This is a genomic window from Flavobacterium sp. UBA2787 (genome assembly GCA_002352205.1).
Lineage (GTDB): Bacteria > Bacteroidota > Bacteroidia > Flavobacteriales > Flavobacteriaceae > Flavobacterium.
Genome location: DEHZ01000002.1, coordinates 230,687 through 288,357, shown reverse-complemented (window position 1 = coordinate 288,357; position 57,671 = coordinate 230,687). Strand labels below are relative to the sequence as shown.

Here is a 57,671-nt window from a genome sequence, read left to right as displayed (position 1 = left end):
TCAAATTAGTGATGCTTTAATCGATAATTTTTTGGCATTTGATCCAGAATCAAAAGTAGCTTGTGAAACATTGGTTACAACAGGTCAAGTAATTCTTGCCGGTGAGGTAAAATCAAACACTTATTTAGATGTTCAAACCATTGCAAGAGAAGTAATCAAAAAAATTGGTTACACCAAAAGTGAGTATATGTTTGAAGCCAATTCATGTGGAGTTTTATCAGCTATTCACGAACAATCTGCCGATATTAATCAAGGTGTTGACAGAGCAAGCAAAGAAGAACAAGGTGCAGGCGACCAAGGAATGATGTTTGGTTATGCCACAAATGAAACAGCAGAATACATGCCTTTAGCACTGAAATTATCTCACCAATTGTTACAAGATTTAGCAGATTTACGTAGAGAAAACAACGAAATCACCTATTTGCGTCCCGATGCAAAATCGCAAGTTACTTTAGAATATTCTGATGATAACAAACCGGTTCGAATTGATGCCATAGTAGTTTCTACTCAACACGATGACTTTGCAGATGAACCAACGATGTTAGCTAAAATAAAGAAAGATATCATTGATATTTTGATTCCAAGGGTTATTGCTAAAAATCCTCAATATGCTCATTTATTTAATGACAAAATTAAATACCATATTAATCCAACCGGGAAATTTGTAATTGGTGGTCCTCACGGAGATACCGGTTTAACCGGAAGAAAAATCATCGTAGATACCTATGGTGGAAAAGGAGCTCACGGAGGTGGTGCTTTTTCAGGAAAAGATCCTTCAAAAGTAGATAGAAGTGCTGCTTATGCTACTCGCCATATTGCTAAAAATTTAGTTGCTGCCGGTGTTGCAGATGAAATTTTAGTGCAAGTATCGTATGCTATTGGTGTTGCAGAACCAACTTCAATTAATGTGAATACCTATGGAACATCAAAAATAAATTTGAAAGACGGCGAAATCAGTAAAATTGTAGAAAGCATTTTTGATATGCGTCCTTATTTTATTGAACAACGTTTGAAATTGAGAAATCCAATTTACAGTGAAACGGCTGCTTATGGTCACATGGGAAGAACTCCCGAAACCGTTACCAAAACATTTAATGCTCCGGGAGGTTTATCAAAAACTGTTGAAGTGGAATTATTTACTTGGGAAAAATTAGATTTTATTGAGCCTGTAAAAAAAGCTTTTGGATTATAATTAGCTAACTCAACCATAAAAAACCCTGATTTTCATTTTGAAGTCAGGGTTTTTGCTTTTTATAAATTATATCTAAGTGTAAAAATTAAATATCGTGGTTGAACAACATACTGCGAAGTGGAATAAAATGATTGATTAAAACTATCATCATTTAATGATTTAGTATCTAATAAATTGGTTACGCCTACTTTATATTCCATTTTTGCATCTTTTTTTCGATAACTCAAACTTGTATTTAAAAAATCATATTCATTATTGATAGTTCCGTTTGCATTTGAATAATTATAATAATCATATTCTGCATTGAATGAAAATCCATCCAAAAAGAAATAATCTAAACGAGCAAATGGTTGTTGGGTTTTAAAAGTCGTACTTTCATAATCATTTAAAGTTATACTGTAACCCACTTCAATATTAGGCCATTGTTTAAACTGCGTCCCTAAAGAAGCTCTATAAATTTGGCTGAACGATTCGGTTGTTTGAAGCCTTTCAACCTCAACATTATTCAACTCAAAAACTCGAAGCGTATTGAATTTTGACCAGTTTAAATTGGCTCCAACATTTGCTTTATAATATTTTAAAAAAGTGCGTTGATAACCTATTGTTCCGTTTACACTTTCATTTTCAACATCTAAATTTACTCGTTCATTCAATTGATAGATACCATTAAAAAAAGCTCTATTCACAACCGGATCAGTCGTTTTAGAATAGATTAAATTACCAAAAATAGTTGTATAATTAAACAGATTGTATTTAAAATATCGCAAGGAATGAGTTTGTTGTAATGCATTTTCCAGCAAACGATTTCCTCTATTGAATGAGTTGAAATTGCTAAATGTTAATCCTTGTACAAAAGAATTTACATCACTAAAAACATTACTCATTCTGTAATTGTATGTCAAAGATTCCGATTTTTTTATTTGATATTGAGCAAAAACATCCGGTAAAATTCTTGAAAAATCATCTCTTACTTTAGAATTTAACTGTTCATTAAATGTGTTATATAAATGAAAACTTACGCCGGGATTGAACGTAAATTTACCTGTAATAAATTTATAATGAACACCTAAATAAGCATCATTAAAACTATAACGAACGTCATTTCTATAATCATCTGAATCTAAAACTAAATTAGTTCCATTATCCAATGCCTGAAAAATTCCGGAATTATAACTTTGGTAAGAATTGGTATTTCCTAAAGTGATATTAATATTACTTTTTGAAGTTAAGGAATAATAATAATCAATTTTAGCATCTAATTTATTGGTCTTAACAAATCGAGTTTGATTAATATTGAAGCTACTCTGATTTACATTAAAAAGTCCCAATTCTTCAAATGGTTCGTTTAATAAATTTGGATTGTAAAGCGGATCTTCATCCTGATAAAGGTGCTGCATTTCTAAAGCCCAAGTATTTTTTTCATCTTGAGTCCAAAACATATTCAAGCTTTGATTTAGTGTCAGCGGATCTTGCTTTTTAAATGAATTTATACTGTTGAAATTCTGACTTCCGTCAAAAGAAGTTTCATTTGTTTCTACCAAATTTGCTTCTTCCTGATTGGATCTTTTTAACGAAACATCGTAGTCAAACTGAAAATTCGTATTTGGTTTAAATTTCGAACCAAATTTTATAATCGACAAATTATTAGTCAAATTAGAGATATCATTTCTGGTTTCTTGCGTAGCGACTTCGGTAGAGTTGGGCAAAAAATATTCATAACGCGATTGTGTATTAGTTTGCGTTTTATCCGATGTAAAAACGGCAAAACCACTCACATTCCATGTTTTAGTAATTTGCTGAGTTACGTTTACTGCTCCAAATTTTGTATCAATTTCAGCCGCACGATTATTTCGCTGTGTTGAAATTCCTAAATCGTTAGAAGAAACATTAAAATTTGTTCCGCTACGACTAATTGTATTTCTTGAACCACCGGTTAACCTAAAATAATCACGAAGTGAAAAAGGCACATCGCCAATATTATTAAAATTTGAAAGTACGTTTATACTCGTATTCGGACTGTAGTAAAATAATTTTGGATTGATAATATAACGCTCATCCGGACCTACACCTGCAGAAATATCGCCGAACCAAAATTTATTTTTCCCTTTTTTGAGTTTTATATTGATAGCAATGTCATCATTATTATTTTCTAATCCACGAAGCTGACTCACTTCGGTGTAATTTCGCAACACTTGCACTTTATCGACCGCATCAGACGGAATATTTTTGGCTCCCAATTTGGTATCGCCTTCAAAAAACTTTTTCCCATCAACAAGTAACTGACTTACTTTTTTCCCTTCCACTTCAATTTCACCATCGGCATTTACATCTACTCCGGGAAGTCTTTTGAGTACATCTTCTAACTTTCTTTCTGTTCCTGTTTTAAAAGAATCTGCGTTATATATAATAGTATCGCCACTAATGGAAACAGGCATTTCTTGAACAATTTCTACACCTTCCAAATCAAAACCACCTTCTTTAAGAATTAATATTTTTTGAATATCATCTTCTTTCGTTTCAACCGAAACATCCAAAGGTTGGTAACCAATATAACTGACTTTGATTTTGTATGTTGAATTTGGTTTTAAGCTTAATTGAAATTTTCCTTTATCATTTGTAATAGCATAGGAATCCATCGCTTTTGTAACTTGATTCACAGCCATTACATTGGCCATTTCAAGTGGTTTTTGCAAAGAATCCTGTACAAAACCTTCCATCCTGACAGATTGTGCAAAAGAAAATATGGAAAACAATAAGCAAAGAGCTAAAAAATATTTTTTTATCATGTTGAAATGTTCCTAAATATTAAAAAATCATCAAAACTATCCGCCAATTCTAAACTGCGTTCCGCCTCTTCCGCCTTGACCTTGATTCATTTCACGCATTTCGGCCATTTTTTCCGTGACAATTTTATCATATTCAGCTTGTGTAACTTCTTTTCCTTTTTTAGGGGCTTTTATTTCTTTTTTATCTTTCGTATTCATTACAATTTTAGAGCAAAGTATAACCGTTTTTCCATCAGTTACTTCTAAAATTAATCCCGGTAAACCCCAGTAGTTTTCCGGACCTTGATTGATTGGAATATCAGGCGTGTACCAAGCTGTAATTTGCACTTCTGATGGCATTTCCCAACCATCCATAAAATTAGTTGTTTTGGTTTCTTCCTTTTTTTCTTCCTTTACAACTTCTTTGTCTTCCTTTTTTTCTTCCTCTTTTTTTCTTCTGAAATTTCTAAAATCAGATTGACTAACCGGTCTTACTGCCGTGGCTTTAAAACACAAATAATTGCCAATTTGTTTAGTCTCGCCTTCTAATTTCCAATCTAATTTTGGCAGGGTATCTTTTACTAAAAATTCTTTACCAAAAAACTCTTTATCAACTGTAAAAACTTTTTCTTTCACGTTTTTATAATGTGTTCCGCCGCCGCCCATCATATTACTCATCATTCGCATTCCGCCACCTTGTCCGGGAGCATCTAATTTTTCTTCTTCTTTATAGATAGATGCGTTTCTGTCGAAATTTAAAATAAATGTTTTTTCAAACATTTTTTTCATACGCTCTTCAAACATCTTTTGCATTTCAGGAGTAATTTCTCTGTTTCCGGCCAAAGTAGCTTTTGCATCTGCTGTGCTGGTTTTAGATTCATACACAGCCATACCTTGAAAATCCTGTGCAAACGCACTGATAACTGCCGCAAAAAAAGTAAGTAAAGTAACTACAATAGTTTTCATAGCAAAACGTTTAATGTTGATAGAACAAATATGACGAGTTATTTAGATTTTTGTTACCAACATTTTGTTAAAAAATAAGGTGTTCTGACTAAAAAATTATCGTTTTAATTGTACTTTAGCCAATATGAAAAAAATAGTTGTGTCTTTTTGGATTTTGTTTGTTGCGATTGGATTTTCGCAAGAGAAGAAGATTACACCAATTTTACTTTCCTCTCAACAACTTGTGGCAGATGAATTCATTGCAATGGACTCATTTGGCTATTATTATTATATAAAAGGAAATGTTTTTTACAAGCAAAAAGAAAATGAATTGTTTCAATATAAAAATCTTTCTTTAGGAAAAATTAAGCGTGTTGATTTACAAAATCCGTTGAAAATTGTTCTTTTTTATGAAGGATTCAATTCGGTTATAACGTTAGATAATCAATTAAATGAAACTTTATCATTTAACTTTTCCAAAATTCAAAACAATCCAATTGTAACTTCAGCGGTGGGATTAGCATCTCAAAACCGACTCTGGATTTTCAATTCGTTACAAATGCAGTTAGGATTATATGATTTTAACAAGCAGGTTTTTCAACCGTTGTCTCAGCCATTTCAAAATCCAATTCAATTCTATCAAACTGATTACAATCAATTTTATTGGATTGATTCAAACGGGCTAGTTTCATTTTGCGATGTGTTTGGAAAAATTTCTACCCTAGGACAAATTCCTAAATTTGATTCTGCACAAATTATTTCAAATGAAGTGATGGTTTATCAAATTGGAAATCAATTATATTATCACTATTTTAAAAACAACAAAAGTCCTCAAATCGATTTAGATGAAAAAATCGTCGAAAAATTTCTGATTAAAGACCAATTTTTGATTATTTTTACCAACAGCGAAATTAGAACCTATCAAATTAATTTACCATAATGCACATAGCAGTAGCAGGCAACATTGGAGCCGGAAAAACCACTTTAACTCGATTATTGGCCAAACATTTTAAATGGGAACCGCATTTTGAAGATGTGGTGGACAACCCGTATTTGGACGATTTTTATCATCAGATGGAACGCTGGTCGTTTAATTTACAAATTTACTTTTTAAATAGTAGATTCAGACAGGTTTTGCAAATTCGCGAAAGCGGAAAAAAAATTATTCAGGATCGAACGATTTATGAAGACTCACATATTTTTGCTCCTAATCTTCACGCAATGGGATTAATGACCAACAGAGATTTTAATAATTATAAATCGTTGTTTGAATTAATGGAAAGTATGGTTCAAGCTCCGGATTTACTAATTTATTTGAGAAGTTCGATTCCTAATTTAGTGAGTCAAATTCACAAAAGAGGGCGTGAATATGAAAACACCATTTCAATTGATTATTTAAGTCGTTTGAACGAACGTTATGAAGCTTGGATTCAAAGTTATGATAAAGGAAAACTGCTAATCATTGATGTGGACAACATTAATTTTGTTGATAATCCGGAAGATTTAGGGATGATTATTAATCGAATTGATGCTGAAATAAACGGATTGTTTTAAGCACTATTTTACTTTTTTTTTAGCGTATCAAATAGCGTCTTAATTTTCAGGTTTTGAACAAAATCGGATGTTTTGATTATTTTTTTCTGGTTTGGAAGTAAATCAAAGTAATTTGTATCGAATGTGATTCCTTCATCTTGCAAAAAAACACCTATCGCTAAAATATCTGATTTTAATTCAATTGTGTTTTTATCAATGTGATTTACTTGAATTGTTGGCTTTTTTAATGCTAATTCTTTCGGTTTAGCAAAAAAATGAATTGCTTCTTTTATTTGGTTTTCGGAAATAAATTCGGCTTGTAAAACAATCTCCTTTTTATCAAATTGATTTAAAATTGTTTCTGTTATTTTGAATTGAATTTCAGAAAAATTTGATTTGGATTTTACTAGCACGGAATCATTCCAAAGCTTATTTCCTTGAAAATCAATTATTTTTAGTTTCAATTTTCCTGAAAAATCCGACTGATTGTCATTGATAGTATAAATTTCAATTTCCGAATTATTTTGATAAACGTGAACCAAAAGTGGATCAAAACTTCTTTGGGTTTGATAATAAAATGCTTTTTTATCGCCATAATAGTCAATTGCACTCCACGATGTAACCGGCCAACAGTCGTTCAATTGCCAAAAAAGAGTTCCCATACAATTGGGCATAGCTCTTCGGTGAGCTTCGATGGCAATTTTCATTCCTCTCGCTTGTAACAACTGAGAAACATAGGCAAAATCCTCCAACTTTTCGGGAATAATAAAATCTCGTTCCATGTATTCACGAATAGTTTCAAATCCGGTTGGATGTTTTTGATGATTTTTAAATGCGTCTGAATTAAAATTCATCTCTTCTTTTGACAACACTTTTTGCAACGTTTCCACTGAAGGCATTCCTTGAAAACCATATTCGCTAACAAATCTTCCCACTTTTTGATTGTAGATTTCAAATGGTTCTTTTCCCCACCAAACTCCCCAATAATGGACATCTCCTTGTGTCAAACTTTCCTTTCGACCCCAACCTAATGAAGGTGATGATGGCCAATATCGGTTTTCATTTTTTGGCAACAAACTATCCAACGTTTTAGGAATTAATTGGTGAAAAAGTTTTTGATAATCGTTCCAAATTTTGGTAGAATCTGATTTTGAATAATTATACTGTTTTTGCCATCCCCAATTGTGCCAACCTTCATCATTTTCATTATTTCCACACCACAAAGCTATACTGGGATGATTTCGCAAACGGATGACGTTGTCAATCACTTCTTGCTTCACATTTTCTAAAAAATAATTATCGCCCGGATACATCGCACAAGCGAACATAAAATCTTGCCACACTAAAATACCATTTGAATCACAAGCATCATAAAATGCATCATCGGCATACACACCTCCGCCCCAAACACGTAGCATATTCATATTAGCATTTTTAGCTTCTTTTACCATAGAAAAATAAGTCGAATCTGTAATTCTCGGCAAAAAACTATCGGATGGAATCACATTGGCACCTTTTATAAAAACAGGTTTTCCGTTTAATTTAAAATAGAAACTTTTACCTTTTTCATCATTTTCCTGAACCAATTCTATAGTTCGCAAACCAATTTTTAATTCTTTTTCATCAATTATAGCTCCATTTTGTTCCAATGAGAATCTAAAAATATATAGATGTGAAACTCCCAAACCATTACACCACCATAAAATTGGATTTGAAATTTCAATTGGAATTTTTACAGTATTTTGTCCTTTTTTTAGTTGAAATGGAAATGGTTTCTCTCCTAATCTAATTTGATATTTACCGGATTTCTCTGTTGTAACTGTAAAAACAAAATCCATTTTTGCAATTTCGGTATTTAATAATTTTTGATCGTAAAGAATGTTTTCAATCTTAGCTTTATTCCAGAATTTTAAGTGTACTTTCTTCCAAATTCCGGCAGTTACGAAACGAGGAGCCCAATCCCAACCAAAATGATATTGTGCTTTTCGAACAAAGACACGTTCTTTTTCTGGCAATGTATAAGATAATTTCTGTGACTCTTCTTCTCCTTTTTTTGATGCTGATTCAAAATGAATTTCTATTGTATTTTTACCGATTTTCAACTGGTTTTTTACATCGATTTTCCAGCTTCTAAACATATTATCAGCCAAAAGCACCTTTTTACCATTTAAAAAAACAGTTGCATATGTATCTAAACCATCAAAATTTAGTTCGATAATATTGTTTTCTAATTCATCTTTAGTTATTTGAAAATCTGTTTTGTATAGCCAGTCTTCCTCTTCAATCCATTGCAATTCTTTTTCATTTGCTCCAAAAAAAGGATCCGGAATCAAGTTATTTTGAAATAAATCGGTGTGAATGGTTCCCGGCACTTTAGCAGAAAACCAATTGGAATCGTTAACTTTTTTAAATGTCCAATTTTCAGAAGATAAATCGCGGGAAGAATTTTGAGAAAACCCCAAAAAAGAGCAAAAGAAAAAAACAAGTATGCTCAGCCAATTCTTATCCATTTAATTTTGATTTTAATGCTTGTATTTCTGTAATATCTGCCATTCCATTTCCATCAATTATTGCAGAAGAATGATAAAAATCTGCTTTAACAATTTGATTTAGTTCACTGATATTTGAAGATCTTAAACCACCACCAGGCATAATGGTTATTCTATTGGATGCCTTCTCAACTAATTGCTTCAAAAGTTGAATTCCTTCGGTCACATTTGGTTTTGTTCCTGAAGTTAAAATAGTCGAAAATCTACATTCTATAACATCTTCCAAAGCTTGTTCATAATCTAAAACTTCATCAAAAGCACGATGAAAAGTACACGGATAAGGTTTGGTCAATTCGATTAATTCTATATTCTTTTGTTTGTTTATGGAATTATCTTCGTTTAAAATTCCAAATACAAAACCATCTACACCAAGCTTTTTCATTTCAACAATAGAAGATTTCATTTGTCCGATTTCTTCTTCACAATAGACAAAATTTCCGCCTCTCGGGCGAATCATTACATATAAATCGATTGTCAATTTTTGACGAACTTCTTTTACTGTTTCTAAATTTGGAGTGGTTCCACCTACTTCAATTCCGTCACATAATTCCACTCTATCCGCATTTGCATTTTGAGCAATAGTTGCAGATTCTGCATTAAAACAAGCTATTTCCAGTTTACTCATTCTTTCAAATAATATTCAGCATCAATTAAACGATTTCCCGCATTATCATAAAGAGCATAATTAAATCCGCCTTGAACGCAATACGATCCGTGTTCTCCTTTTTTATTAAGAGCAATAAAACCAACTTGAATATCTTTTAATTCCTTGTTTCTATTTCTTGTCAGCTTTACAATTCGCATCACCGCTTCTTCACACGCTTTTTGAGGACTCAAACCTTGTCTCATCAATTCTACGACCAAATGACAGCCTGAAATTCGGATAACCTCTTCGCCGTGACCGGTTGCTGTTACTGCACCAATTTCGTTATCAACATACAAACCCGCACCAATAATCGGAGAATCGCCCACACGACCGTGCATTTTAAAAGCCATTCCGCTCGTTGTACAAGCTCCCGATAAATTCCCATTTGAATCCATCGCAATCATGCCAATCGTATCGTGATTTTCAATATTTGCTTTGGGTTGATATTCACTTTTTTTCAACCATTCTTTCCATTCTTTTTTGGATTCTTCTAACAAAAGATTTTCTTTTTTAAAACCTTGTTGCAAAGCAAATTGCAAAGCACCTTCTCCCACCAACATAACATGAGGCGTTTTTTCCATCACGGCTCTTGCTACAGAAATTGGATGTTTGATATGTTCCAAACAAGCGACTGAACCAATATTTGAAAATTCGTCCATGATGCACGCATCGAGTGTAACGCGACCGTCTCTGTCCGGTCTTCCGCCATAACCTACGCTTCTTTCTGTGGGATCGCCTTCTGGAATTTTTACGCCTGCTTCAACTGCATCCAAAGCTCTGCCATTATTTTTTAGAATTTCCCATGCGGCTTCATTAGCGGGAATTCCAAATCGCCATGTGGAAAGAACAATTGGTTTTTTTATTGGCTTATCTTCAAAAGTAATAGTATCTTCTTCAACTTTTTGCTGAAAAGATTGCAAAGCAATTGCTGCTGATGCTAATGCCGTTGTCTTTAAAAATTTTCTTCTGTTTGCCATATTATTCAACTGAAATTTCATCAATGAACAGCCAAGCATTAGAACCTGAACCGGGGTTCCCATCCGGAATTATTCCTAAATTTTTGGCTATTACTTTGAAATATTTTGCTTTTGTATTTTTAAAAATGCCTTCAATATTTCCGTTTAAATTTTCGATTTCTGTGGATGAAAACTTTTTCATCGAAATGAATTTTTTACCATCTTCAGAAGATAGAAATTCAATTTCTTTTGGGAAATAAATCCAACTTCCTGTACTTTTTAAAACATTCAATTTTATTTTAGAAATTGTTTCAATTCTATCTAAATCAATTGTTGCAACGACATCTTTTCCTGAAAATCCGAGCCAATCTCTGCCAAATTTGGATGGATTGCCTTTCATTCCGTCCACTAAAGTAAAACTTCCGCCAATTCCATAATTTTCATGCGGTTGATGTTCTAAACTAATTTTCTTTCCGGATGATTTGTTGATGTTGAACGTTTGTTCAATTGTGTTACTTTTTTGCTTTTCGTTTTCAAAATAAGCCGCTTTGATGGTGCAACTATTTGTGACTGAAATGGGATTTGTATAAATCATTGATTTTTTTGTTGGTTCCGAACCATCAATTGTAAAACGAATTCCTTTTGGATTGACGGCTTTCAAATTAAATTCTACACCATTTTTTCCTGAAGAAACTTCGGTCGTTACTTCGTAAATTGCTTTGCTGTAATTGATGCCGCTTTTTTCATAAAAATCAAAATGGGTGATTAATCTATTTTCGAAATCTTTATAATTCGAAACATTTGCTGTTCCCCACAAAACTTCAGAAAGTGCTGCCATACGTGGCATAATCATATATTCAACGTGCTCTGGAGTTTCAATATATTCCGTCCAAACATTGGCTTGAGCACCGAGAATATAAGTCGCTTCTTCCTTTGATAATTCGTTTGGTGTTGGGTTAAAAGAGTACACTTTTTCAACAGGAGTATATCCTCCAAAGGCAATCGGTTCGTTTTTTGGATCACCTTGATAATGATCAAAATAACAGTGAGAACCGGGAGTCATAACCACAAAATGCTTTTGTTTCGCTGCGGCAATTCCGCCCTCAGTTCCTCGCCAGCTCATTACAGCGGCATTTGGAGCGAGTCCGCCTTCCAGAATTTCATCCCAACCGATTATTTTTCGTCCTTTACTATTGACAAACTTTTCAATTCGTTGAATAAAATAACTTTGTAATTCGTGTTCGTCTTTTAATCCTTCTTTTTTGATTAACGATTGACAATGTGGACAGCTTTTCCATCTTACTTTCGGACTTTCATCGCCACCAATATGAATGTATTTTGAAGGAAACAAATCGATTACTTCTGATAAAATGTTCTCTAAAAAAGTAAAAGTTTCATCTTTCGGGCAAAAAACATCATCCAAAACACCCCAAACTTTTGCTACTTCAAAAGGGCCTCCTGTGCAAGAAAATTCAGGATAGGATGCTAAAGCGGCCAATGCGTGTCCGGGCATTTCGATTTCCGGTACAATCGTCACATGTCGTTGTTGAGCATATTTTACGACTTCTTTAATTTCTTCTTGAGTGTAAAATCCTCCATAACGAAGGGTGTCAAATCTTTGCTCGTTATAATGACCAACCATTGAGCCATCACGCCAAGCTCCAACTTCTGTGAGTTTTGGATATTTTTTAATCTCAATTCGCCATCCTTGATCATCCGTTAAATGCCAATGAAACGTATTCATCTTATACATAGATATGTAATCAATGTATTTTTTGATAAAATCGATTGAGAAAAAATGACGACAAACATCAAGGTGCATTCCTCGCCATTTGTATTTGGGTTCATCAACGATAGTTACACAGGCTATTTTTACATTATCTGATTGTTGAAATGGAATGGATTGTAAAAAGGTTTGAATTCCATAAAATAATCCTTGATTAGAAAATGATGAAAGTTGAACTACATTTTTAGAAATTTTAAGTTCATATTTTTCTTTGTCAAAGTCTGTCGAATCAGGAATTTGAATTGACATTTGAATACTTTTTCCTTTTGAATAAGAGGAAGTGATTTGTAAATCTAAACCCGTTTTCAACTTAATATTTTCTTTCAAAAATAACGCTTCAAAAGAATTTATATCTGAAGAAAAAATGACTGTATTTTTATCAAGTTCAAAATACTCATTCTTAAATTCAATTTGTTTAGGAATTGGAATGAGTGGCAAGTTCTCTTGACTATATCCCAAAAAGGACAGAAATAGAAAGAAAGAAAGAAAAAATTTAGTCATGAGAATTTATTTGTTCATGCTAAATTTAGTAAAAATAAAAATGCCTCGCAGTTGCAAGGCATTTTTTTATTCTATTTTCAAAAAATTATTGCTTTTTAAATTCTTCAATTTTTGCAGTAACTTCTTCATCTGTTCCAACAAAAGTTTGAGTAGAAGTTTTAGTTTCACCATCAACAGTTGTGTTAATTGTAACATTTGCGGTTACAACACCATCTGCAGTTTTTGATTTATCAATTGAAATTTCTTTGTTTTCAGATTTTACAACTGCATCAATAACTTCGATTGCTTCCACTTCTTCAACAACGGTAACCGCATCGTGACCACCTAAAATTGGAGCAATTACTAAACCTATTAAACACGTTAATTTGATTAAGATGTTCATTGAAGGTCCTGAAGTATCTTTAAACGGATCACCAACAGTATCTCCGGTTACAGCTGCTTTGTGAGCATCAGAACCTTTGTATGTCATTTCACCGTTGATCATAACACCGGCTTCAAATGATTTTTTTGCATTATCCCAAGCACCACCGGCATTGTTTTGGAACACAGCCCAAAGTACTCCCGAAACAGTAACTCCAGCCATATAACCACCTAACATTTCGGCGATTAATTTGTTATCATATCCAATCAACATTGGTAAAACCGCAATTAAAATAGGGAAACCAATCGTCAAAATTCCTGGCAACATCATTTCGCGTAAAGCGGCTTTTGTAGAAATTTCAACACATTTACCATATTCAGGTTTTCCTGTTCCTTCCATAATTCCAGGAATTTCTTTGAACTGACGACGAACTTCATATACCATATCCATTGCCGCTTTTCCAACTGAATTCATTGCTAAAGCAGAGAATACAACCGGAATCATTCCACCCACAAACAACATCGCTAAAACCGGAGCTTTAAAAATGTTGATTCCGTCAATTCCTGTAAACGTTACATACGCAGCAAATAATGCTAACGAAGTTAACGCTGCAGAAGCAATGGCAAAACCTTTTCCGGTTGCAGCAGTTGTATTACCAACAGAGTCTAAAATATCGGTACGCGTACGAACTTCTTTTGGTAATTCACTCATTTCGGCAATACCACCGGCATTATCAGAAATTGGTCCGAAAGCATCAATTGCTAATTGCATTGCTGTTGTAGCCATCATCGCAGAAGCAGCTAAAGCCACACCATAGAAACCAGCTAATGCATACGAAGCCCAAATAGCACCTGCAAAAATTAAAACCGTTGGGAAAGTAGAAATCATACCCGTTGCTAAACCAGCAATTACATTTGTTCCTGCTCCGGTTGATGATTTTTGTACAATTGCCAAAACCGGTTTTGTACCCAATCCTGTGTAATATTCTGTTACAGATGAAATAACACCCCCAACAAATAATCCAACAATGGTAGCATAGAATACTCTCATTGATGAAATTTCTTTTAAACCTTCTCCAAAGAATTCCATATTCATTGTTTCAGGCAACATATATTTTACTAATACAAAGCAAGAAATAGCTGTTAACACAATAGATGCCCAGTTTCCTAAGTTTAAAGCACCTTGTACTTCTTTTTCTTTTGAGTTGTTGTCTTTAATTTTCACCAACATCGTTCCGATGATGGAGAATAAAATTCCAAAACCGGCAATTGCCATTGGTAATAAAATTGGACCGATTCCGCCGAAAGCATCATCAATTGAACCTCCCATATCTTTAATCACATAATTTCCTAAAACCATTGCGGCTAGAACAGTTGCTACATACGAACCAAATAAATCGGCACCCATTCCGGCAACGTCACCTACGTTATCACCAACGTTATCGGCAATTGTTGCAGGATTACGAGGATCATCTTCAGGGATTCCAGCTTCTACTTTACCAACTAAATCAGCACCCACATCGGCAGCTTTAGTATAAATACCACCACCCACACGAGCAAATAAGGCAATTGATTCAGCACCAAGAGAAAAACCTGCTAATGTTTCAAGAACAATTGTCATGTCTTCTGTAGATGTCCATGTTCCATTCATAAAGTAATGAAACAATATAATGAAGAAACCTGTTAGACCTAAAACGGCTAAACCGGCAACACCTAATCCCATAACGGTTCCACCACCAAAAGAAACTTTTAAAGCTTGTGGCAAGCTCGTACGAGCCGCTTGTGTTGTTCTAACATTAGTTTTTGTAGCGATTTTCATTCCCATATTTCCAGCTAAAGCCGAAAAAACAGCACCGAAAATAAATGCAACTACTATTAATATATGTGTTGTTGGAACGATAAATGAAATTCCTGCTAAAGCTATACTCGCTCCAATAACAAAGAAAGTTAATAATCGATATTCGGCTTTAAGAAAGGCCAAAGCACCTTCGTAGATGTAATCTGAAATTTCTTTCATCTTTCCATCGCCGGCATCTTGCTTTAAAACCCAAGCTCTTTTGGCCCACATAAAAGCTAATCCTATTAATGCCATGATTATTGGCACATAAATCATAATTGAATCCATAAATATGTATTTTATAATTTTTTTAACGATTGCAAAAGTAACAAAATAGGAATAAAAAAAAGCAACTATTCTAAATTGAATGTTGCTTTTTTTAATAAAATACTAAATTCTTTAACGAATACTAAATAAACCTGCTACTTTGTTTTCTAAATTAGCAAAACGATCGACACATTTTACAATGATTTCTTTGGCTTCGTTCACATCTCCCCAACCTTCTACATCCACTTTTTTCTGTTCTAAATCTTTATAAACTTGGAAAAAGTGTTCAATTTCTTTTAATAAATGTGGATTTACATCGGACAAATCGTTTAGTTTATTCCAAACCGGATCGGAAACCGGCACACAAATCACTTTTTCATCCGGTCCTTTTTCGTCTGCCATGTGGAAAACACCGATTGGTTTAACTTCCATTACACATCCGGGAAAAGTTGGTTCTGTCACTAAAACCAATACATCCAAAGGATCTCCATCTAATGCTAATGTTTCAGGAATGAATCCGTAATCGGCAGGATACATCATCGATGAGAAAATCATTCTGTCATAACGGATTTTTTTTAATTCAAAATCGTATTCATATTTATTTCTGCTTCCTTTTGGTATTTCGATTAATACATCAAAAGTATTTTGTTTTGCTGGACTCATAAGTTTATTTTCTTTTCAAAATATTTAGGACTGCAAAGGTAATACCTTGCAATCATAAGTTTATCCGAAATTTAATTTTTAAGGAATTAATAATATTGTCCATAAATGTTTATGAACAATTAAAAAAAGGAGATGAATTTTTTTGAATTAAAAATAAAATCCGAAAGAACCTTTAATTGTAAAATTATTAGCATCGGGCAGATTTCTGTAATTTCCTCGCCAAGAACAATCGATTCGGAATACTTTGAAAATATTTCCGATTCCCACACTATATTCCCAATACGGCTTATCGGGAGCTAAATACGTTAATGTGGAAGCATTTAGTGCTCTATTTTCATCAGAAACTGAACCAACAACTGCTTTAACGCCAATTATTTCTCTTAAATTCATTTGTCGTAAACCTGGAATTCTTGACAAAATTCTTCCCAAAAAGTGATGTTCTAATTGCAATGTTGCATATTCATCAGTCACAAATTCGTAGAAATTCAAGTTATTAAACGTGTTTTCAATTAAAAAATACGATTGATTTCCGGGCACCACACTCATTAATCCTAATGGAACTTCGCCGAATGTTTTGCCCACTTCTGTGATAACATTTAATCTTCCAAAACCACCCACCAAAATAGGTTGCTTGACGTATAACTGCACTTTTTGATAATCAAAATCGCTATCAAAAACACCTTTTAAACCTTGACTGTAATTAAGAAATATTCTTGTGAACGGACTATCAACTATGCTTCTTTCTACACCATAACCAACAGTTTTTCTTCTTGGAGTATAATCAACCGACATATAAACTTCCGATTGAGCTACTTCGCTTTTAATGCCGCTTGGAGAATCGGGCGAGAAATAATCTAAACTAAATTTTTCCCAAGCGGGTTTGAGCGTTCTGTATGAAAATCCGGTTTCAAAAGTTAGGTTTTTTATGGGTTCCATATTTAAAGAAACCATGCTTAAATTGATACTCGTTAAATTATCATTGGCTCCTGACATAAACAATCCGTTTGAGGCAAAGCTTCTGCCAAGCACGTTGTTTGTTGTGGTTAAACTGGCTCCAATTTGTTCAATATCACGCCTATTACCACCTTCGAGAATTAGCCTATTTCTTTTGTTCAATAATACTTTACCTGAAACGCCATATTTGAATTGATTGTCGTCAAAACCATATGCTGTATAAAATTGCAAACGCCACGGATCATTTTGACCAAAATAGGTTCTTCCACCTGCTCGCAATCTAAAACCTTCTACTTCATTATAACCAAAGGTTGAAAAAATCGGGCCGATGTCAAAATTTCCTTTTTGAATATAACCGCTTCCTAAAATGGCCACCAAATCATACATTTGCTTGAATTTTTTCACTGTTTTTAGTGTATCAAGCATTTTGTAAACCCCTAATTCATCTTTGCTTAAATTTTCGAATCGGTTTTGTTGCCAATACTCATCCGGTCGGCTATACACCTCATTATCAATAAAATTGACTTCTTGTTTATAGAATTCTTTTGGTTTTTCTTGATTGAATTGATGATTTTTGAATAAGGTTGTTCTTTTACCATAAACTCCTTGTGATTCCTCTTTCTTGTTGAAAGCGAAATCGGACATCATATGATCTCTTTTTAGTAAGAACACAGAATCACTAACCACTTCAAAATCTTGTTCAATATAAATTTCTTTTACCCAGTTGATGTTGGCACTTTTGGTCACTGCCATGTTGATGTTTTTGATGGCAAATGTGGTATCATTCACCCAAAAATCACCTTTAAAGGTAAGTTCCCCTTTTCTTCTTGGATAATAAACAATGTTATAACACCATTTATTATCGATATACATACTATCGGTTAAGGCATAATTGTACACATCAATTCCGGTTCTGGACAATGGACTTACAAAATCTTTATCAAAAAATTTCAGGTAATTATCGTAAATATCATAATCGGCATACAAATCTTTTACAAAAGCGATAATTTGCTGATTATTACTGAAACCTGAATTTTTATTCGCTTTTAGAATTTCTTTTTCCTTTTTGGAAGTATTATCACCGTACACTTCAGAAAGTGATTCGTTTATAAATATCGGGAGATAGGTTTTTCCGGTGATAGCAGAAGTGTCCATTTGTTCAAAAACAAATTCCATTCCTCTAAAAACGCGGCTTTTCATGGTGGCACTATCGATGGTGTTTAAGTCAAATTCAACTTTTTCGTATTTGTCATACTGGTATTGATTGAATTGTCGCAAGCCATTTTTTCGTTTTCTTTCCCAAATTTTCCGAAGAATATCAATTGCAGGATTATTTTTTTTTGATAATTTTCCCGATACTAAAACCACTTCACGAAGCGTTTCGCCTTCGGTTAAAGTTACTTTCATGTTATAGGTAACCGATTTTTCAAGTTTAACATCTTGAGCAGTGTAGCCTATAAATGAAACTATTAAAATAGCATGATTCTTTTCAGATTCTAAATAAAATCGACCATTTTCGTTGGTTATTACACCTTCGGTTGAATTTTTGAAATAGACGTTCGCAAACGGAATTGGATCATTATTTTCATCTACAACAATACCGCTTACTTTGGTTTGAGCAATTATTGAGGCTGAAAAGAGAAAAAATAATATAAAGAGGCTTTTAATTTTCATAGCAATTTGTAAAAAAAAACTTCATCAAAAATTGGATTGATGAAGTTTCAAATATAGTTTTTATTTTGATTATTTATACAAAACCTTTTTTACTGCTTTTACGACATCGGATGAATTTGGCAGCCACTCTTTTAATAAAGTAGGAGAATAAGGTGCTGGAGTATCAGCGGTTGTGATTCGTTGAATTGGAGCATCTAAATAATCGAAAGCTCTTTCTTGAACCATATAGGTAATTTCAGAAGCAACGCTGGCAAATGGCCAAGCTTCTTCTAAAACTACTAAACGATTTGTCTTTTTCACTGATTTTAAAATGGCATCATAATCCATCGGACGAACTGTTCTTAAATCGATAATTTCACACGAAATTCCTTCTTTAGCCAATTCATCAGCAGCGGTATAAGCTTCTTTGATAATTTTTCCGAAAGAAACGATGGTTACATCAGAACCTTCTCTTTTTATATCGGCAACACCAAGTGGAATAGTGTATTCTCCTTCAGGAACTTCCATTTTGTCACCATACATTTGTTCAGATTCCATAAAAATGACCGGATCATTATCACGAATGGCAGCTTTTAATAAACCTTTTGCATCATAAGCATTTGATGGAACTACTACTTTTAGACCCGGTGTATTGGCAAACCAATTTTCAAAAGCTTGAGAGTGTGTTGCTCCTAATTGTCCGGCAGAAGCGGTTGGACCACGAAAAACCATCGGCATAGGAAATTGTCCGGCCGACATTTGACGCATTTTTGCTGCGTTATTTATAATTTGATCAATTCCAACCAAAGAAAAGTTGAAGGTCATAAATTCTACAATCGGACGACATCCGTTCATCGCTGAACCTACGGCAATTCCGGCAAATCCAAGTTCGGCAATTGGTGTATCAATTACACGTTTTGGTCCAAATTCATCTAACATTCCTTTTGAAGCTTTATAAGCTCCGTTGTATTCTGCTACTTCTTCACCCATTAAATAAATGCTTTCGTCACGACGCATTTCTTCGCTCATGGCCTCACAAATTGCTTCTCTGAATTGAATTGTTCTCATATTTCTAATTTCTTAAGTCTTTTTATCGAAAGGCAAAAATAAATATTTTAAATTACTTTAATGCATAATTTATCGCTAAAATAATTCGCAATAGTAACTGCTTTTCTAAATATAAATTGCAAAAAAATGTTTCAAAAAATTCTAAAATCAATATTATTACTTACGAAAACGATATAATACTGAAAAAATATTATGCACGCATACTAAAATTTGAAAAATAATTCGTAATTTCGTAACCGAAAAAATAATCTAAATCTATTATATGAAAATATTAGTTTGCATCAGTCACGTACCTGATACTACTTCAAAAATTAATTTTACGAACGGCGATTCTGAATTTGACACGAATGGTGTTCAGTTTGTTATCAATCCGAATGATGAATTTGGTTTAACCAGAGCAATTTGGTTTCAAGAGCAACAAGGAGCCAATGTAACTGTTGTAAATGTGGGCGGACCGGATACGGAACCAACGTTGAGAAAAGCATTAGCAATCGGAGCAAATGAAGCCATCAGAATAAACGCCAAACCAACCGACGGATTTTTCGTAGCCAAACAATTAGTCGAAGTAATCAAACAAGGTCAATATGATTTAGTAATTTGCGGTAAAGAATCATTAGATTATAATGGTGGAATGGTTCCCGGAATGATTGCAGGTTTATTGGGTTATAATTTTATCAACTCGTGTATTGATCTAAAAGTAGATGGTTCATCTGCCAAAGTAATCAGAGAAATTGATGGTGGAAAAGAAACCAGTTCGGCATCTTTACCTTTGGTAGTTGGCGGACAAAAAGGATTAGTGGAAGAAAAAGATTTACGCATTCCAAACATGAGAGGAATTATGACTGCTCGCACAAAAGCGTTAACAGTTTTAGAACCAATCGATGCAACTATCAGCACGAAAGCGGTAAAATTTGAAAAACCGGCTCCAAAATCAACAGTGAAATTAGTAAGTGCTGATAATTTGGATGAATTAGTGAGTTTGTTACACAACGAAGCTAAGGTTATCTAATTCCATTTAAAATTTAAAATTCATCATTTAAAATATAAATTATGTCATTATTAATATATGCAGAATCGGCTGAAGGAAAATTTAAAAAAGTAGCTTTCGAATTAGCTTCCTATGCAAAAAAAGTAGCAGAATCATTAGGAACAACTGTAACAGCTGTAACAGTAAACGCTTCTGATGTTTCAGAATTATCAAAATACGGTGTAGATAAAGTATTGAAAGTAACCAACGATAAATTGGCAACTTTTAATGCAAAAGCTTTCGCAGATGTAATCAAACAAGCAGCTCAAAAAGAAGGTGCAAGAGTGATTGTGCTTTCATCAACAACAGACAGCATTTATCTTGCTCCGTTGGTTGCTGTAGGATTAGAAGCAGGTTATACATCAAATGTGGTTGGATTGCCGTTGAGCACTTCGCCATTTCAAGTAAAAAGAAATGCTTTTTCAAATAAAGCGTTCAATATCACTGAAATTTCTACTGATATAAAAGTGTTAGGTTTGGCTAAAAACTCGTATGGTTTAGTTGAAAGTAGTTCAACTTTATCAACCGAAGATTTTTCTCCAAGTTTAAACGATGCTGATTTTAATGTAAAAGTTGAAAACGTAGAAAAAGTAACCGGAAAAGTAACAATTGCAGATGCAGAAGTTGTAGTTTCAGGTGGTCGCGGATTAAAAGGTCCTGAAAACTGGGGATTAGTTGAAGATTTAGCGGCCGTTTTAGGTGCTGCAACAGCTTGTTCTAAACCGGTTTCGGATTTAGGTTGGAGACCTCACAGCGAGCACGTTGGACAAACCGGAAAACCTGTTGCAACGAATTTATATATTGCGATTGGAATTTCAGGTGCGATTCAGCATATTGCCGGAATCAACTCGTCTAAAGTAAAAGTAGTTATCAATTCTGACCCCGAAGCTCCTTTCTTTAAAGTAGCCGATTATGGTGTAGTTGGTGATGCTTTTGAGATTGTTCCTAAATTGACTCAAAAATTAAAAGAATTTAAAGCTCAAAATTCATAATTTTTTATAAATTGTGCCCTCATTGGGCTATCTAAATCGAGATAGTTGTATCTTTGTTTGGATAGCCCATTTTTTTATTACTAATTAAGCATAAATGCCTTATTTTTAGAGCATTATAATATCATAATATGAGTCTTGTTAAACTAGCCATAAAAGGAATTTCTTACAGTCAAACCCAAAACGGTGCTTACGCATTGATTCTAAATGAAGTAGATGGAGAGCGAAAATTACCTATTGTGATCGGTGCTTTTGAAGCCCAATCGATTGCGATTGCGTTAGAAAAAGAGATAAAACCGCCTCGCCCACTTACCCACGATTTGTTTAAAAATTTTGCCGACCGATTTGATATTGTAGTCAAACAAGTGATTATTCATAAATTAGTGGATGGTGTTTTTTATTCGAGTATCATATGCGAACGCGACAAAATTGAAGAAATTATCGATGCCAGAACATCCGATGCTATTGCGTTGGCATTACGCTTTAATGCTCCTATTTTTACTTACAAAAATATTCTGGACAAAGCCGGAGTTTATCTAAAAGGCAATACAATGGAACCTGAAAATTCCAACGAGGATAACGATGGTGTTTTGAGTACGCCCGAAACTTTTGGTTCAGAAGAAACTACACCAAAAGATAGTTACACAGGAAAAAGTGTTCAAGAATTATATGAATTATTAAACGAAGCGGTGCAAAACGAAGATTACGAAAAAGCGGCTAAGATTAGAGACGAAATTTCAAAAAAGGAATCTTAAATAATCCAACATCTATACCTTATAAAATGTATAAAAAATTTTTTTTACTTGCTTTAACTGTGCTGTTTTCAGTAGGTTTAAGTGCACAAGAACTTGAAAAAAAATGGCAATTGAGTTCTTCCAAAACGGATTATTTAGAATTAAAAGAAGGTGGCTATGAACTTAAAATCAGTTCTGATAGTCTTACTCAAAAAGGAGATTATTTAGTACAAGATAATTTTCTTTTTTTGTTTGAAAATGGTTCCGATGCACCAACCAAACGATTTACAATTACATCAAAATCAGATTCGCTTCTGACTTTAAAATCGAAAGATAAAGCATATTCGTTTTTTTCTTCCAATAAAATAAAACCGGTTCAAAATCAAGCAAAACTAATTGCCAGCGAAGGTTTTTCTATGACCAGTTTATGGAAAGGCGTTTTAGGAATGCTATCACTTTTAGCTTTAGCATTTGTTTTTAGTGCTAATCGAAAAGCTATCAATTGGAAAACGGTTGGGATTGGAATTTTTGCACAATTGATCTTAGCTATCGGAGTCTTAAAAGTTACTTTTGTAAAAAACATATTTGAATTTGTTGGTGGTTTATTCGTCAAAGTATTAGACTTTACACGAGCCGGAAGCGAATTTTTATTAGGCGGAATGATGAATGTTGATAACTTCGGATTCATTTTTTTATTTCAAGTTTTACCAACCATCATATTTTTCTCAGCTTTAACTTCCTTATTATTTTATTTAGGAATAATTCAAATTGTCGTAAAAGGTTTAGCGATGCTTCTAACCAAGATTTTAGGCATTTCAGGGGCTGAAAGTTTATCGGTTGCGGGAAATATCTTTTTAGGTCAAACCGAAGCTCCATTGATGATTAAAGCCTATTTGGAAAAAATGAATAAAAGTGAAATTCTTTTAGTTATGGTCGGCGGAATGGCCACTGTAGCTGGAGGGGTTTTAGCCGCTTACATTGGATTTCTTGGCGGAAACGATCCGGTTTTGCGATTGGAATTTGCAAAACATTTACTTGCAGCATCAGTAATGGCCGCTCCGGGAGCTATTGTTGTTTCAAAAATTTTGTTCCCTCAAACAGAGCCTATTGATACCAATGTAGAAGTTTCTAAGGATAAAATTGGTTCAAATATTCTCGATGCTATTGCGACAGGAACGACAGAAGGTTTGAAATTAGCGGCAAATGTAGCAGCGATGTTGTTGGTTTTTATTGCTTTTATTGCGATGATAAATTACACTTTAAGTTGGATTGGCGGATGGTCTGGATTAAATGATGTTATTGCCGCAAACACACCTTATTCGAAATTTTCATTAGAAACCATTTTAGGAATCGTCTTTGCTCCATTAATGTGGCTAATTGGCGTTGCAACAGAAGACGTAATGCTTATGGGTCAATTACTTGGAATCAAATTAGCCGCATCAGAATTTGTGGGATATATTCAATTGGCGGAATTGAAAAATGCAGCTTCAACCATTCATTTTACTTATGATAAATCCGTTATTATGGCAACCTATATGTTATGTGGTTTTGCCAATTTTGCGTCCATCGGAATTCAAATTGGAGGAATTGGATCATTGGCTCCGGGACAAAGGAAAACACTTTCTGAATTTGGTTTAAAAGCGGTAATTGGAGGAAGTATAGCATCTTTGCTATCAGCAACTATTGCCGGAATGATTATTGGTTAACCGTACAATAAAATAAAGCACAAAATGAAGCAGTATCATGATCTCGTAAAACACGTTTTAGAAAACGGATCACAAAAAGGTGATCGAACCGGAACCGGAACAATTAGTGTTTTTGGTTATCAAATGCGTTTTGATCTAAGCGAAGGTTTTCCGATGGTTACCACCAAAAAATTACACTTAAAATCAATTATACACGAATTGCTTTGGTTCATTAAAGGCGAGACGAATATTAGTTATCTTAAAGAAAACGGCGTAAAAATTTGGGATGATTGGGCCGATGAAAACGGTGATTTAGGTCCGGTTTACGGTCATCAATGGCGAAATTGGAACAGCGAAGAAATCGATCAAATTACCGAATTAATTGAAACGTTGAAGAAAAATCCAAATAGCCGTAGAATGTTAGTTTCCGCTTGGAATCCTTCTGTTTTACCCGACACTTCCAAATCATTTGCAGAAAATGTAGCCAATGGAAAAGCGGCACTCCCACCCTGCCACGCATTTTTTCAATTTTATGTAGCCGATGGAAAATTAAGTTGTCAATTGTATCAACGAAGTGCCGATATATTTTTGGGTGTTCCTTTCAACATCGCTTCATATGCGTTGTTCACGTTGATGATTGCTCAAGTTTGTGATTTACAACCGGGAGATTTTATTCACACTTTTGGTGATGCTCATATTTACAACAACCATATCGAACAATTGGAATTGCAACTTTCTCGTGAGCCAAAACCATTGCCAAAAATGATTTTAAATCCGGAAATTAAATCCATTTTCGATTTCACATTTGATGATTTTACGTTGGAAGGTTATGATCCGCATCCTCATATTAAAGGTGCTGTTGCAGTATAAAATTTACTATATGAGATATCAACTATTATTCTTTTTATTCACTTTTACTTTATTCAGTCAGGAAAATTCATCTCAAAAATATTTCCCTTTTAATGATTTATGCAACAGGGAGGTAGATTATTCAGATTGCGAAAAAGAAATTTTAAAAAATGAAATTTTAAGTTTAATTTCTCCTGAAATAGAAAAAGACATAATTGAAAAAATGATTGACAACAAAGCTGCCTTAACATTTGCTTTTGTCTACAGTCCAAATAATCCTATTCGAAAAGACATAGATATTGACTTTATAAATGATGAATTGAAAATTAAAATAACTAAATATCTTCTTGAATTGCTACCGTATCCCGATAATGATTTTCTTGAAGATAACAGTAAAGCGAAACGTTTTGAATTTGTTTTTATAAAAAATCTAAACAACAATCTATCGATTGCAAGTGATGAAGTATTGAAAGAAATGAAATATAAATCTGAATTTAAGTTTATTTCAAGACCTTATCCTATAGAATGTAAAAACTCAAGTGATATCGGAAATTGTGTGAACAATTATTTTTCTAATCACATTGTTAAAAATTTTAGATATCCAAATAAAGCATTACGAAGAGGAATTCAAGGAAAAGTTGAATGTAAATTCTACATCGATAAAGATGGGACAATAGTCATCCAAGAGTTAGAAGGCCCCGATAAACTGCTAGAGGATGAAGCCGAACGAATCTTAAAAAAAATACCAAAATTTGTTAATGGTACAATTAAAGGAATACCGGTAAAAATTTCCTTTAGCATTCCAATTACATTTAAATTAGATTAAAAAAAATCCGTTTGAAAAAATCAAACGGATTAAATTTCTACGATAAAAACAAAAATTATACAGCTACAACACTATTTTCAGCAGCAGCAAAATCATTCCATTTGTAAGCATCTGCTTGATCATCGTTTACAAATTCTCCATCAACTAAATAACGGAATTCGTATGAATTTGAAGCAGGTAATTCAAACGTAGCTTTGAAAGTTCCATTTTTTAATTTTGCTAATTCTCCTTCTTTCGGATTCCAATTGTTGAAATCACCAACTACTGCAGCAGTAGTAGCTTCTTTTGCTTCGATTGAAAAAGTTACTTTACAAACCGGTTTCGTTTTTATAAATTGTTTCTTGATTGCCATGGTTAATTTAATTTTTAAATTTATGCCACAAAGAAACAAATAGAATAATGAAAATCAAATAGTTAGCTTTCTTTTTGTTAAATTACTAAAAACCACCACAAAAAATAGCTATTTTGCTAATTTATAATAGGTTAGATTAACAATTCTTAACAGGAAAACGGTTTCGCTTTTCATTATATGTAAAAATGATTTTTTTATTTTTCAAAAATATAATACCTTTCAGAACCAAAAAACCAATAATAAAAAAATTATGAACACAGAGCAACACGAACAATATGAATATGCTCGTAGAAGAATCAAACAGAAAAAAAGACTATATTATCATTTTGTCCTTTTTTTAATTGGAAGTTTATTCTTTTTATTAGTGGAGAAATTTTTTGACATTCAACCCTTTGAAGGTTGGTATTTGTGGGCGGTTACTATTTGGTTCTTCCTGTTCATTCTACATTTCATCAAAGTGTATATCACAGATCGATTTATGAATAAAAACTGGGAACGCGATCAAATTGAACGTTTAATGGCAAAACAAGAACAAAAAATTCAGCAATTACAACAAAAAGTAGAAAACGAGTTTAATTCTAAAACTGAAATTTAAGAATGATTATAATGATTGCGGCTGCAGCCGAAAACAATGCTTTAGGTAAAGACAATGATTTGGTTTGGCATTTACCTGATGATTTTAAACGTTTCAAAGAATTGACTTCGGGTCACTCAATCATAATGGGAAGAAAGACTTTTGAAAGTTTCCCAAAATTACTTCCTAATCGAACACACATTATTATTACACGACAAAAAAACTATCAACCGGAAAGTTGCATTGTTGTAAACAGCATTGAAAAAGCATTAGAATTTATTGAAGAAGATGAAGATGCTTTTATAATTGGTGGTGGCGAAATTTATAAACAATCACTACCTTTCACTGATGTTATCGAATTAACTCGGGTTCACGATTCTTTTGAAGCCGATACTTATTTTCCTGAACTAAATCAGGAAGAATGGCAACTTGTTGATGAAGAATATCATCCTAAAGATGAGAAACATGCAGTAGATTTTACTTATCAAACCTACATTCGTAAATAAAAAAACATCCCTTTCGGGATGTTTAGAATCAATGTATCATGTATGAATTGGCCTATTCAAGCATCAGTATCTGATAACTTAATATAAAAATCACCACTGCCAGAAATACTCCAGAAATGAAGATCACGACATTGGCAAACCTTTGAGAATACATCTCAAAGAAGCCTTTAATACCAAATACCACAAAGGTACTAAAAGCGAAAAAAACTAAAATTTCCAAAAACAAATTTAACCCTAAGAACGTTTGTGGCACCCCAACTTCAGTATTGCCTATTAAAGCAACACTGTCGATACTGCTAACAAGAAAAAATGTGATAACTAGTGCCAATAGTATCCACCTTAGTTCAGCCTTTACAATTCTTGATAACATGATGTTTAACATTTGATTCATGTTGTAAAATTGCACATTATCAATTACATACGCAATACCCACTTATAGTGATTTTTTTTATATCACTAAAAACAGCTAGTTTTTGTTTATTTTTTTGAAAATAATGTTGAACAAATTAAATCATACTATTATTGCCATGATTACAGAATAGTTTATATTTGCCTAAAATTTAAGTATGTCAAAACCTGTTACACCATATAAAGATTCCTCCTTAGGTAAAAAAGAACAAGTTGCTCAGATGTTTGATAACATTTCAGGCAATTATGACGGACTAAACCGTGTAATTTCTTTTGGCACCGATGTGAAATGGCGTAAAAAGGTCTTGGCAATAGTTTCTGCGAAAAATCCTGATACAATCCTTGATATTGCAACCGGAACGGGTGATTTAGCTATTTTGATGACAAAAACCAATGCTAAAAAAATTGTTGGTTTAGATATTTCTGCCGGAATGCTTGATGTGGGAAGAAGAAAAATTGAACAAAAAAAACTTTCAAATAGAATTGAAATGGTTTTGGGTGATTCTGAGAACATTCCATTTGAAGATAATAGTTTTGACGCTATTACAGTTGCTTTTGGCGTAAGAAATTTTGAAACCTTAGAAAAAGGCTTGGCTGAAATACTTCGTGTTTTAAAGCCTAACGGAGTATTTGTTATTTTAGAAACCTCTGTTCCAAGGACATTTCCGTTTAAACAAGGCTATCATTTTTATACAAAAAATATTTTACCACTTATAGGAAAACTATTTTCCAAAGACAATTCCGCCTACTCCTATTTATCAGAATCAGCTTCAGTTTTTCCTTATGGAGAAGCTTTAAACAATATTTTGAGAAAAGTTGGGTTTATAGACGTAGCAGCAATGCCTCAAACATTTGGTGTTGCAACTATTTATTCAGCATCAAAAAAATAAAATGAGAACAGTATTTTTAGCCATAATCTTTTTTATAAGCATCCAAACCAATGCCCAGTTTGGCGGAATTTTCGGTAAAGATCCGATTATTCACCTAGAAAACTTTGACGAACAACGCGTTCATTGGGGTTATTTTTTAGGATTTAATTCGTATGATTTTAAAATAGATCAAAATCGTGTTACCGAAGAAATTTTATCGGAATCTACCACTGGATTTAACGTAGGTTTGGTTGGGGATTTACGTTTACATAGAAATATAAACCTTCGTTTTGAACCTGGATTATATTACACACAACGAAATTTAACTTTCCCAAATTTTGAAAATCAATTTGATGCAATGCGGGAAGTAAAATCAACTTATATTCATTTCCCGTTACTTTTGAAGTTTTCATCCAAACGATTAGGAAACGTTAGACCTTATTTACTTGGTGGTGTTTCAACTGCACTCAATTTATCGAGTAACGCCAAAGCTCAAGACGATAATTCAAACAATCGTTTTAGAATGACACAATGGAGTAATTTTTATGAAGTTGGTTTTGGTATTGATATTTATCTCGAATACTTCAAATTCTCACCATCCATAAGAGGTGTATTCGGTTTAAACGATGAATTAATTCGCGACAATGATCCAAACAGTCCGTGGACATCTTCGGTTAGTTCTATGTCAACAAGAGGATTTTTTGTGAATTTTACTTTCCATTAAGATTTCTTCGAAATTCGCTCAACAAAATAGCCGTTGCTGTTGCTACATTCAGACTTTCTGTTTTTTGTAATTTACCAAAACGAGGAATACTTATTTTTTTCTGAATTAAAGCTTCAACATTCGCACTAACTCCATTGGCTTCATTTCCCATGATTAACACTGCATTGGATGGTAAGTCAGATTTATATACAATATCACCATCCATAAAAGCACCATAAATAGTCTGATTGGTTTTCTGTAAAAAGTTAGTCAAAGACGTATAAATTACATTTACCCTACCAATCGATCCCATAGTTGCCTGAATTACTTTCGGATTATAAACATCTGCTGTTTCTTCGGAACAAATTAATTGTTCAATCCCGAACCAATCACACAAACGGATTATTGTTCCCAAATTTCCCGGATCTCGAACATCATCTAAAACCAACGTCAAACCCTCATATTTAATTGGTTTTGATGGTATTATTTTAAAAACTGCTAAACAAGTATTAGGTGTTTTTAAGCAACTTATTTTTTTTAAATCAGCTTCTGAAATAATCTCCGGTCTAACTTCGTTATTCAATTGCAATGTTGCATCGGTAGAATAAAATTCCTGAATTTCATAATGCGAATAAAACAATTCCTGAATCACTTTGAACCCCTCGGCAATAAAAAGTTGTTGTTCATTTCTAAACTTTTTTTGATGCAATCCGGTAATTCGTTTAATTTGGTTTTTACTAACCATAAAATAATGTACTTTTGAACTAAATTTCTAATTCAATTGAAAAAGATTTCCGCAAAAATATCATTAATAATTTTAATTGCACTGTTTTTTTATGCCTGTGATTCTGTAAAAAGAGTTCCGGATGGAAAAAACCTACTCGCCAAATCGGATGTTATTGTTGATGGAAAAAAAGTTAAAAACGAAGACGTTACCGGATTAATAACTCAGAAAACAAATACGCGTTTTTTGAACTTACCATTAAGCCTATATGTTTACAATTGGGCTAAACCAGATCACGATTCATTATTTGCAGAAAAATTCATAAAAGATTCAATTCGGTTTCATAGGGCTTCAAAGTTTTTATCATCCAAACAAGTGTATCGTTTAGGCGAATCGTTTTGGTATTCCGGAATTCATGACTTCTTGAAAAGCACTGGTGAAGCTCCGGTAATTTTAGATGAATTAAAAGCTAAAAAATCAATCACAAAGCTCAAAGGTTATTATTTTAATGAAGGCTATTTTAATGTAGATGCAACGGTTGCTATTGATACAATTGATACAAAAAAAGCATCAACCACTTACACCGTAACGTTAGGAAATCCATATATTCTTGACAGTATTAACCGTAAAATTACTTCACCTGTTTTAGATTCACTTTACAAACGAACGGAAAATTTATCAGTTATTAAATCCGGACAACAATATAAATCGGATAATTTTGAAGAGGAAAGAAATCGACTCACAAATAATTTCCGAAACAATGGAGTGTATAATTTTCAACAAAATTATATCAATTTTGACATTGACACCATTAAAACAGGTAACAAAGCAAATGTAAATTTATTAATTAGTGATTATTCCTATCGTGATGGCGACACATTGGTTACTACTCCATTTAAAGTTTATAAAATCAGTGAGGTAAATATTTATACTGATAATCCTTCTTCAAAAAATAAGGTTAAAATTGCCGATAGTGTGGTGTATAATAACTACAACCTTTACAGTATCGACAAACTAAAATACAGACCAAAAGCCATTACGGATGCGGTTTTTATTAGCAAAGGCGGCACTTATGCCGATTTTAGAAACAACTTAACCTCTCGTTCACTTAATAATTTTAAAGTCTTTACCTATCCGTCAATTCAATATGAAATTGATCCTAGAGATAGTTTAGCAAGTTCATTGATTGCCAATATTTACCTCAGCCCCAGAAAAAAATACAGTTTTGGTGCTTCGTTGGATGCTATACATTCAAACATTCAAGATTTTGGTTTAGCGGGTAATGCTTCCTTTTCTATTCGAAATATATTTAATGGTGCAGAAACTTTAGAAATATCAGGAAGAGGGAATATTGGTTCTTCACAAGATTTAGCTAATCCAGACAATACTTTTTTCAATATTTCTGAATACGGTGCCGACCTACGACTAAATTTTCCAAGAGTATTTTTCCCCATTAAAACAGATAGAATTATTTCGAAAGAAATGATTCCGTCAACACAAATTAGTGTGGGTTTTGCCAAGCAAGAAAATATTGGTTTAGATAAAGAGAATTTTACCGGTGCACTTACCTACAATTGGACTCCAAAACGATATAATTCTGTTCGATTTGATCTACTCAATATTCAATACATCAAGAACATAAACGTTAGTAATTATTTCAACGTATATCGTTCGTCCTATGAAGCTTTGAATGATATAGCTCAAAATTATGATGTTGACACAGAATTTTTGAATAACAACGGAGATTTAACTATCCCAATTGGAACAACCGGTTTTATTAATGAGGCATTGTTTAATGAGCCGGGCATTAATCCATCTCAATCTGATTTTAACACGATTCGAAGTATTAACGAACGTAAAAACAGATTAACAGAGAACAACCTTATTATCGCATCGAGTTATAGTTTTTCCAAGACAACAAAAACAAGCTTGTTAGACAATAATTTTTATGTTTTTAGAATAAAAGGTGAGTCGGCCGGAAATTTATTATCACTAATTGCAGACGCTTCCAACCAACCATCTGGACCAAATGGAAATAAAACTTTTTTTGACATTGAGTTTTCACAATATCTTAAAGGTGAATTTGAGTTTATTAAACATTTTGATCTGAGAAACAACATGATTTTTGCAACCAGAACATTTTTTGGAATAGCCGTTCCTTACGGAAATTCAAATAGTATTCCGTTTTCACGAAGTTATTTTGGAGGAGGTTCAAACGACAACAGGGCTTGGCGACCTTATGGACTTGGACCCGGAAGAAGTGGAGCCCGAAACGATTTTAACGAAGCCAATATGAAAATTTTGGTGAATGCCGAATTTCGTTTTAAAATGTTTGGAAAACTGAGAGGAGCTCTTTTTGTAGATGCCGGAAACATTTGGAATGTTTTGGATAATGTGGAAGATGAAGATTTTGTTTTTTCCGGATTAGAATCATTAAGAGACATTGCCGTGGGATCCGGTTTCGGAATTCGATATGATTTCGGATTTGTGGTTGCTCGATTCGATTTCGGATTCAAAACCTATAACCCGGCTCATGAAGTTGGTAAAAGATGGTTTAGAGAATATAATTTTAGCAACACAGTGTTTAATGTGGGAATTAATTATCCTTTCTAAAACGTTATCGTAATTTTTAGATAAAACTAAGCTTAACGGCATCGATTTTATAGTCAATTATTTTTTGTTCACTCGATTAATTCTTATTTTTGTTCTCTTAACTAATATAATAAGCAAAATGGCACACAACATAAAACCAGGTGTAGCAACCGGAGATCAAGTTCAGGAAATTTTTAACTATGCTAAAGAAAAAGGATTTGCACTACCGGCTGTAAACGTAATCGGTTCAAGCACTATCAATGGCGTCTTGGAAACTGCTGCAAAATTAAACGCTCCTGTTATTATTCAATTTTCAAACGGAGGAGCATCTTATAATGCTGGAAAAGGCCTTTCAAACGAAGGTCAGCGTGCTGCTATTTTAGGAGGAATTGCCGGTGCAAAACACATCCATACTTTAGCTGAAGCTTACGGAGCAACCGTGATTTTACATACAGACCATTGTGCAAAAAATTTATTGCCTTGGATTGATGGTTTGTTAGATGCATCCGAAAAGCATTTTGCTGAAACAGGAAAACCATTATTTTCTTCACATATGATTGATTTATCTGAAGAACCAATCGAAGAAAATATTCATATTTGTAAAGAATATTTAGCTCGAATGAGTAAAATGGGAATGACGTTAGAAATTGAATTAGGTGTAACAGGTGGTGAAGAAGATGGTGTTGATAATTCAGATGTGGATAGTTCAAAATTATACACTCAACCGGAAGAAGTGGCTTATGCGTATGAAGAATTGATGAAAGTGAGTCCGAAATTTACCATCGCAGCTGCTTTTGGAAATGTGCACGGAGTTTATAAACCCGGAAACGTAAAATTGACGCCAATTATTTTGAAAAATTCGCAGGAATTTGTTCAGAAAAAATTCAATACCGATTCAAATCCAATTGATTTTGTATTTCATGGTGGATCAGGTTCCACATTAGAAGAAATCAGAGAAGCCATTTCATACGGTGTAATCAAAATGAACATTGATACCGATTTACAATTTGCTTTCACAGAAGGAATTCGTGATTATATGGTCAACAAAATTGATTACCTAAAAACTCAAATCGGAAGCCCGGACGGAGCAGATTCGCCAAACAAAAAACATTACGATCCAAGAAAATGGATTCGCGAAGGTGAAGTTACATTCAACACACGTTTAGAGCAAGCTTTCGCTGATTTGAATAATGTGAATACTTTATAAAATTTGTTTCAAGTTTCAGGTTTCAAGTTTTTAACCTGAAACTTGAAACCTGAAACACTATAACCTTAAACTAATAAAGAATGGCTTGGTTTAAAAGAACAGAAAAAGGAATTCAAACCGCTACGGAAGATAAAAAGGATGTCCCAAAAGGACTTTGGTATAAATCCCCTACTGGAAAAATTATTGATCAGGACGAATTAGCCAAAAATCTTTGGGTGAGTCCGGATGACGATTTTCACGTGCGAATTGGTAGTAAAGAATATTTTGAAATTTTGTTTGACGACAATAAATTCAAAGAATTAGATGCAAAAATGACTTCGAAAGATCCATTGCATTTTGTGGATACGAAGAAATATTCCGACCGATTAAAAGAAGCTTACGACAAAACCGGATTAAAAGATGCGGTTCGAACAGCTGTTGGAAAATCAAAAGGAAAAGATTTGGTTGTTTGTTGTATGGATTTTGCCTTTATCGGAGGTTCGATGGGAGCTGTCGTAGGTGAAAAAATTGCAAGAGGAATTGACCATTCTATCAAAAACAATGTACCTTTTGTTATGATTTCAAAATCAGGTGGAGCGAGAATGATGGAAGCAGCTTTTTCATTGATGCAATTAGCCAAAACTTCTGCCAAATTAGCTCAATTAGCTGAAGCTAAAATTCCATACATTTCACTTTGTACCGACCCAACTACGGGTGGAACAACTGCTTCTTATGCGATGTTAGGCGATATTAATATTGGTGAACCAGGAGCTTTAATCGGTTTTGCAGGACCAAGAGTTGTAAAAGACACCACCGGAAAAGATTTACCGGAAGGTTTTCAAACTTCTGAATTTTTGTTAGAACACGGATTCTTGGATTTTATAACTCACCGGAAGGAATTAAAAGATAAAGTAAATCTTTATTTAGATTTAATTTTAAATGAAGATGTTAGATAAAAAAAAATCCCGATTGCTCGGGATTTTTTTTTGAATAAATTTTTTTCTTTTACTAATTACTTACATCCCACTCCTAATCGCCTCCACAGGATCTAATTTGGAAGCCGATATCGCCGGAATAATTCCGGAAACCAAACCGATAAATCCTGCTAACCCAGCTCCAAGCATCATATTACCAAAACTAAGAACGAATTCAAAGTCCAATACTTTGGATAACACCATTGCAATCAGCCAAACCATAACCAAGCCAATAATTCCACCAATTACAGACAAAATTACCGCTTCAAACAAAAATTGAAAGAGAATAAATTTATTTTTAGCTCCTAATGATTTTTGAATTCCAATTAAGTTGGTTCTTTCTTTTACAGATACAAACATGATATTGGCAATTCCGAAACCACCAACCAAAAGTGAAAAACCTGATATAATCCAACCTACAACATTCATTTGACCAACAATTTCATCAATCATATCAGTGAAACCTGACAATACATTGATAAAAAAGTTATCAATTTCTGAAGCTTTTAATCCTCTAAAATTTCTAAGTTTTTGAGTGATTTCGCCTTTAAAACCTTCCATATCAATTCCTTTTTCAGGTTTTATCAAAATAGCAGGTGTTAACATATCACTATTTTCACCATATAATCTTCTAATAAAATTCATCGGAATAAAAACTGCATTGTCTCGACTATCACCAAAAGTTGAAAATCCTTGTTTTTCAGTAACGCCAATCACGGTGAAACGTTGACCATACATACGAATTTTTTTTCCAATTGCCTGTTCAGGGCTCTCAAATAAACCATTCGAAACTTCGTAACCCAAAATAATCACTCCTGTTCCTGAATTAGATTCCGATTCGTTAAAAAATCGTCCATTGTCAATTTTAATTCCGTCAATTCCTTCAAACTCGTTGGTAGTTGGCGTAACTCTAACAGAGCTTACCGTTCTATCTTCAAACTTGATGTTTTCATTTCGAGTAAAAAGGTTAAATGCCATTTTATCTACACCGTTTAAAGAACGTTTTAAATACTCAAATTCTTCATACGTAACATTCGGAAATTGCTCTCTTTTCCAGCTTGGAACTTCGCTTGGACCAAAAGGGAAACGCAATAAATAAACAGTATTTTTATCCAAATCACCTAAATCGCCTTGAATTTTCTGGTCTAAAGAATCTACAGCAGCAAGTACAGCAATGATTGAAAAAATTCCAATTGTTACTCCAAGCAACGACAAAAAAGTACGCAATTTATTGTTTCGCAACGCATTCATCGCAAAATTGAAACTTTCTTTGAGCAAACGGAGATAAAGAAGCATAGAATTTTTCTTAATTGTAAATATAGTTATTGGTAGTTTAAGTTATGATTTTGTTACAAAAAAACATGTGTTTTTTGTGTTCATTCGGTTGAACACTATGTCATACTACAGCTTGATAAAATTTAAACAAAAAGGAAGTTATTTTCAACTGTAAAAAATATCAAAAAAAGAAAAAACTAATCTTGCATTCCTTTGAAAGTTAAACATACAAATAGTACTTTTGCACCTTCAAAAAACAACAACACAATGACAACTACAAAAACCATTCAATCTGCTTTAATTTCAGTGTTTGACAAAACCGGATTAGAGCCAATTGTAAAACAATTACACAGCCAAAACGTAACCATTTATTCGACTGGTGGAACGGAAGAATTTATAAAAAATTTAGACATTCCTGTAGTTCCTGTGGAAGAAGTTACTTCTTATCCATCTATTTTGGGAGGGAGAGTAAAAACACTTCACCCGAAAGTCTTCGGCGGAATTTTGAATCGTCAAGACAATCCAAGCGATGTAGAAGAAATGAAAGCTTTTGAAATTCCGCAAATTGATTTGGTAATTGTGGATTTGTATCCGTTTGAAAAAACGGTTGCATCTGGTGCTTCGGAAGCGGACATCATCGAAAAAATTGATATCGGTGGAATTTCATTAATTCGTGCTGCTGCAAAAAATTTTAAAGACACTGTTATCGTTGCTTCTGTGAGTGAATACAATTATTTATTGGATTTGATATCTTCTCAAAATGGTGCTACCACTTTAGATCAAAGACGTCATTTGGCAACGAAAGCTTTCCATGTTTCTTCGCATTATGATTCGGCTATTTTTAATTATTTCAATACAGACGAAACGGTTTACAAAGAAAGTATCGAAAATGGTCAAGTGCTTCGTTATGGCGAAAACCCACATCAAAAAGGATTTTTCTTTGGCGACTTTGACAAAATGTTTACCAAATTGCACGGAAAAGAATTGTCATACAACAATTTATTAGATGTGGATGCCGCTGTCAATTTGATTTTGGAATTTAAAGACAACGACCCCACTTTTGCTATTTTAAAACACAATAATGCCTGTGGAATTGCAACAAGAAGTTCGATGAAACAAGCGTATTTAGATGCTTTAGCGGGCGACCCAACTTCTGCTTTTGGAGGAGTTTTAATTGCCAATGGAAAAATTGACAAAGAAACTGCTTTAGAAATCAATCAATTATTTTGCGAAGTTGTCATTGCTCCAAGTTATGATGATGAAGCGGTTATCATCTTACAAGAAAAGAAAAACCGAATTGTTTTAGTTCAGCACGAAGTTGAATTACCAACCAAACAAATCAGAACTTGCTTGAACGGATTGTTAATTCAAGATAAAAACAACATTACAGACAATAAAGAAGGTTTAAAAACCGTTACCCTAACAACACCTACTAATCAAGAAATTGAAGATTTACTTTTCGCCTCAAAAATCTGCAAAAACACGAAGTCGAATACAATTGTATTTGCCAAAAACGGACAATTAATTGCTTCCGGAACGGGTCAAACTTCACGTGTGGATGCTTTAAAACAAGCAATCGAAAAAGCAAATACTTTTGGTTTTGATTTAAATGGTGCTGTGATGGCAAGTGATGCATTTTTCCCATTTCCGGACTGTGTAGAAATTGCTCATCATGCCGGAATAACTGCTGTTATTCAACCTGGTGGATCAATTAAAGATGAATTGAGTATCAACTACTGCAATGAAAATAAAATTGCAATGGTATTTACAGGAACACGTCATTTTAAACATTAATTTTTTTACCTTTGTACGTTACAATTTTATAAACCTAATTAACCCTAAACAAACGTATGGGATTTTTTGATTTCATGACCGAGGACATAGCCATTGACCTTGGTACCGCAAATACCTTAATTATTCATAATGATAAAGTAGTAATTGACTCTCCGTCGATTGTAGCTCGTGATAGAATATCGGGAAAAATTATCGCTGTTGGAAAAGAAGCCAACTTAATGCAAGGTAAAACACATGAAAACATTAAGACCATAAGGCCTCTGAAAGATGGGGTTATTGCCGATTTTGATGCATCTGAAAAAATGATCAGTATGTTTATCAAAAGTATTCCGGCTCTTAAAAAACGTTTGTTCACTCCTGCTTTGCGAATGGTGGTTTGTATTCCGTCCGGAATTACCGAAGTAGAAATGCGTGCCGTAAAAGAATCCTGTGAACGTGTAAACGGAAAAGAAGTTTATTTGATTCACGAACCAATGGCAGCCGCAATCGGTATTGGTGTTGATATTATGCAACCAAAAGGAAACATGATTGTAGATATTGGTGGTGGAACAACAGAAATTGCCGTAATCGCTTTGGGCGGAATTGTGTGTGACAAATCGGTTAAAATTGCCGGTGACGTTTTTACAAATGATATTGTTTACTACATGCGTACACAACATAACTTGTTTGTGGGAGAAAGTACCGCAGAAAAAATAAAAATTGAAATTGGTGCCGCTATTGAAGAGTTAGACACTCCACCGGATGAAATGTCGGTTCAAGGTCGTGACTTATTGACCGGAAAACCAAAACAGGTTGATGTTTCCTATCGTGAAATTGCCAAAGCATTAGACAAATCAATCCAACGAATTGAAGATGCCGTGATGGAAACTTTATCGCAAACTCCACCCGAATTAGCCGCTGATATTTACAACACCGGAATTTATCTTGCCGGTGGTGGTTCAATGTTACGCGGATTAGACAAACGAATTTCGCTTAAAACAGATTTACCGGTTTACATTGCTGAGGATCCGTTGAGAGCCGTTGTTCGTGGTACCGGAATTGCATTAAAAAACATCAACAAGTTCAGAAGTATTTTAATCAAATAATCAGTTTTACTGATATTTACGCTAACGGAATTACCAATCTGAATCACTGAAACATGCAGCAGATATTTATTTTTATCATAAAAAACAGTACAAGGCTATTGTTTTTGCTGCTTTTGGTCATTTCGTTATCACTCACTATTCAATCACATTCGTATCACAGAAGTAAGGTAATTAATTCCGCTAATTTTGTTACCGGAGGTGTTTATGAACGTATCAATTCGGTGAATGAATATTTGAATTTAAAAACAGAAAACGAAGGCTTAGCAAATGAAAATGCTCGTTTGAAAAGTTTATTATACAATAGAAAAGATACAACCAAAATCATAGACAAAGAATTACTGAGCAGTTTTGGAAACTACAAAGTAATTCAGTCAAAAATCATTAATAACTCGTATAATGTTCATGAAAACTTCCTTACCATCAACTCCGGAAGTGCTAAAGGCGTTAAATCCGATATGGGGGTTGTAAACAGCAAAGGAATTATTGGAATTGTTGAAAATACTTCAAAAAATTATGCTACGGTAATTAGTATTTTGAATATAAAATCGCAAATAAATGCTAAGATTAAAAAAACTAGTCATTTTGGAACCTTAACTTGGAATGGAAAAAATACAGGTTATGTTCAGTTAATTGATGTGCCAAGATTAGCATCGGTAAAAAAAGGAGATACTATTGTTACCGGAGCTCAATCGATTATATTTCCTGAAAATGTAAATATAGGAACAATTCACAAAATTTATACCGACGACAAAACAAACTATTTTACTATTGATGTAAAATTGTTTAATGACATGACTAGTTTAGGCCATGTTTATATCATTGAAAACAAAGACCGTAAAGAAATTTTAGAGTTAGAAAATCAAAACCTAAATGAATAGTACGGTCATCATCAATATTATTCGTTTTGTTTTGCTGATTTTGGCTCAGGTAGCTATTTTCAGTAAGATTAACTTTTTGGGTTATGTTAATCCCTATCCTTACATTCTTTTCATATTGCTTTATCCTGTTAACGGAAGCAAAAATGGTCTTATTTTCGCCAGCTTTTTACTTGGAATTACGATGGATATGTTTAATAATTCCGGTGGAGTTCATGCGGCATCGTGTTTAACATTAGCTTATTTACGACCATCCTTTTTTAAATTTTCTTTTGGATTGAGTTATGAATATCAAACCGTAAAAATCAATGAACGACTTACTCCGGAACGGTTTTCATTTCTTCTAATATCCGTTTTAACTCACCATATTATTTTCTTTTTATTAGAAATATTCCGATTTAGTTTTTTTTGGGATATATTGCTTAGAACCATTTTGAGTACTATCTTTACACTGATACTTTGTATTTTACTCATCTATATGTTTAAGCCCAGTAAAAATTGAGAAAAGCTATTTTACCATCCCTGATTATTTTTGTAACCGTTGCCATTTTGGTAAGGCTATTTTATTTGCAGATTATTGACGACGAATACAAATTAAAGTCTGAAAACAACGCCATTAAAATTGTTTATGAATATCCTGAACGCGGCTATATCTATGACCGAAAAGGAAAACTTATGGTTGCCAATCAGCCTTCGTATGACATTATGGTTGTTCCCAGAGAAATTAAAAACTTAGACACTTTAAAATTTTGTGAATTAGTAGACATTACGAAAGAAGAATTTGATAAAAAAATCAAAAAGGCGATTGTTTACAGTCCACGACTTCCCTCCGTTTTTTTACCTCAGTTGAATAAAAAAGAGTACGCCGTTTTTCAAGAAAAAATTCGAAAATTTGAAGGTTTTTATATTCAAAAACGTTCATTAAGAGACTATCAAGTAAATGCAGGTGCAAATGTTTTTGGATTTATTACACAAGTAAATCCCGCAATGATTGAAAAAAATCCATATTACAAAAGTGGTGATTTAATTGGGCGACAAGGTGTTGAAGAACAATATGAAGAATTTTTAAGAGGAAAAAAAGGTGTAAAATATATTCAAAGAGATAAATTTAACCGAGATATTGGTCCATATAAAGAAGGAATTTTTGACACAATTTCCAAACAAGGAGATGACATCACACTTACATTGGATATTGATATTCAAAAATATGGCGAAGAACTTATGCAAAACAAACGTGGCGGAATTGTTGCCATTGAGCCAAGTACTGGTGAAATTTTAGCTTTAATATCTGCTCCAACATATGACCCTGCTCTTTTGGTGGGAAGACAACGTTCTAAAAATTACACAGCATTATACAACGATAGTATTGCAAAACCTTTGTATGATAGAGGTTTATTAGCCGAATACCCTCCGGGTTCACCGTTTAAAATACTAACAGCTTTAATTGGTTTGCAAGAAGAAGTAATTGACGAACAAACCACTTTTTTCTGCAGAAGAGGATTTAGCTATGGAAATCGTTTCATGAAGTGCCACGATTCAGGAGGATTTAGTTTGAATGCCGGAATTTACAGTTCATGCAACACGTATTTTGCCAATACGTATAAAAAAATTATTGAAAAATATCCAAAACCGGCTTATGGTGTGGATGCATGGAGTAATCATTTAAAAAGTTTCGGATTAGGAAATTTTATGGGTTATGATTTGCCTCCTGGACGTAGAGGAAATGTACCTACATCAAAATTATACGACAAATATTATTCTGCTGGAGGATGGAAAAGTACTACCATTATATCGAACTCCATTGGTCAGGGAGAAGTTTTGATGACGCCAATTCAATTGTGCAATGTGATGTGTGCAGTGGCAAACCAAGGTTACTACTACACTCCTCACGTAATCAAGAAAATAAAAAATCATACCATCGATAAAAAATTCACTACCAAGCATCAAACAACAATTGACAAGCAATATTTCCCACCTGTTATTCAAGGTTTGTTTGACGTTTATAACAAAGGAACTGCCTCGCGTTTGCAAGTAGAAGGAATTGAAATTTGTGGAAAAACCGGAACAGCAGAAAATTTTACTAAAATTAACGGACAACGTGTGCAATTAACCGACCACTCTATTTTTGTAGCATTTGCACCAAAAGACAATCCAAAAATTGCTATTGCTGTGTTTGTTGAAAATGGTTATTGGGGTGCTCGAATTGCAGGACCAATTGCCAGTTTAATGATTGAAAAATATCTGAAAGGAAAAATCACTCGAACTGATTTGGAGAAAAAAATTCTTAACTCAAGTTTAGAAAGTGAGTATGCAAAAGTGTTAAGTGGTGAACCCTTTAGAATTAATCTGTAATGAAAAATCAAAGTGTAACCAGCAATTTAGATTGGATTACCGTTCTATTATACTTTATTTTAGTTATAATGGGATGGGTAAATATATTTTCCACCTCAATTCCTGTTGAATTTACAGAATTTGATTATAGTGATTTCTATGGTAAACAACTTCTTTTTATTATTTTAAGCATTCCTATAATTATTGTCGTTTTAACAATTGATGCCAAAGTATATGAGAAATTCTCTTTTGTATTTTATATCGTTGGAATTATCTTGCTCTTAGGATTATTTGTATTCGGTAAAACCGTTAAAGGTCAAACCAACTGGTACGGATTTGGATCTTTTGGTTTACAACCCTCTGAATTTGTTAAAACAGCAACTTCCTTATTATTAGCAAAATTCCTTAGTGATTCGCAGGTTTTTTTAAAAAACACACAACATCAATTAATTGCTTTCGGAATAATTTTATTACCCGTTTTCTTAATTTTAATGCAACCTGATGCAGGAAGTGCCATGATTTTCTTGTCATTAATTTTGGTTTTAAATCGTGAAGGTTTACCCGAATGGTATCTTTGGACAGGATTTATTGCCATTATACTTTTCTTTACGGCATTGCTCATTCAACCCATGTATATTTTAATTGGGATTGTTTTGATTATGATTTTTCATTACTTGAGAGCAAGAAGGGTTGACCGAAATCCATTGGCTTATCTAATTGTTTTTGTTGCCGCGACTTCTTTTGTGCTTTCGGTAGGTTTTGTTTTTGATAATGTGTTAGAACCTCATCAAAAAGACAGAATTAACGTTCTATTCAGCGATGATGTTGATTTAAAAAATGAAGGATATAACTTAAACCAATCCATGATTGCCATCGGCTCCGGTGGATTAATTGGAAAAGGTTTTATGGAAGGAACACAAACCAAAGGAGGTTTTGTACCGGAACAACACTCCGATTATATTTTTACAACAGTGGGAGAAGAATGGGGCTTTGTGGGTTCAACAGTAGTTATTTTACTGTTTGTGATGCTTTTTCTTCGAATAATCTATTTAGCAGAACAACAAAAAACAAAATTCAGTAGGGTTTATGGGTATTGTGTTGCCACAATTTTATTCACTCATTATTGTGTTAACATAACAATGCTGATCAAACTATTCCCAACTATTGGAGTTCCACTACCTTTCATTTCATATGGAGGATCGAGTCTTTGGTCGTTTACAATTTTATTGTTTATCTTTTTAAAATTAGATGCCAATAAAGTAAACGAATGGTAATTTATTTTAAAAAATCAACCTCTACCAATACAGGAAAATGATCCGAAGGATATTTACATAAATAACTATCCGTTAAAACAGCGTATTTTATGATTTCAAAAGATTTTTTTGAAACAAAAATATGATCAATTTCTCTTTCTTTACTAATTGGTTTATGAAAATCAAACGCATTAAAAGTTCCACCGGAATTATAAATCAATTTTAAAGCACTTTTTGAATGAACATATTGATTAGATAAGAATAAAATAGCTTCTGATTGAGGTTCTAAATTAAAATCTCCCATAATGATTACCGGATAATTTTTTATGTTTAATTGTGAGACTTTCTGATGAATCAATTGGGCACTTTTATTTCGGGCAATTTCACCAACATGATCAAAATGCGTATTAAAAACCCAAAAGAGTTGTTTTGTTTTTTTATTACTAAATAATCCATAAGTACAAATTCTGTTTAAGGCCGCATCCCAACCTTTTGAAATTTCATTTGGTGTTTCAGACAACCAAAACGTATCAAATTCAATTAATTCAAACTTATTACTTTTGTAGAAAATAGAACTATGTTCTTCATTCTGACCGCCATCTCTACCATCTCCAAATACTTTATAATCGGAAAGAACAGAATCTAAAAACTGCACTTGATGTGGTAACCCTTCTTGAATTCCAAAAACATCCGGTTCATAAAATTTAATTAAATCAGCAACTTTTTCTTTTCTATTTGGCCAACTGTTTTCACCATCGCTCGCAATATCTAATCGAATATTATAGGTCATCACTTTTAATTCTTGACCAAAAAATTGATTTGATATCATTATTAATGCAACTAAAATTATCTTTTTCATATTCATTAATTAAAACTCCACGATTTATAATCGGTACTTTTTTCAATTTTGCTTTCAATATCATTCGGCAAATGATGAAAGAAATCAATTCCGGTTAATTCCTCCAATTCATCAACCGAAACTACAAATTCATAAAGCGGTCGATCACTGTTTTTATGAGGAACTAAAAAAGCAATCATTCGTGGGTTATCATTTGAAACATCAAACAGAACTTTATAGAAATAATTCGGAACTGAAACATCTTCATCTCCTATTGTTTTGAGATTAGTTTCCAAAATTCCACCGGTTATAACATACAAACCATCATATTTATCGGCCCAATAGCGAACTTTTTGTTCTAAACGATTCCAGACTCCTGCATTGAAATCTGATTTTTGTGGTGAAATATTAGAAGTGTAGAATGTTTCATTATATGCTTGTTTGGAAAACTTCATATCTCCGGCCGGACACAAATGTCCTTTATCATAACCTGAATTTTTATAATTTCTCCAATCAGCAGAACGAGTTTTTACTTTTGGATCTTCAATAAAATAAGGCCTTTTAAAATCTGAATAAGTGAAAACTCCTGATTTTAATTCATAGGCAACCCACTCTGCTTGTTCATGCTCTTCGTTATAAGAAAGTGTCAAGTAGTTATGATTTATTATTTGTCCGGTTGTGGAAGTTGGATAAAAATCAAATTCTTTCCAATTTATTTTAGTTGATTTAAGTTCAGCTGAATTAACATTTGAATCAAATTCTTTCACAATATAATTATCTCTGCATGAAGCAAATAGATATAAAACAAAAATTAATATTGATATAAAACTGATTTTATTCATCTAAAAATAACTTTATTTTAACAAATAGGAATGATTATTGCTAACTTTGTAAATGTATTAAAAAAGTTGTTCTTTTGAGATACATTAATTTGTTTAATTTAATTATACACCATTATGAAATTTAAAATTAGTACCCTTTTGGTTTTGCTAATCTCTTTTATGAGCCAAGCCCAAGAAACAAAAACAACAACAACAGACACATTAATTAAAACTGGAATTCTGGTTGAAGAAACCAAAACACTCGAAGAAATTAAAGTTGCCCAAGAACAGGCATTGAAAGAGAAAGTGACCGCAGCTGAAGCTGAACAAAAAGCTCTGAAAGAAAGAGAAAAAGCGGTGAAAGAGGCTAAAAAAGCTCAAGACCGTGCAGATAAAGAAGCTAAACAATTAGCCAAAGATCAAAGAAAACACGAAAAAGAAGTTAGACAATTTGAAAGACAACAAAGTAAAGTTGCCTCAGCAGAAAAAAGTGTTTCCAGAGCTCAGGACAGAGTTGCACGAGAAAAAAAATCACTTCAAAAGAACATGGAGCGTTTTGAAAAAAAGAAACGAAAAGGAAAGTTAACTGAAATTGAGGTTGAAAAAGAAAACATCAAAATCAGCAAACAACAAATAAAGATTAAAGAACTTGAAGCAGATGTTGAAAGTGCTCAAAAAAAATTAGGAAAAGTTAGAAACTAAAAAATTAAACCACGTGAAAGCGTGGTTTTTTTATTGCTTTACATCCAAGGCATCTCGTAGTGAATTGCCTGTCATCATAAAAGCTAGTGTGATGAGCATAATGGCTGTTCCTGGTACTAGTGCCAAATAGGGTTTTCCTAAAATAATGTAACTGTAGTGATCTTTTATCATTCCACCCCAACTCGGAATTGGTGGTTGTGCTCCTAATCCTAAAAAGCTCAAGCCGCTTTCAACCAAAATAGCAGAAGCAAAATTAGCCGCAGAAATTACAATTACCGGAGCCATAATATTTGGAATAATGTGATTTAAAATAATTCGAATATCCGAAAAACCTAATGCTCTTGCCGCGGTGACGTACTGCATTTCTTTTACGCTGATGATTTGACCACGAACTACACGGGCAACTTCAACCCACATGGTTAAACCTACCGCTACAAAAACTTGCCAAAATCCTTTTCCGAGAGCAAGCGTAATTGCAATAACCAATAAAAGTGTGGGAATAGACCAAATTACATTCACTAACCACATCACCATGATATCAATTTTTCCGCCATAATATCCGCCGAGAGCTCCAAAAAAAAGTCCTACTATAACTGAAATTAAAACAGCAACAAAACCAATAGAAATTGAAACACGTGAGCCAACCAACATTCTACTTAACAAATCACGACCGTATTTATCGGTACCGAGGTGGAATTTTTTGGTGGTAATCAACTCTTTTTCAACTTCTTGAATCGATGAAAAACCGATGAATTTATCTAAACTAATTTCTTTGGTTTGTTTTAATTCAGCATCTTCCGTATATTCTACATATTGAATGATGTTACCTGAAATTTTATATTCTAAAATCGGAATTTCTGTTACTTGATTTGGATGACCGAAAAAGTATCCTTTTAAGGTTTTGGAAGCAATTTTCTCAGATGGAACAGCTAACATTTGAACCTTAAAACCAGGCGATTTTGAATGAATAGACAGATGCATTTGATTAGCATTTTCTGAATTATCCGGTGCCAAAACATACGCAAATAGTGCCAAAAAAATCATCAGTACGATATAAGCAAAACTAAAAACACCCCAAAAATTCTTTCGGAATTTTTGAAGTGCTATATTAGTTAACGACTGATTACTTTTGGACATTAGTTTATTTTTCAACTATTGCTCAAAGATACAATTTGCCGTTTATGATTTTACAATTTTTTTCTTTAAATCTACTTTTCCTTTTACAACCGGTTTCGATTGTAAATCATCCAACACATTTAAAGCCTCTTCAACATAAATATCTTTTGAAAGACTTTCAAACCAACGCTCTCTTTTTTCTTTAAAAGATTCGTCTTTATTCATCAATTCAAAATCTTGCGGAATTGGTTTAAACACCAAATCATTTTTATAATCTGAAATAGGCTTGAATTGTTTACTTTTTTCTTCCAAACTATTTTGTTCAGCTGTAAAAGCATCTAATTTTAAACTATAAACAGAAGCATCTCTTCGTTCTTTGGTCCATCTTGCACTTTTTTCAATCAATTGAAAATGTTCATCTTGAGCCATTCTCAGCTTACTGTTTTCAACTGCACGATCAAAATTGGTTTGTTTATCCCAAATGGTAAATGGAGCTGGGTCAATTTTTGTCCAAGGCATAGCATTATCTAAATCTCTTTCGCCAATATCGATATATGAATAACGATCCGGCATTTCAACATCGCTAGTTACACCTTCTAATTGCGTTGAACCTCCGTTAATTCTGTAGAATTTTTGAGTGGTAGTTTTTAAAGCTCCTAAATCGCCAACAGTATTTCCGCGAACAAACTGGTTTAAATCAATTACGTTTTGAACCGTTCCTTTTCCGTAGGTTTGTTTGCTTCCTAAAACAACACCTCGTTTGTAATCTTGAATTGCTGCCGCTAAAATCTCTGATGCCGAAGCAGAGAAATTATTAACCATCACAACCAAAGGCCCATCCCATTGAATTTTAGGATCTCTATCGTATAAAACTTCTTTTTTGGTTCCGGCAGATTTTATTTGAACTACCGGTCCTTGCTCAATAAACAATCCTGTAATGTCTACTGCTGTTTTTAATGAGCCGCCGCCGTTATCACGAACATCCATGATGATTCCGTTTACGCCTTGTGCTTTCAAACGTTCAACTTCGATTGCTACATCTTTTCCGGCATCACGGCTGTCTTGGTTTTCAAAATCAATGTAGAATTTCGGTAAATAGATAATACCATATTTCATTCCGTTTCTTTCAACAATACTTGATTTTGCGTAGGTTTCTTCAGTTTCAACCATATCGCGAATTAATGAAATCACTTTCATCGTTCCGTCTACTTTTTTAACGGTTAGTCTCACTTCAGTACCTTTTGGCCCTTTGATTTTTTTAACTACGTTATCCAATCGCATTCCAACAATATCTACTGGCTCTTCACTTCCTTGAGCAACTTTTAAAATAATATCACCCGGTTCTAATTCTTTTCCTCTCCAAGCCGGACCACCTGAAATTAATTCGGTGATTTCCGTTAAATCGTTTTTCTTTTGTAATCGAGCTCCAATTCCTTCAAATTTACCGCTGATGCTTACATCAAAACGTTCTTTGTCATCGGGAGCCATATAATTGGTGTGCGGATCAAATCGGGAAGCAATGGCATTTACATACACGCCAAACCAATCATTTCTGTCTAATTCTTTGATAAAAGTAAAATAATCATCTAACGATTTTAAAGAACTCTCTCTGGTTTCCTTTTCAAGTTCTTCGAAAGTTTTTGGTTTTTCGTCTTTCTTTTTGTCCTTTTCTGCTTTTAATTTTTCTTTTAGCTTTTCATCCTTAATATCATTGATTTTTTCATCAACAACACCATTCTTTTCGTCCTCTTGCAACTTGATTCTGTCGGTTAACGATGACAAAGTAGAAAGTTTAATTTGTTTTCTCCAACGTTCTTTTAACTCAGTAGTATTTTTAGCATAAGGAAGTTTTTCATATTCTGTATTGATGGTTTCATCAACAGTATAATCGAAAGGTTTCTCTAAAATGTCTTTATAGTATTTCTGACTTTCCTGCATTCTTTTTAAATAAAGATTATAAGTCAAATCAAAAAATGACAAATCTTTATTTTTAATTTGATCATCAATCAACGTCTCATATTTTGAAAATTCATCGATATCCGATTGCAGAAAAAATCGTTTTGAAGGATCTAATGCTTCAATATAATCTTTATAAATTCCTTTTGACAAATTATCATCAATAGCAGCAGGATCATAGTGCCCTCGTTCTATCACAAAAGTCAATAACTCTATTAAAAGTTTATCTTTTTCAGGATCTGAGCTCTCACTTTTCTTTGAATCTATAGCATTAAATGCCAACAGTGCAACCGACAAAATAACTGTCAATAACACCAATTTGAAGTTTCTTTTCATAAATAGCAATATGGTTTTCATTATCTTTCTTTATAAGTAGTCATAAAAATTATGCCACTTGTGTTATAGTTTCAATTTTTTAAGTAAATTAATTTCAAAAAAATCACTTAACCAAACAAAGTTATGAAATTTGTTACGCTTCAAAATCTTAAAAAGAGTTAATTTTGTTTTCTTTAGGATATGATAAAACTAAATTTGTGGTTTAAATGCACACTAAATTCAAAATTAATCATTTATAATGAGTAAAAAACCGCTTATTTTAGTAACCAACGACGATGGAATTTCCGCCCCAGGAATCAGAGCCTTAATTGATGTAATGAAACAATTAGGTGATGTTGTAGTTGTTGCTCCTGACAGTCCGCAAAGTGCAATGGGTCACGCTATTACAATCAATAACACACTGTTTATTAATAAAGTAAATTTTGATTCGGAAGTAAAAGAAGAATACAGTTGTTCCGGAACTCCGGTTGATTGTGTAAAATTGGCTGTGAATGAAATTTTAAAACAAAAACCTGACTTATGTGTTTCGGGTGTGAATCATGGTTCCAACTCGTCGATTAATGTAATTTATTCAGGAACAATGAGTGCTGCTGTGGAAGCCGGTATCGAAGGAATTCCCGCCATTGGTTTTTCTCTATTAGATTATGATTGGAATGCCGATTTTGAACCGATTAAAAATTCAATCAAAACAATTGCTTCGCAAGTACTGGAAAACGGTTTGCCTGACGGTGTGATTTTAAACGTTAACTTTCCAAAATTAAAGGAAAAAGATTTAAAAGGAATGAAAGTTTGCCGACAAGCGAAAGCCTTTTGGAAAGAAGAATTTGACAAACGCAAAACACCACAAGGAAAAGATTATTATTGGCTCACAGGCGAATTCATCAACCAAGATAAAGGTGAAGATACTGATGAATGGGCTCTTGCTAATGGCTACATTTCTATCGTACCGGTCCAATTTGACTTAACAGCTCACCATGCTATTCAAAAATTAAATACGTATAAATTCAATTTATAATGCAAAAAACAGATTTACTCATCGGATTCATTTTAGGAATTATTGGTGCTTTTATAGGTGTTTTTCTTTTCATTTCATTAGCTACAGATTTTGAATTTGCTGATGGAGTAATTGCTCTTAAAACACAAAATTCCTTAGGAAAATTAATTGCTTTAGGAGCTGTAATCAACGTAATTTTGTTCTTTGCTTTATTAAAATTCAACAAAGAATTAATGGCTCGTGGAGTTGTTTTGGCAACAATTGCGTTAACCATTGTCACTATATTTGTTTAAAATGAAGTACTATATCATAGCCGGCGAAGCTTCGGGCGATTTGCACGGATCGAACTTAATGAAAGCTCTTCATAAAGAAGATGCTCAGGCTGACATTCGGTTTTGGGGTGGTGATTTGATGCAAAAAGCTGGCGGAACTTTAGTAAAGCATTACAAAGAACTGGCTTTTATGGGTTTTGCTGAAGTGATTTTTAACCTAAAAACCATTTTAAATAACATTACTTTTTGCAAAAAAGACATAGAGCAATTTAATCCCGATGTGATTGTTTTTATTGATTATCCGGGTTTTAATATGCGAATTGCTGAGTGGGCAAAGAAGAAAAAAATTCCGACTCATTACTATATTTCTCCACAAATTTGGGCTTGGAAAGAAAATCGTATCAAGAACATCAAACGTGATTTTGACAAATTGTATGTGATTCTTCCATTTGAAAAAGATTTTTATGAAAAAAAACATCATTTTCCGGTTGAATTTGTAGGTCATCCGTTGATTGATGCTATTCATAATCGAACAAAAGTGGAGGAATCTACCTTTAGAAAAGAACATAATTTAGACAATAGACCAATAATTGCTCTTTTACCAGGAAGCAGAAAACAAGAAATCAGTAAACTGTTGCACGAAATGTTGGCTGTTGTGAATGATTTTCCTGATTATCAGTTTGTGATTGCCGGAGCTCCGGGACAGGATTATGCATTTTATAAGCAATTTTTGACGAATGAAGCCGTTCGTTTTATTTCGAATAAAACGTATGATTTGTTGAGTGTTGCTCATGCTGCATTAGTTACATCAGGAACGGCAACATTAGAAACGGCATTGTTCAAAGTTCCGGAAGTAGTTTGTTATAAAGGAAATTGGATTTCGTATCAAATTGCCAGACGGATTATTACGTTGAAATATATTTCGCTTGTGAATTTAATTATGGATGAAGAAGTGGTAACCGAGTTAATTCAAAGTGAATGTAATTCAAAAAATATTAAATCTGAATTAAGTAAAATTTTGGATGAAAAATATCGACCACAATTAATTGAAAAATACCATCTTTTAGAAGAAAAATTAGGTGGCGAAGGAGCTAGTGAAAAAGTAGCAAAATTAATTGTTACTCATATTTCTTGATTCTAAACATTCTATTTTTTAACTTTGTAAAAATCAAAATTTTTGAAAAACGCAGTCATTATATCTTTTTTGTTATTCTTTTTGGTGGGATGTAAATCAACCTCCTCCGGCATTGTTACTAGTAAAAGTGAGGCCGAGAAAAAAGGAATGTATACTGCTCCAAAACATTCGAAAGCTGTTGCAAAAAGCACAAGAAATACATCTGAAACAACAAAAACTTCAAAAAAATCAAGAATTACAGAATCAGACGACGAAGATTTTGTTCCGGATAATGAAAACACACCCTATTTAATTCAACAATTAATAAGTTCTGCTAAGCAATACGAAGGTGTTCGCTATCGTGGCGGAGGCACAACAACTGCCGGAATGGACTGTTCCGGATTAGTTTGCACTGTTTTCAATGCTTATGATATTCAATTGCCACGAAGATCAGTTGATATGTCTAAAGTTGGTGAAAAATTAAAACTGAAAGACGTTAAAAAAGGTGATTTAGTTTTTTTTAAAACCAGTAATCGTGGCGTGATCAATCATGTTGGATTGGTTACAGAAGTGCGTGACGACGAAATTATATTCATTCATTCTTCGGTGCAACGTGGCGTGATTATCTCTTCTACCAAAGAGCCTTACTATCAAAGAACATTTGCTCAAGCCAATCGGGTTTTGACTGAAGAACATTTTTAATTGTAATTTTTTTCTTCCTAATTGATTTTTTAGTTATTTTCGTTTATATGAAAGTGATAAAATTCCCTACAATTGTAATTACTATCTGTTTGATTTTAGGAATTTTAATTTCTAATGAAATCAAACCGGATGTTTATTTGGCAGTACTGATTTTTTTAGTTGCCCTTGTTCCGTTTTTGATTTTATACTTTTTTCTTAGAACGAATTTGAAATTTAGACTGAGTTTTGGAGTTTCATCTTATCTTTTGGCTTTTACAATCGGAATATTTCTTTTTGCATTGCACTATCCGAAAAATCAGGCTTCTCACTATTCAAATTCTGAATATAATTCTTCCGAAAAGAGTCTCGTTAAAGGCATAATTTCAGAAAAACTAAAACCCAATCAATTTTCATTTAAGTATTTTATGGAAGTTGAATCCGTCAATAAAAAAGAAACAAAAGGAAAACTTTTGATCATTTTGAATAAGAAAGATGCGGAAAAAGAATTTGAAATTGGTGATGTAATTCTAGCCAATGCAGTGCTGAAACCCATCATTAGACCGCATAATCCATATCAATTTGACTATGCTGCTTATTTGGAGAAAAAGGATGTTTTTGATCAATTATATCTAGAAAATCAAAATTATAAAGTAATTGCCAAACAGGAAAATTTGAATTTTTTATTAGAAAGAACAAGAAATAAAGTCGTTGCTTTTTTTGAAAATGAAAACATTCCTACTGATAGAATAAGCATCATAAAAGCTTTATTTTTAGGCCAACGGCAGAACATTGAACAAGAAACATTAGATAATTATTCTAAATCGGGAGCAATTCATATTTTAGCGATTTCCGGTTTGCATATTGGAATTTTACTCTATTTTTTTAAAGCATTATTAAAACCAATTGAACGAATTCGGCATGGAAGAGTTATTACGCCAATTCTTTTAATTGTCATATTGTGGACTTTTGCAATGCTTTCAGGTTTATCCTCTTCTGTTGTGAGAGCTGTTACGATGTTTACGTTTGTGAGCATCGGAATGTATATGAATCGAGAGACGAATATTTACAACACGTTAGGTTCGTCAATTCTAATTTTGCTATTATTTAAACCCAATTTTATTTTTGATGTTGGTTTTCAATTGAGTTATTGTGCGGTTTTTTCTATCGTAACCATTCAACCATTATTAAGCAAGTTGTGGAATCCAAAAAATAAAATTATTGGATATTTTTATGATATTCTGACAGTTTCCTTTGCTGCTCAAATTGGAGTTTTGCCGTTGAGTATTTACTATTTTCATCAATTTCCGGGATTATTTTTTATTACCAATTTAGTTATCATTCCATTACTTACAGTGATTTTAATGACAGGAATGGTCAGTATACTTTTATCGGTAATTGGGATTTATTTTTCGCTATTGGTTGAATTTCTTTCAGGATTAATTGGATTTATGAATGGATATGTTAGTTTAGTTTCTTCTTTTGAACAATTTATTATAAAAGATATTCCGTTTAATTATTATATCTTAATTAGTTCACTTTTGGCAATTATTTGTATCATTCTTTACATCAAAAAGCCAACTTCAAAAGGAATTATTTTGGCATTGATTACAATTTTTATTTTTCAAATATCAATCATTGGTTCGATGGAATTTCATAAGAGACAGAATGAATTTATCATTTTTCAATATCCGAAAAAGACCATTTTGGCGAGCAAGGAGAATAACTCCGTTCTTTTGCACAGTAATGATTCTGCGGTAAACTCAAATTATGTGATTAAAAATTATATCCAAAGTAATTTTGGTAAAATTGATAGTGTGTCAACCCTTCAAAATGTATATTGGATTAATAAAACGAAGATTTTGGTGATTGATGAAAAAGGCATTTATAAACTTCCTCATAAACCGGAAATCGTTTTGCTCACACAATCTCCTAAAATTAATTTTGAGCGATTGCTTACTGAGGTAAATCCTGAAATCATTATTGCAGATGGAAGTAATTATAAAACCTTGATTGAAGATTGGGAGAAAACTTGTCGGAAAAAAAATATCCCTTTTCACTCTACCAGCGAAAAGGGATACTATCGAATTAGTTTAGACTAATTACTTTTTTGCAATAAACTGATTGGCTACTTCAATCCATTTTAATGGTCCGCCACCAACATAACCTGTTTTTCCAAGCTGTTGAAGATTGATTTGTTCACCAATTTTTTGTGGAGTAACAAGCCAAATCGTGGGATATCCTGAAACCTGAAAAATCTGTTGCATTTGAGCATTTTGTTGAGCCAATGCCGGTTCTAATTTTGTTTTACGAGGAAAATCTAATTCTACCAACACAACATTATTTGCCCATTCTTTAAATTCGGGTTTAAAGAAAACTTCTTTTTGCAGTTTGATACACCAACCGCACCAATCGCTTCCTGTGAAAAACAAAAGCATTGGTTTATTGGTTTTAGATGATATTTCTATGGCTTTATTAACATCGGTATGCCAAGTTAATTCTTGAGCAGAGGCCGTTTGGAAAGTCCAAAAAAAGACGAATAGAAAAAAAACTTTCTTCATTTTTAAATTGCTTTTAATTCTGCTAACAATTGATCTGCTTGATAATAACCTACAATTACTTTGGCAATTTCACCTTTTTTATCTAAAACATACATCGAAGGATAACCTTCTACTTTTAGAAATCCGGTAAATTCGTGCATGCTGTTTCTTCCTTTTCGGTTGGCATCATAACCCGGGTTAGCATATTTTTTACCTTTGTAATTCACTTCATTATTTCCTTCTCCATTAAATTTTACAGCATAATAATTGGCATTAATATAGTCTGCAAATTCTTTGGTTTGGAAAGTATTTTTATCCAACATTTTGCATGGCCCACACCAATCAGTATAAACATCCATAAAAATTGGTTTTGGATTTTTCTTTTGTAAAGCCATCGCTTCATCAAAAGTAACCCACTTAATTTCTTGTGCTTGTGCGAAAGACACGGTTATAAAAGCAATAAGTAAGAATATCTTTTTCATATTAAATTATTTTAAATTCTTTATTTTCAAAAATGATGCCGAAAATTATCGAACACCATGCATTAGTTTTTTGATGATTGGATTTAATGCCGAGATTAAAATCCCCATTCCAATCGGAACAATTGTAAAAATAAGGAAAAATGTGCTTAATGAATATTCATTGGAAATTTTTTCAATCATTCCTCCCATTGATCCGGCTAATTTATTACCCATAGCGATGAAAAGGTAGTAAATTCCAAACATTACTCCTATCCATTTTGCAGGAACCAATTTACTCACATACGACAATCCGACAGGTGATAAACAAAGTTCTCCTAAGGTGTGGAATAAATAAGCTAAGATTAACCAAACCATACTGACACGTACAAAATCTTCTCCGGACACAATGGATTGAGCTCCGAAAGCTAAAAATCCGAATCCTAAACCTAGAAGAATTAATCCTACTCCAAATTTAACTGCACCGGGCAAGTTGTATTTACTTTCCCATAATTTGGAAAACATTGGGGCAAAAATAATGATAAATAATGAATTCAATATTCCGAACCATGTTGCAGGAACTTCTGTTTCAGTAGCTGTAAATTCTCGGTTTACTTTCCAAATTACAATTCCCCAAATGATTACAAAGCTCAAAGAAAGAATAATATTTCCTAGAGAATATTTTGCGAAAGTTTTAGAAAACAATTTAGCCAACACATAAGTGATTATTCCCAATGGTAAAATAGTCAAAATTGCATCAATAATTTTAAATGAATAACCTGCGTTTCCTTCTAAAATTCGCTGCGTATATTTTTCTGCAAAAATAGTCATAGAACCACCGGCTTGTTCAAAAGCTGCCCAAAAGAAAACAGTAAAAATTGAAAAAATGAAAACTACAATCATTCTATCTCTTATGATATTTGATGGAGTATGATCAACTTCATCTGATTTGATTAGGCTTTTGTTTGTTGGAGAAAGTCCAACTTGCCCAAAAATATTTTGTGTAAAATAGAATTGTAACATTCCGAAGAACATAAAAATTCCGGCTAATCCGAAACCTAAGCTCCAAGAAACTTTTTCACCGATGTAACCACAAAGCATAATTCCTAAAAAAGCACCGGCATTAACTCCCATATAAAAAATGGAATAAGCACCGTCTTTCTTTTCAGGATGATCTTTGTACAAATGGCTAATCATAGAAGTCATATTTGGCTTAAAAAGACCGTTTCCGATGATTAAACATCCTAAACCAATATATAAAAACAATTCTGTTTCAAGTGCCATTGATGCGTGACCTAATGTCATAATAAATGCACCAATAATAACGGCCCAGCGATAGCCTAATAATTTATCTGCCAACAAACCTCCTAAAACAGGCGTTAAATAAACTCCCATGGTGTAGGTTCCGTATAAACCCATTGCTCTTTCGGTTGTCCATTCCCAACCGCCTTTATCAAATGTTGAGATTAAGAAAATAACCAAAATAGCCCGCATTCCATAGTAGGAAAAACGTTCCCACATTTCGGTAAAAAAGAGAACAAACAATCCGGCAGGATGTCCGAGAACTTGGTCTTTAAAGAAGTCGTTAGAAGATGTATTCATAAAAAAGTTGTTAGTTGTTTAATTCTTTGTCAACCCCATTCATCAATTTTTTGATTAATGGAGATAAAATTAATAATAGGAAACCAAATCCGATTCCTGTATAAAATAAATATTCAAATAGTTTTAAGTAACTCTGTTTGGCTAAATTTAAATCGGGAGCTTCTCCATTCGCTGTATCTATTGCGGCTATATTAGCTAGAATTCCGGCAATAAATTCTGAACTTGCGGTTGCTAAAAACCAAACCCCCATCATAAATCCAACTATTTTTGCAGGAGATAGCTTTGTAACAGCAGACAATCCAACAGGGGATAAGCACAGTTCTCCCATCGTGTGTAATAAATAAGTTATTACTAACCATATTGCAGCCACTTGACCTAATCCGGATAAATTAATTCCTAAAACTAATGAGCCAAAACCTAATCCGACCAACATTAATGCTAATGAAAATTTTACAGCTGTGTTAGGATTATATTTACCCATTTTAACCCAAAGCCAAGCAAAAACAGGAGCCAAAATAACGATAAAAATTCCGTTTAAACTTAAGAACTGTCCAGCATCCGGTTGCATAACATATTCTGTAAATACCAAAAATTTATCTGAAAAAGGATTTAGGTTCCAAAAACTAAATTCAAACAAAGTTCTATCCATTGCTCTATCAGCAAAGAAGTTTAATGAGGTATATGCTTGTTCAAACAACGCCCAAAAAATCACTGTAAAAACAATCAATATTGTAAGTGCAAAAAGCCTTTCTCTATCTACTTTACCTAACTGAGTAATTGCATAATAAACTATGTATATAAATGATATTGCACCAGCAACAATTAATAAATTTTGAACGACACTATGGCTTTGAACCATTTGCCAAATTACAACAGTAGAAAGTGTCGCTAAAATATAAATTAAGTATTCATTTTTAATTCCAAACACTTTTTTCTCTAGAGCAAGCGGATTTGTTGA

At 33.2% G+C, this 57,671-nt stretch carries 50 protein-coding genes (2 of these 50 running past the window's edge); 28 read left to right on the top strand and 22 right to left on the bottom strand.

Going from position 1 to position 57,671, the window contains the following annotated elements; all coding sequences use genetic code 11:
* Positions 1 to 1,192, top strand: partial view of a methionine adenosyltransferase gene (metK, locus tag B4N66_RS01610; RefSeq protein WP_291091993.1) — the 3' portion only. Its footprint begins 59 nt before the window's first position; 1,192 of the gene's 1,251 nt are visible here — the last part of the coding sequence; its start codon lies off the left edge, out of view; its stop codon occupies positions 1,190 to 1,192.
* Between the two features lie 59 nt (positions 1,193 to 1,251).
* On the opposite strand, the gene B4N66_RS01605 is transcribed toward metK, so the two are convergent.
* Together B4N66_RS01605 and B4N66_RS01600 are read right to left on the bottom strand one after the other, a co-directional pair.
* Positions 1,252 to 3,909 carry a carboxypeptidase-like regulatory domain-containing protein gene (locus B4N66_RS01605; RefSeq protein ID WP_291091992.1) on the bottom strand — a complete coding sequence of 886 codons (2,658 nt, stop codon included), beginning with the start codon at positions 3,907 to 3,909 and terminating at the stop codon, positions 1,252 to 1,254.
* A gap of 105 nt (positions 3,910 to 4,014) precedes the next feature.
* Positions 4,015 to 4,923, bottom strand: coding sequence for a GLPGLI family protein (locus tag B4N66_RS01600; protein ID WP_291091991.1), 909 nt, complete (start codon positions 4,921 to 4,923; stop codon positions 4,015 to 4,017).
* Positions 4,924 to 5,047: 124 nt separating this feature from the next.
* Here B4N66_RS01600 and B4N66_RS01595 point away from each other — a divergent pair, with 124 nt between their 5' ends.
* The gene (locus B4N66_RS01595) at positions 5,048 to 5,842 is read left to right on the top strand and encodes a hypothetical protein (RefSeq protein ID WP_291091990.1); all 795 of its coding nucleotides are present in this window, start codon (positions 5,048 to 5,050) and stop codon (positions 5,840 to 5,842) included.
* Positions 5,842 to 6,456: a deoxynucleoside kinase gene (locus B4N66_RS01590; RefSeq protein ID WP_248432786.1), complete on the top strand. Its 615-nt coding sequence runs from the start codon at positions 5,842 to 5,844 to the stop codon at positions 6,454 to 6,456. Before B4N66_RS01595 ends, B4N66_RS01590 begins: the two co-directional genes overlap by 1 nt.
* Before the next feature lie 8 nt (positions 6,457 to 6,464).
* Here the strand turns inward: B4N66_RS01590 and B4N66_RS01585 are convergent, their stop codons facing one another.
* The 8 genes from B4N66_RS01585 to B4N66_RS01550 all read right to left on the bottom strand — a co-directional run bounded on the left by B4N66_RS01585 (position 6,465) and on the right by B4N66_RS01550 (position 19,675).
* A complete protein-coding gene (locus tag B4N66_RS01585) occupies positions 6,465 to 8,945 on the bottom strand; it encodes a beta-mannosidase (protein WP_291091989.1) in 2,481 nt (826 codons plus the stop codon).
* Positions 8,938 to 9,609: a copper homeostasis protein CutC gene (locus B4N66_RS01580; protein WP_291091988.1), complete on the bottom strand. Its 672-nt coding sequence runs from the start codon at positions 9,607 to 9,609 to the stop codon at positions 8,938 to 8,940. Before B4N66_RS01580 ends, B4N66_RS01585 begins: the two co-directional genes overlap by 8 nt.
* Positions 9,606 to 10,607, bottom strand: a complete 1,002-nt coding sequence (locus tag B4N66_RS01575) for an isoaspartyl peptidase/L-asparaginase family protein (protein WP_291091987.1) — start codon at positions 10,605 to 10,607, stop codon at positions 9,606 to 9,608. The genes B4N66_RS01580 and B4N66_RS01575 overlap by 4 nt, the downstream gene beginning before the upstream one ends.
* A gap of 1 nt (position 10,608) precedes the next feature.
* Positions 10,609 to 12,873: a beta-N-acetylhexosaminidase gene (locus B4N66_RS01570; RefSeq protein ID WP_291091986.1), complete on the bottom strand. Its 2,265-nt coding sequence runs from the start codon at positions 12,871 to 12,873 to the stop codon at positions 10,609 to 10,611.
* A gap of 85 nt (positions 12,874 to 12,958) precedes the next feature.
* Positions 12,959 to 15,358, bottom strand: a complete 2,400-nt coding sequence (locus B4N66_RS01565; RefSeq protein WP_291091985.1) for a sodium-translocating pyrophosphatase — start codon at positions 15,356 to 15,358, stop codon at positions 12,959 to 12,961.
* Between the two features lie 111 nt (positions 15,359 to 15,469).
* On the bottom strand, positions 15,470 to 16,000 hold the full coding sequence (locus B4N66_RS01560; RefSeq protein WP_291091984.1) for an inorganic diphosphatase: 531 nt from the start codon (positions 15,998 to 16,000) through the stop codon (positions 15,470 to 15,472).
* A 147-nt stretch (positions 16,001 to 16,147) separates the two neighbouring features.
* Positions 16,148 to 18,628: a DUF5686 and carboxypeptidase-like regulatory domain-containing protein gene (locus B4N66_RS01555; protein ID WP_291091983.1), complete on the bottom strand. Its 2,481-nt coding sequence runs from the start codon at positions 18,626 to 18,628 to the stop codon at positions 16,148 to 16,150.
* 69 nt (positions 18,629 to 18,697) lie between these two features.
* Positions 18,698 to 19,675: a pyruvate dehydrogenase complex E1 component subunit beta gene (locus B4N66_RS01550; protein WP_291091982.1), complete on the bottom strand. Its 978-nt coding sequence runs from the start codon at positions 19,673 to 19,675 to the stop codon at positions 18,698 to 18,700.
* Between the two features lie 262 nt (positions 19,676 to 19,937).
* Here B4N66_RS01550 and B4N66_RS01545 point away from each other — a divergent pair, with 262 nt between their 5' ends.
* The 6 genes from B4N66_RS01545 (at position 19,938) to B4N66_RS01520 (ending at position 25,785) form a co-directional block, all read left to right on the top strand.
* Positions 19,938 to 20,684 (top strand): electron transfer flavoprotein subunit beta/FixA family protein, encoded by a 747-nt coding sequence (locus B4N66_RS01545; protein ID WP_291091981.1) that lies wholly within the window; start codon positions 19,938 to 19,940, stop codon positions 20,682 to 20,684.
* 41 nt (positions 20,685 to 20,725) lie between these two features.
* The gene (locus tag B4N66_RS01540) at positions 20,726 to 21,694 is read left to right on the top strand and encodes an electron transfer flavoprotein subunit alpha/FixB family protein (protein WP_291091980.1); all 969 of its coding nucleotides are present in this window, start codon (positions 20,726 to 20,728) and stop codon (positions 21,692 to 21,694) included.
* A gap of 128 nt (positions 21,695 to 21,822) precedes the next feature.
* A complete protein-coding gene (locus B4N66_RS01535; RefSeq protein WP_291091979.1) occupies positions 21,823 to 22,446 on the top strand; it encodes a bifunctional nuclease family protein in 624 nt (207 codons plus the stop codon).
* Between the two features lie 26 nt (positions 22,447 to 22,472).
* Positions 22,473 to 24,131 carry a NupC/NupG family nucleoside CNT transporter gene (locus B4N66_RS01530; protein ID WP_291091978.1) on the top strand — a complete coding sequence of 553 codons (1,659 nt, stop codon included), beginning with the start codon at positions 22,473 to 22,475 and terminating at the stop codon, positions 24,129 to 24,131.
* Positions 24,132 to 24,155: 24 nt separating this feature from the next.
* The gene (locus B4N66_RS01525) at positions 24,156 to 24,980 is read left to right on the top strand and encodes a thymidylate synthase (protein WP_291091977.1); all 825 of its coding nucleotides are present in this window, start codon (positions 24,156 to 24,158) and stop codon (positions 24,978 to 24,980) included.
* A gap of 10 nt (positions 24,981 to 24,990) precedes the next feature.
* Positions 24,991 to 25,785, top strand: a complete 795-nt coding sequence (locus tag B4N66_RS01520) for an energy transducer TonB (protein WP_291091976.1) — start codon at positions 24,991 to 24,993, stop codon at positions 25,783 to 25,785.
* Positions 25,786 to 25,840: 55 nt separating this feature from the next.
* Here the strand turns inward: B4N66_RS01520 and B4N66_RS01515 are convergent, their stop codons facing one another.
* On the bottom strand, positions 25,841 to 26,137 hold the full coding sequence (locus tag B4N66_RS01515) for an isoamylase early set domain-containing protein (RefSeq protein ID WP_112084812.1): 297 nt from the start codon (positions 26,135 to 26,137) through the stop codon (positions 25,841 to 25,843).
* 250 nt (positions 26,138 to 26,387) lie between these two features.
* Here B4N66_RS01515 and B4N66_RS01510 point away from each other — a divergent pair, with 250 nt between their 5' ends.
* Both B4N66_RS01510 and B4N66_RS01505 read left to right on the top strand, forming a co-directional pair.
* Positions 26,388 to 26,732 carry a 2TM domain-containing protein gene (locus B4N66_RS01510; protein WP_248432776.1) on the top strand — a complete coding sequence of 115 codons (345 nt, stop codon included), beginning with the start codon at positions 26,388 to 26,390 and terminating at the stop codon, positions 26,730 to 26,732.
* A gap of 2 nt (positions 26,733 to 26,734) precedes the next feature.
* On the top strand, positions 26,735 to 27,217 hold the full coding sequence (locus B4N66_RS01505) for a dihydrofolate reductase (RefSeq protein ID WP_291091975.1): 483 nt from the start codon (positions 26,735 to 26,737) through the stop codon (positions 27,215 to 27,217).
* A 52-nt stretch (positions 27,218 to 27,269) separates the two neighbouring features.
* Here the strand turns inward: B4N66_RS01505 and B4N66_RS01500 are convergent, their stop codons facing one another.
* Positions 27,270 to 27,599, bottom strand: coding sequence for a hypothetical protein (locus B4N66_RS01500; RefSeq protein WP_291091974.1), 330 nt, complete (start codon positions 27,597 to 27,599; stop codon positions 27,270 to 27,272).
* Between the two features lie 184 nt (positions 27,600 to 27,783).
* On the opposite strand from B4N66_RS01500, the gene ubiE reads away from it, so the two are divergent.
* Positions 27,784 to 28,515 carry a bifunctional demethylmenaquinone methyltransferase/2-methoxy-6-polyprenyl-1,4-benzoquinol methylase UbiE gene (gene ubiE / locus B4N66_RS01495; RefSeq protein ID WP_291091973.1) on the top strand — a complete coding sequence of 244 codons (732 nt, stop codon included), beginning with the start codon at positions 27,784 to 27,786 and terminating at the stop codon, positions 28,513 to 28,515.
* Between the two features lies 1 nt (position 28,516).
* Positions 28,517 to 29,218, top strand: a complete 702-nt coding sequence (locus B4N66_RS01490; RefSeq protein WP_291091972.1) for a porin family protein — start codon at positions 28,517 to 28,519, stop codon at positions 29,216 to 29,218.
* On the opposite strand, the gene B4N66_RS01485 is transcribed toward B4N66_RS01490, so the two are convergent.
* Complete coding sequence (locus tag B4N66_RS01485) at positions 29,205 to 29,942, bottom strand: TrmH family RNA methyltransferase (RefSeq protein ID WP_291091971.1); 738 nt, start codon at positions 29,940 to 29,942, stop codon at positions 29,205 to 29,207. The genes B4N66_RS01490 and B4N66_RS01485 overlap by 14 nt on opposite strands.
* 36 nt (positions 29,943 to 29,978) lie before the next feature.
* Here B4N66_RS01485 and B4N66_RS01480 point away from each other — a divergent pair, with 36 nt between their 5' ends.
* The 3 genes from B4N66_RS01480 to accD all read left to right on the top strand — a co-directional run bounded on the left by B4N66_RS01480 (position 29,979) and on the right by accD (position 34,655).
* Positions 29,979 to 32,534: a BamA/TamA family outer membrane protein gene (locus B4N66_RS01480; protein WP_291091970.1), complete on the top strand. Its 2,556-nt coding sequence runs from the start codon at positions 29,979 to 29,981 to the stop codon at positions 32,532 to 32,534.
* A 118-nt stretch (positions 32,535 to 32,652) separates the two neighbouring features.
* On the top strand, positions 32,653 to 33,720 hold the full coding sequence (fbaA, locus tag B4N66_RS01475) for a class II fructose-bisphosphate aldolase (RefSeq protein ID WP_248432769.1): 1,068 nt from the start codon (positions 32,653 to 32,655) through the stop codon (positions 33,718 to 33,720).
* Between the two features lie 80 nt (positions 33,721 to 33,800).
* Positions 33,801 to 34,655, top strand: a complete 855-nt coding sequence (gene accD, locus B4N66_RS01470) for an acetyl-CoA carboxylase, carboxyltransferase subunit beta (RefSeq protein WP_291091969.1) — start codon at positions 33,801 to 33,803, stop codon at positions 34,653 to 34,655.
* Between the two features lie 60 nt (positions 34,656 to 34,715).
* On the opposite strand, the gene B4N66_RS01465 is transcribed toward accD, so the two are convergent.
* Positions 34,716 to 35,969, bottom strand: coding sequence for an ABC transporter permease (locus B4N66_RS01465; protein WP_291091968.1), 1,254 nt, complete (start codon positions 35,967 to 35,969; stop codon positions 34,716 to 34,718).
* Positions 35,970 to 36,215: 246 nt separating this feature from the next.
* Here B4N66_RS01465 and purH point away from each other — a divergent pair, with 246 nt between their 5' ends.
* Genes purH through rodA form a run of 6 tightly spaced genes read left to right on the top strand, consistent with a single transcriptional unit; the run spans position 36,216 to position 43,307 of the window.
* A complete protein-coding gene (purH, locus tag B4N66_RS01460) occupies positions 36,216 to 37,742 on the top strand; it encodes a bifunctional phosphoribosylaminoimidazolecarboxamide formyltransferase/IMP cyclohydrolase (protein ID WP_291091967.1) in 1,527 nt (508 codons plus the stop codon).
* A 56-nt stretch (positions 37,743 to 37,798) separates the two neighbouring features.
* Positions 37,799 to 38,827, top strand: coding sequence for a rod shape-determining protein (locus B4N66_RS01455; RefSeq protein WP_112084823.1), 1,029 nt, complete (start codon positions 37,799 to 37,801; stop codon positions 38,825 to 38,827).
* 53 nt (positions 38,828 to 38,880) lie between these two features.
* A complete protein-coding gene (gene mreC / locus B4N66_RS01450; RefSeq protein WP_291091966.1) occupies positions 38,881 to 39,705 on the top strand; it encodes a rod shape-determining protein MreC in 825 nt (274 codons plus the stop codon).
* Positions 39,698 to 40,204, top strand: a complete 507-nt coding sequence (locus tag B4N66_RS01445; protein WP_291091965.1) for a rod shape-determining protein MreD — start codon at positions 39,698 to 39,700, stop codon at positions 40,202 to 40,204. The genes mreC and B4N66_RS01445 overlap by 8 nt, the downstream gene beginning before the upstream one ends.
* Positions 40,201 to 42,054: a penicillin-binding protein 2 gene (gene mrdA, locus B4N66_RS01440; RefSeq protein ID WP_291091964.1), complete on the top strand. Its 1,854-nt coding sequence runs from the start codon at positions 40,201 to 40,203 to the stop codon at positions 42,052 to 42,054. Before B4N66_RS01445 ends, mrdA begins: the two co-directional genes overlap by 4 nt.
* Positions 42,054 to 43,307, top strand: a complete 1,254-nt coding sequence (rodA, locus tag B4N66_RS01435; protein WP_291091963.1) for a rod shape-determining protein RodA — start codon at positions 42,054 to 42,056, stop codon at positions 43,305 to 43,307. The genes mrdA and rodA overlap by 1 nt, the downstream gene beginning before the upstream one ends.
* A 1-nt stretch (position 43,308) precedes the next feature.
* Here the strand turns inward: rodA and B4N66_RS01430 are convergent, their stop codons facing one another.
* Both B4N66_RS01430 and B4N66_RS01425 read right to left on the bottom strand, forming a co-directional pair.
* Entirely contained in the window at positions 43,309 to 44,145 is an 837-nt protein-coding gene (locus B4N66_RS01430) for an endonuclease/exonuclease/phosphatase family protein (protein WP_291091962.1), read from the bottom strand.
* 5 nt (positions 44,146 to 44,150) lie between these two features.
* A complete protein-coding gene (locus tag B4N66_RS01425) occupies positions 44,151 to 44,966 on the bottom strand; it encodes a DNA/RNA non-specific endonuclease (protein WP_291091961.1) in 816 nt (271 codons plus the stop codon).
* A 114-nt stretch (positions 44,967 to 45,080) separates the two neighbouring features.
* On the opposite strand from B4N66_RS01425, the gene B4N66_RS01420 reads away from it, so the two are divergent.
* Complete coding sequence (locus B4N66_RS01420) at positions 45,081 to 45,647, top strand: hypothetical protein (protein ID WP_291091960.1); 567 nt, start codon at positions 45,081 to 45,083, stop codon at positions 45,645 to 45,647.
* A 30-nt stretch (positions 45,648 to 45,677) separates the two neighbouring features.
* Here the strand turns inward: B4N66_RS01420 and B4N66_RS01415 are convergent, their stop codons facing one another.
* Both B4N66_RS01415 and B4N66_RS01410 read right to left on the bottom strand, forming a co-directional pair.
* Positions 45,678 to 46,784: an ABC transporter permease gene (locus tag B4N66_RS01415; protein WP_291091959.1), complete on the bottom strand. Its 1,107-nt coding sequence runs from the start codon at positions 46,782 to 46,784 to the stop codon at positions 45,678 to 45,680.
* Between the two features lie 42 nt (positions 46,785 to 46,826).
* The gene (locus B4N66_RS01410) at positions 46,827 to 49,076 is read right to left on the bottom strand and encodes a carboxy terminal-processing peptidase (RefSeq protein WP_291091958.1); all 2,250 of its coding nucleotides are present in this window, start codon (positions 49,074 to 49,076) and stop codon (positions 46,827 to 46,829) included.
* 217 nt (positions 49,077 to 49,293) lie between these two features.
* On the opposite strand from B4N66_RS01410, the gene surE reads away from it, so the two are divergent.
* The 5 genes from surE to B4N66_RS01385 are packed head-to-tail and all read left to right on the top strand — an operon-like array spanning position 49,294 to position 54,215.
* Positions 49,294 to 50,070, top strand: coding sequence for a 5'/3'-nucleotidase SurE (gene surE, locus B4N66_RS01405; RefSeq protein WP_414654070.1), 777 nt, complete (start codon positions 49,294 to 49,296; stop codon positions 50,068 to 50,070).
* On the top strand, positions 50,070 to 50,342 hold the full coding sequence (locus B4N66_RS01400) for a hypothetical protein (RefSeq protein WP_291091957.1): 273 nt from the start codon (positions 50,070 to 50,072) through the stop codon (positions 50,340 to 50,342). Before surE ends, B4N66_RS01400 begins: the two co-directional genes overlap by 1 nt.
* 1 nt (position 50,343) lies before the next feature.
* Positions 50,344 to 51,456 (top strand): lipid-A-disaccharide synthase, encoded by a 1,113-nt coding sequence (lpxB, locus tag B4N66_RS01395; protein ID WP_291091956.1) that lies wholly within the window; start codon positions 50,344 to 50,346, stop codon positions 51,454 to 51,456.
* Between the two features lie 42 nt (positions 51,457 to 51,498).
* Positions 51,499 to 52,137 carry a C40 family peptidase gene (locus B4N66_RS01390; RefSeq protein WP_291091955.1) on the top strand — a complete coding sequence of 213 codons (639 nt, stop codon included), beginning with the start codon at positions 51,499 to 51,501 and terminating at the stop codon, positions 52,135 to 52,137.
* Positions 52,138 to 52,184: 47 nt separating this feature from the next.
* Positions 52,185 to 54,215, top strand: a complete 2,031-nt coding sequence (locus B4N66_RS01385) for a ComEC/Rec2 family competence protein (protein WP_291091954.1) — start codon at positions 52,185 to 52,187, stop codon at positions 54,213 to 54,215.
* On the opposite strand, the gene B4N66_RS01380 is transcribed toward B4N66_RS01385, so the two are convergent.
* The 4 genes in view from B4N66_RS01380 to B4N66_RS01365 are tightly spaced (at most 45 nt apart) and all read right to left on the bottom strand, a layout consistent with a single transcriptional unit that may run on beyond the window.
* Positions 54,216 to 54,674, bottom strand: coding sequence for a thioredoxin family protein (locus B4N66_RS01380; RefSeq protein ID WP_291091953.1), 459 nt, complete (start codon positions 54,672 to 54,674; stop codon positions 54,216 to 54,218).
* A gap of 2 nt (positions 54,675 to 54,676) precedes the next feature.
* A complete protein-coding gene (locus tag B4N66_RS01375) occupies positions 54,677 to 55,135 on the bottom strand; it encodes a thioredoxin family protein (RefSeq protein ID WP_291091952.1) in 459 nt (152 codons plus the stop codon).
* A gap of 45 nt (positions 55,136 to 55,180) precedes the next feature.
* Entirely contained in the window at positions 55,181 to 56,713 is a 1,533-nt protein-coding gene (locus tag B4N66_RS01370; protein ID WP_291091951.1) for a peptide MFS transporter, read from the bottom strand.
* A 10-nt stretch (positions 56,714 to 56,723) separates the two neighbouring features.
* On the bottom strand, positions 56,724 to 57,671 hold the 3' portion of the coding sequence (locus B4N66_RS01365) for a peptide MFS transporter (RefSeq protein ID WP_291091950.1). 660 nt of this gene lie beyond the right edge of the window; the window shows 948 of its 1,608 coding nt (coding positions 661–1,608); its start codon lies beyond the right edge, outside the window; it ends in the stop codon at positions 56,724 to 56,726.

What these genes read in the sequence shown, in the direction of transcription:
- B4N66_RS01500 (WP_291091974.1), bottom strand. Translation starts at nt 27,599, where the DNA reads ATGTTAAACATCATGTTATCAAGAATTGTAAAGGCTGAACTAAGGTGG.
- B4N66_RS01575 (WP_291091987.1), bottom strand. Translation starts at nt 10,607, where the DNA reads ATGGCAAACAGAAGAAAATTTTTAAAGACAACGGCATTAGCATCAGCA.
- B4N66_RS01560 (WP_291091984.1), bottom strand. Translation starts at nt 16,000, where the DNA reads ATGAGTCCAGCAAAACAAAATACTTTTGATGTATTAATCGAAATACCA.
- B4N66_RS01465 (WP_291091968.1), bottom strand. Translation starts at nt 35,969, where the DNA reads ATGCTTCTTTATCTCCGTTTGCTCAAAGAAAGTTTCAATTTTGCGATG.
- B4N66_RS01585 (WP_291091989.1), bottom strand. Translation starts at nt 8,945, where the DNA reads ATGGATAAGAATTGGCTGAGCATACTTGTTTTTTTCTTTTGCTCTTTT.
- ubiE (WP_291091973.1), top strand. Translation starts at nt 27,784, where the DNA reads ATGTCAAAACCTGTTACACCATATAAAGATTCCTCCTTAGGTAAAAAA.
- B4N66_RS01420 (WP_291091960.1), top strand. Translation starts at nt 45,081, where the DNA reads ATGAAATTTAAAATTAGTACCCTTTTGGTTTTGCTAATCTCTTTTATG.
- B4N66_RS01490 (WP_291091972.1), top strand. Translation starts at nt 28,517, where the DNA reads ATGAGAACAGTATTTTTAGCCATAATCTTTTTTATAAGCATCCAAACC.
- B4N66_RS01580 (WP_291091988.1), bottom strand. Translation starts at nt 9,609, where the DNA reads ATGAGTAAACTGGAAATAGCTTGTTTTAATGCAGAATCTGCAACTATT.
- mreC (WP_291091966.1), top strand. Translation starts at nt 38,881, where the DNA reads ATGCAGCAGATATTTATTTTTATCATAAAAAACAGTACAAGGCTATTG.
- B4N66_RS01505 (WP_291091975.1), top strand. Translation starts at nt 26,735, where the DNA reads ATGATTATAATGATTGCGGCTGCAGCCGAAAACAATGCTTTAGGTAAA.
- B4N66_RS01485 (WP_291091971.1), bottom strand. Translation starts at nt 29,942, where the DNA reads ATGGTTAGTAAAAACCAAATTAAACGAATTACCGGATTGCATCAAAAA.
- accD (WP_291091969.1), top strand. Translation starts at nt 33,801, where the DNA reads ATGGCTTGGTTTAAAAGAACAGAAAAAGGAATTCAAACCGCTACGGAA.
- B4N66_RS01525 (WP_291091977.1), top strand. Translation starts at nt 24,156, where the DNA reads ATGAAGCAGTATCATGATCTCGTAAAACACGTTTTAGAAAACGGATCA.
- B4N66_RS01425 (WP_291091961.1), bottom strand. Translation starts at nt 44,966, where the DNA reads ATGAATAAAATCAGTTTTATATCAATATTAATTTTTGTTTTATATCTA.
- fbaA (WP_248432769.1), top strand. Translation starts at nt 32,653, where the DNA reads ATGGCACACAACATAAAACCAGGTGTAGCAACCGGAGATCAAGTTCAG.
- B4N66_RS01545 (WP_291091981.1), top strand. Translation starts at nt 19,938, where the DNA reads ATGAAAATATTAGTTTGCATCAGTCACGTACCTGATACTACTTCAAAA.
- B4N66_RS01385 (WP_291091954.1), top strand. Translation starts at nt 52,185, where the DNA reads ATGAAAGTGATAAAATTCCCTACAATTGTAATTACTATCTGTTTGATT.
- B4N66_RS01375 (WP_291091952.1), bottom strand. Translation starts at nt 55,135, where the DNA reads ATGAAAAAGATATTCTTACTTATTGCTTTTATAACCGTGTCTTTCGCA.
- B4N66_RS01520 (WP_291091976.1), top strand. Translation starts at nt 24,991, where the DNA reads ATGAGATATCAACTATTATTCTTTTTATTCACTTTTACTTTATTCAGT.
- lpxB (WP_291091956.1), top strand. Translation starts at nt 50,344, where the DNA reads ATGAAGTACTATATCATAGCCGGCGAAGCTTCGGGCGATTTGCACGGA.
- B4N66_RS01455 (WP_112084823.1), top strand. Translation starts at nt 37,799, where the DNA reads ATGGGATTTTTTGATTTCATGACCGAGGACATAGCCATTGACCTTGGT.
- B4N66_RS01540 (WP_291091980.1), top strand. Translation starts at nt 20,726, where the DNA reads ATGTCATTATTAATATATGCAGAATCGGCTGAAGGAAAATTTAAAAAA.
- surE (WP_414654070.1), top strand. Translation starts at nt 49,294, where the DNA reads ATGAGTAAAAAACCGCTTATTTTAGTAACCAACGACGATGGAATTTCC.
- B4N66_RS01430 (WP_291091962.1), bottom strand. Translation starts at nt 44,145, where the DNA reads ATGAAAAAGATAATTTTAGTTGCATTAATAATGATATCAAATCAATTT.
- rodA (WP_291091963.1), top strand. Translation starts at nt 42,054, where the DNA reads ATGAAAAATCAAAGTGTAACCAGCAATTTAGATTGGATTACCGTTCTA.
- B4N66_RS01445 (WP_291091965.1), top strand. Translation starts at nt 39,698, where the DNA reads ATGAATAGTACGGTCATCATCAATATTATTCGTTTTGTTTTGCTGATT.
- B4N66_RS01415 (WP_291091959.1), bottom strand. Translation starts at nt 46,784, where the DNA reads ATGTCCAAAAGTAATCAGTCGTTAACTAATATAGCACTTCAAAAATTC.
- purH (WP_291091967.1), top strand. Translation starts at nt 36,216, where the DNA reads ATGACAACTACAAAAACCATTCAATCTGCTTTAATTTCAGTGTTTGAC.
- B4N66_RS01535 (WP_291091979.1), top strand. Translation starts at nt 21,823, where the DNA reads ATGAGTCTTGTTAAACTAGCCATAAAAGGAATTTCTTACAGTCAAACC.
- B4N66_RS01530 (WP_291091978.1), top strand. Translation starts at nt 22,473, where the DNA reads ATGTATAAAAAATTTTTTTTACTTGCTTTAACTGTGCTGTTTTCAGTA.
- B4N66_RS01595 (WP_291091990.1), top strand. Translation starts at nt 5,048, where the DNA reads ATGAAAAAAATAGTTGTGTCTTTTTGGATTTTGTTTGTTGCGATTGGA.
- B4N66_RS01600 (WP_291091991.1), bottom strand. Translation starts at nt 4,923, where the DNA reads ATGAAAACTATTGTAGTTACTTTACTTACTTTTTTTGCGGCAGTTATC.
- B4N66_RS01555 (WP_291091983.1), bottom strand. Translation starts at nt 18,628, where the DNA reads ATGAAAATTAAAAGCCTCTTTATATTATTTTTTCTCTTTTCAGCCTCA.
- B4N66_RS01605 (WP_291091992.1), bottom strand. Translation starts at nt 3,909, where the DNA reads ATGGAAGGTTTTGTACAGGATTCTTTGCAAAAACCACTTGAAATGGCC.
- B4N66_RS01380 (WP_291091953.1), bottom strand. Translation starts at nt 54,674, where the DNA reads ATGAAGAAAGTTTTTTTTCTATTCGTCTTTTTTTGGACTTTCCAAACG.
- B4N66_RS01515 (WP_112084812.1), bottom strand. Translation starts at nt 26,137, where the DNA reads ATGGCAATCAAGAAACAATTTATAAAAACGAAACCGGTTTGTAAAGTA.
- B4N66_RS01550 (WP_291091982.1), bottom strand. Translation starts at nt 19,675, where the DNA reads ATGAGAACAATTCAATTCAGAGAAGCAATTTGTGAGGCCATGAGCGAA.
- B4N66_RS01510 (WP_248432776.1), top strand. Translation starts at nt 26,388, where the DNA reads ATGAACACAGAGCAACACGAACAATATGAATATGCTCGTAGAAGAATC.
- B4N66_RS01590 (WP_248432786.1), top strand. Translation starts at nt 5,842, where the DNA reads ATGCACATAGCAGTAGCAGGCAACATTGGAGCCGGAAAAACCACTTTA.
- B4N66_RS01410 (WP_291091958.1), bottom strand. Translation starts at nt 49,076, where the DNA reads ATGAAAACCATATTGCTATTTATGAAAAGAAACTTCAAATTGGTGTTA.
- B4N66_RS01400 (WP_291091957.1), top strand. Translation starts at nt 50,070, where the DNA reads ATGCAAAAAACAGATTTACTCATCGGATTCATTTTAGGAATTATTGGT.
- B4N66_RS01370 (WP_291091951.1), bottom strand. Translation starts at nt 56,713, where the DNA reads ATGAATACATCTTCTAACGACTTCTTTAAAGACCAAGTTCTCGGACAT.
- B4N66_RS01570 (WP_291091986.1), bottom strand. Translation starts at nt 12,873, where the DNA reads ATGACTAAATTTTTTCTTTCTTTCTTTCTATTTCTGTCCTTTTTGGGA.
- B4N66_RS01565 (WP_291091985.1), bottom strand. Translation starts at nt 15,358, where the DNA reads ATGGATTCAATTATGATTTATGTGCCAATAATCATGGCATTAATAGGA.